Raw genomic sequence first — 54235 nt, forward strand, 5'->3', positions numbered from 1 at the left:
AAGTTCCGCCGGGCTGGACAGGATGGCGCAATGCGGGGCGCCGAACAGGTTGAAGTTTTCCATCATCTGCCGGGCCGATCCGGCGCGGTCACCTTTTTCAACGCCGACTGCCTCGTACAGGGCCCATCCGCAGGCGCGGCGCCGGTCCTGATAGACGCCGGAATAGCCGGTCGGAAAGGGCAGGTCGGGCTGCGCCTGGCCTGTCTCGGCCTCGGCCCACAAGGCGCTGCGGAACGCATCCGTTTCCGCGCCGCTGGTCACGACCACCTGCCAGGGCTGCGCGTTGCACCAGCTGGGCACCCGGGCGGCGCTGGTCAGGATCCGTTCGATGTCACCCAGCGGCACCGGATCGGCTCGGAAGGCGCGGCAGGAATGGCGCGCGGTCAGAAGCGTGTTCAGATCGGCCAGGGTCACGTCGTCCTCTCCTCCGGGGCAGCCGGCGGCAGGATGGGTGAGAAGCCGGGGATGTTCAAGGGGTTCCTCAGCAGAGTTTTCGGCGGCGGAGCCCGGCGGTCATTGCTGTCCGGTCGCCACCAGATACCCGATGCCGGCTGCCGCCAGCAGGCCCAGGACCACCGCAATCGTGATCTTGATCGCCGACCAGTGCCGTTCGCCCTGAACCTGGCCGGTACGGCCGTTGACCACAAAGCGATAGGTCTGGCCGCGATACTTGTACGCGGCCATCCAGACCGGCAGCAGGATGTGCTTGAAGGTCACGTTGCGGATGTCGGTTTCGATCGCGTGGATGCGCTGCCGGTCGCCGCCGATGTCAAAGCGGACGTCACGCTCGATCACGCGGGCCATGTGGCCGCGGGCTTCCTGATAGCCTTGCTGCAGGTCGACCGTATAAGCCTCGGCCCGAAACCCGGCCAGGTATTCGGGCTGATAGGGCTCGAGCGCGGGCAGGTCCCACGGTTGCAGCGCGTCGGTGTAGGACTTGGGCAGCGATTGCGAGGCCAGCACGAGCACGTCGTCGAAGAACCGGGCCACCCGGCCGGATTTCGGTGTCCAGCGCACCTTGGGCACTTGCTGCTGCACCCGCTTGCCGTCACGCATCACCGTCCGGGTTTCGTAATAGACCACGCCCCGTTCGCCGCGATAGGCCGATTTCGTATCGGCGTCGAAGGTCCAGTAGGGCACATAGATACCCTGCATCCTGCGGCCTTTGCGGGCATAGTCCTTGAGCCCGTTCGGCGCGAACCACAGCCGCCCCAGCCAGTCGCTCATGGCCTTGTGCGCGGCGCGTTCGTCCAGCGCAAAGGGCAGAACGCCGCGCGGCTTGATGTGCCGGTTCACGCCGGTATCGGTCACCACCGGGGTGGCGCAGAACGGGCATTCCGCGGCGTGGGTGTTGGGGTCGAACTCGACCTGCGCCGCGCAGTTGGGGCAGGTCAGAACCCGCGTCTCTTCGATTTCGCTGTCGGGCAGGCGGTCGGCGATGGCCGCGTCGAAGTCCAACTCGCGCAGGCTGGCGCCGCCCCAGGGGCCAGCCCCGATCGGTTCGGAATGGCCGCAATGGTCACAGGTCAGCGTGCCGGATTGCGGGTCGAACCGATAGTCCGCGCCGCAATTGTCACATGGAAAACGGTGTTCAGCAGAACCGGGTGGCGGGGCAGGGGGCTGTGTCATAGGTGGTCAGTTGTCGAGTGGGAAGTTCAGATAGGCCGCGCGGTCCTCCTCGGGCAGGACATGCGGCAGCATCGCGGCCTCGCAGGCCCCGATCGTCTTGAAATTGTCGCGCGCCTCGGCCAGCGTCAGGCCGTGATTGGCCGCCGAGGGCTCGCGCGGGTTCGTGTCATAGAAGACGTCCTCGTCCTCCCAGAAACAGATCGGGCAGATCAGGTACCTTCCACGTTCCGAAAGGGTGACATAGTCGCAGCAGGGGCAGACGAAATGCGGTTCGGGGCGGGTTCTGCGCCTGCCCTTTTTCGAGCGCTTTCCCAGGCCGGTCATGCGCTGCCCTCAGGCGCCGGGCGGGGGCGGCGGCAGGATCGTGAACAGCTGCGCCAGCTCCTGCACATCACCCGCCTTCTTCCAGCCGTCCTGACCGGGCGTCCACACGAAAGTGTCCCGTGTAATCTCGCCCTCACTGGCCATGCGGCCCATCTTGGCCTTCGAGAACGGGCCGCTGGTCTGGCCGTCCACCGCGATATGCCACACATGCTCGACCGGCGGCGGGGGCGGCGGGGCCACATGCGCGGCCGCTTGCGGGGCAGCGGGCGCGGGCGCGCCCCACGGGCCTGACGGCCGACCCGCTGCCATGTTCGACATCTGGTTCGCCATTGCCATGCCCATGCCCATGCCAAGGCCAGCACCCATGCCGCCGCCACCGTTCGGGTTGCTGGCGGCCGCCGTCATCGCCTCGGCCGCGGAATACTGGGTGAATTTGCCAAGATCCCCCGCCAGCCCCATCGAGGTGCGCTTGTCCAGCGCCGCCTCGACCGCCGGCGGCAACGAGATGTTCTCGATGTAGAATTCCGGCATCTCCAACCCATAACCGTCCAGCACGGGCGAGACCTCGGCCGCGACCAGCTTGCCCAGATCGGCGGTGTTGGCCGCCATGTCCAGAACCGGAATGCCCGAGCCTGCGATGACCCGGCTGAATTCCTGCACGATGATGTTGCGGATCTGAAAGCTGATCTCGTCCATGGTGAATTCGCCATCGGTGCCCACGATCTCGACCAGGAAACGGGCCGGGTCCTTCACCCGGATCGTGTAGGTGCCATAGGCACGGATCCGGGTCGGGCCGAATTCCGGGTCGCGCAGCATGATCGGGTTTTTGGTGCCCCATTTCAGGTCGTTGAACCGGGTCGTGTTGACGAAATAGATCTCGGACTTGAACGGCGACTGGAACCCGTGATCCCAGTGCTGCAGCGTCGTCATGATCGGCATGTTGTTGGTTTCAAGCATGTAGAGGCCCGGCGTGAACACGTCGGCCAGCTGGCCTTCGTGAACGAATACGGCCGCCTGACCCTCGCGCACGGTCAGCTTGGCGCCATACTTGATCTCGTGGCCTTCGCGCTCGAACCGCCAGACCATCGTGTCGCGGGTGTCGTCCACCCAATGAATGACATCAATGAATTCTCCGGTCAGAAAATCGAAAATTCCCATCTGGGTTCTCCTGTCATCGGGGTCAGAGCGACTGCCCCATCAATTCACGGGCGATGATCCGCACCACCGGCGCGGCCTCCAGCGCGGTCATGCCGGGTTTCAGGCGCGGATCATACAACATCGTCAGCAGCTTTTCGTCATGGCTGGTCAGCAAGGCGAATTCGTCGTCATCATTGAAGATCGACGGCCGCGCCCGGGGGCTGTCATTGGGCAGCCCCAGCCCCTGGGCAAGTTCCTCGTGGATGCAGCTCAGACGCATGAGGTCGGGTTGTTCGGCGCGCACCAGGGCGACGGCGCGCGTATATGTATTCGGCGCTCCGCGCGTGGCCGAAGCGAAGACGAAACAATAGAACGAGCGCGGCAGATCCGCGAACAGATCCAGCTGCTCTTGCGTGATGCCGGGGATCAGCTGACGCAGCCGGGCCTGCACGTATTCGGTGTCATCCTGCCCGGCGAAAAAGACGAAGAAATTGCCATTGCGGCTGACGGAGGACACGGGATGGCTGGTCAGGTCTGCCAGCCGTGCCGAGAAGGCCTGCACCTGTGTACTGTCCGCTGCGCGGCGCTGGGGCGGAACCGAGGGGCCGAACTCGACCGCGACGCGGACGGGGTTGGCCCAGCGGCTCAGGCGCCCACCAACGCGTCGCCCGCCCGCCGAAACCGTCGTGCCGGGATACTCGTTGAAGAACGCAATGGTTTCGAAATTCCGCGCCAGATCGTCGGCGTCATACGGGGTATCCGGCCCGCCCCCGTCGGTGCGCAGCAGGCCGCGTGTCAGCAGGTCGCGCTCGACCCGCTCGTAATAGCGGGCCAGGTCCCGGCTGGCGGCCGAAGGTTCAACGTAGACATCAGCGGATGGAGCAGCCTCGGGGCGGGCCTGCGGCGCCAGCGACGTCTTGAGCGCATCGTCGCAGCCGGCGACGACCAGCAATGCACCCAAGCCGCAGATGCGCCCAAGAAGATGCCTCATCCGCATGCACGCAGCCCTTATTTCGGCACGGCCGTTCCGGCAGTGTCGCCCAACCCGTCCTTGCGGGCCTTGGCCGAGGCCAGCGTGTCGCGCAGTTCCGCCTCCATCTTCTTCAGCTCTTGTTCGGCGGCGGCGCGGCGGGCCTTGCCCTCGTCGGCGATGGCGAGGCTTTCATTGATCGTGCCGATCAGATCCTCGTTGGCCTTTTTCACCGCCTCGATGTCAAACACACCGCGCTCCATTTCCTCGCGGATCATCTTGTTCGACTGGCGCAGGTTCGCGGCGTTCGAGGTCAGCAACTCGTTCGTCAGATCATTGGCGTCGCGTACGGCGGCGGCGGCCTCGGCGCTGCGCTGGATGGTGACCGCCTGCGCCAGCTGGGTTTCCCAAAGCGGCACGGTGTTCACCAGCGTCGAGTTGATCTTGGTCACCAGAGACTTGTCGTTTTCCTGAACCAGCCGGATCGAGGGCAGCGATTGCATCGTCACCTGCCGCGTCAGCTTCAGGTCGTGCACGCGCCGTTCCAGATCGTCGCGGGCCGCCCGCAGGTCGCGCAGTTCCTGCGCCTTCATCACCTGCTGATCTTCCGGTGCGGCCTTCACCTCGGCTTCTTTCTCGGGGATGTCGTGGCTGTCCAGCTCGGTCAGCTTTTCTTCGCCGGCCGCGATGTACAACGCCAGTTCATCATAGAAATCCAGCGTCTTTTCATACAGCAGGTCCAGCGACTTGATGTCCTTCAGCAGCGTGTGTTCATGCGACAGAAGGTTGTCGGTGATCCGGTCGATCTGATCCTGCACCTCTTCGTAGCGCGCAGTGAACTTGGCGAAAGGCGCGGCGCGGCCCAGCAGTTTCTCCCACCAGCTGCGCTCGCGGCGCACGTCCAGTTCGGACACGGAAAAGCCGCGGATCGTGGTGACGATGTCGCGCAGGCTGTCGCCGGCAGGGCCGACATCCTTGTTGCGCACGTCGGCCAGCATGGCCTGGCTGATTTCCTGCAGCTCGGCCTGTGCCGCCGACCCGAAAGACACGATCGAGTTGGTGTCGCCCATGTCGATCTCGGCCATGCGCTTGCGGATCTCGGCGCGCACCGGTTCGTCGGCGTCTTCCAGTGGCACGATCTCGGAGTTCGGTTCGGGCAATGCGACGGCTGCAACTTCCTGAACCAGCGTTTCGGCCTCGGCCGCCTTTTTCTTGATTTCGTCAGACATGAGAAGCTTCCCTGTTTTTGGTTTGGCCGGTCAGTCCAGCCGGACGCCTTCGCGCTGCAGTCGTTCGCGCAGCACGTCGATTTCGACCGTCAGATCACTGCGGTCATCCAACAGCATTTTGCGGGTGCGGGCCGAGAAATTCTGCTCGAGGTCGTCCAGCAGCGCCGAGTAATCGGACAGAGCCTGCGGGTCGCGGGTGCGCGCATAGACATCGGCAAACTTGATCGTCGCATCGCGGGCGCCCTGCAGATAGACGGTCAGGTATTTGCGGGCACCGGCCAGATCGCGCGGGTCCTCCTCGACCGTGCGGAACAGGTCGCGGGCGGTGGTCTGGAACCGTTCGACGCGGGCCTCGATCCTGCGGTCGCCGGCCCGTTTGATGGCATCCGACATCTGGTTCAGATGTGCTTCGGCATCTTCGACCACCCGGGCGACCCGGTCCTGTTGATAGGTGTCCACACCTTCCATGCCTTTGTTTTTCATCGGGTCGAGCCCGAAGGCGACCGAATGCAGGGCCGTGGCCACGCCGCCGAACAGGACAGGCGCCAGCAGGCTGACCTGGCTGGCGGCCTCGGCATCCAGATAGTCGTTGCGATAGGCGGCCAGACCCACCCCCAGCCCGGTCAAAACGGATGAAAAGATCTTGCGGGGAACGGCTGGGCGGCGCGCGGTGCGGCGTGCGTTGTAGGCATCCTCGGCCTTCAACCCTTCGCGCAGCAGAAAGGCCGCAGCGGTCAGAAGGCCGGCGGCGACCAATCCAAGGGTCATCCCGATCGCGCCGTCGTTGAGCGACAGAAAGACCAGCGGGATCGCCGGAACGAACATCACATTGGCGCGGGCGCCGACCGGATTCACCCGGGCGCCATCGTATTGCCCGCGCGGGGCGGGCGCGTCGGTGTCGGACTGGCCTTCGGGGCTGAACTTTCCGCCGTATCGCTTGGCCATGGCGTCAGAGCCCCCCAAGCCAACCGGTGCAGACGCCGAACAATAGCACCAACAGGGCCGCATAGGCCATTTTTTGCACTCCGGTCCCGGACATGGTGTCCTCCATCTGCGGCGGTCCCTTGAAAATCTAGTGGATCAAGGGGCTTGGCGCTAGGGGGAAGGTTCGCTTGCCGGCGTCAACTGCGCGATTTCCGCCCGACGGGCTTGCGATTGCGCTGGGGTCGTGCCGGGCGTTTGGGGGGCGAGGGCTTTTCCTCGGGGTCCAGCCCCAACTGATCGCGCAGAACCCGGCGGCGGATTTCCTCGACCTCGCCGGGTTTGAGATTGCCCAGCTGGAATGGCCCGTAGGACACGCGCAACAGCCGGTTCACGGTAAAGCCGATGTCTTCGATCGCGCGGCGGATTTCCCGGTTCTTGCCCTCGCGCAGTCCGATCGTCAGCCATGCATTCGCGCCTTGCTGGCGGTCCAGCGTCACGGTCATGGGCTGAAACTTTTCGCCTTCGATCACAAGACCTTGGCGCAGGGGGGCGAAATCCTCGTCCTTGGGGCGGCCGTTGATCCGCACCCGGTATTTGCGCAGCCAGCCGGTCGAAGGCAGTTCGAGCTTGCGTTTTATCGCTCCGTCATTGGTCAGCAGCAGCAGGCCCTCGGAATTCAGGTCCAGCCGGCCGACGCTCATGACGCGGGGCATGTCCTCGGGCAGGTTGTCGAAGATCGTGGGGCGACCCTTTTCGTCGCGGTTCGTGGTCACAAGGCCGGTTGGCTTGTGATACAGCCACAGGCGCGCGGGTTCGGGCTCGGCCACGGGCTTGCCGTCGACGGTGATCCTGTCGCCGGTCGTAACGTTCAGCGCCGGGCTTTCGATGGTCTTGCCGTTCACGGTCACGCGGCCCGCTTCGATCATGCGTTCGGCCTCGCGGCGCGAGGCGATGCCGGCGCGGGCCAGCACTTTGGCGATCCGGTCGCCAGGAGGAGGGGTGTTGCTCATGCCCTGCGCATAGCGCATCGGCGCGGCTTGCGAAAGGTGGGTTTCTGGGGCAGTCAGGGGCATGGTCTTCAGAACGCATATGGACAAGGCGCTGGAACAGGCGCGCGCGGCGGGTGATCGGGGCGAGGTTCCGGTGGGCGCGGTGATCGTGTCGCCCGATGGCCGGATCATCGCGGCAGACGGCAACCGTACGCGCGAGTTGCATGACCCGACCGCGCATGCCGAGATCCTGGCCCTGCGCGCCGCCTGCCGGGTTGTCGGGTCCGAGCGGCTGACGGGGCATGACCTGTATGTTACGCTGGAGCCCTGTGCCATGTGCGCCGCGGCGCTGGCGGCGGCGCGGATCCGGCGGATCTACTATGGGGCCGCCGATCCGAAATCGGGCGGCGTGGCGCATGGGGCGCGGGTGTTCTCGCACCCTCAGGCGCATCACAGGCCGGAGGTCTATGACGGCATCGCGGCCGAGGACTGCGCCCGGTTGCTGCGCGACTTCTTTGCCGCGCAGCGCGGTGGCGGCGGGCCCAAAGGCTGAGGCGCGCTCAGGCCGGTTTCACGACCAGTTCGCGGGGTATGTCGGCCAAGGGTTGCCCGCCCGTCGGCGTGACCACGAAGGTCTCGGTGATGGCCAGCCCCCAATCGGGGGTCCACAGGCCCGGCATCAGGTGAAAGGTCATGTTGTCCTGCAGAACGGTGCTGTCGCCGGGGCGCAGGCTCATGGTGCGCTCGCCCCAATCGGGGGGATAGCTCAGGCCCACCGGATAGCCGGTGCGATTGCCTTTGACATAGCCGGCCCGGGCAAAGCTGTCATAGACGCAGGCGGCGATCTCTTCGCAGGTGGCGCCGGGGCGGGCGGCGGCCAGCGTGTCCTCGATCGCGGTGAGGATCGCGGTTTCCGCGCGCCGGATATCGGCAGGCGGGTCACCCAGAAACAGGCTGCGGCTGGCCGGGCAGTGATAGCGGCGGTGGCAGCCCGAGATTTCGAAATAGGTCGCCTCGCCCGGTGTCAGCGGACGGTCGTTCCAGGTGATGTGCGAGGCCGAGGCCTCGGTCCCCGAGGGCGCGATGGGCGCGATCGCGGGATAGTCGCCCGCAAGTCCCGGCAGCCCGGCGATGCCCGCCGCCTGAACCTCGGCCACGAGCACGTTCTTGGGAACCCCGGCGCGGAACCCGTCGCGCAGCACCGCGTGCATATGCGCGGTCAACTGCCCGGCCTTGCGCATCAAGGCGATCTCGGCCTCGCTTTTGACCGCACGCTGCCAGTTCACCAACCCGGTCGCGTCGACCAGCGCATCGCGGCCGAACGCGGTCTCAAGGATCCGGTGGCTGGCGGCCGAGTAGTAATAATTGTCCATCTCGACACCCAGATGGGTCGTCCAGCCGTGGTCGCGCAGCAGCGATGCCAGCGAATCGACCGGGTGATGGTCGGGGTGCTGCACATGTTCTTCGGGCCAGTCGAACAGGTTGTCCGGGTCCAGCCAGGTGGTCTGCGCCGCGCCGGGCTTGTCCTGCGTCCGGCCCCACCACAGAGGCGCGCCGTCGCGCGGGACGATCACCATCTGCGGGACGTAGAAGCTCCAGCCGTCATAGCCCGTCAGCCAGGCCATGTTCGACGGGTCCGCAACCAGCAGGGTTTCGACACCCCGCTGGGCCATCGCGGACCGGGTCTTGGCCAGCCGCGCCGCGTATTCTTCCGCCGAGAAGGCCAGCGCGGGCGTCAAAGCCCGATCTCCTGCAGGACCTCGGGTTCGATTACGGAAACGCCCGGCAGCCCATCCGCCAAGTCCTTGGCCGATTGTTCCAGGATCGGGAAAGTCCGATAGTGGCAGGGGATCACCGTCTTGAAGTCGAAATACCGCCGGGCGGCATAGGCGGCGGCTTTCATGTCCATCGTGAAATAACCGCCCGCCGACAGGATGCCGATATCGGGTTTGTAGTAGTCGCCGATCCACTCCATGTCGGCCATGATCGTGGTGTCGCCCGAGACATAGACCGTGTGACCATCGGCCGACAGGATGAAGCCCACCTCGGACCCGCCGGCGCGCGGGCCATCGGGTGTGGCGAAGGTCGAGCTGTGCGAGGCCGGCACCATGTCGACCTTGACCCCGTTCAGATCGACCCGGCCGCCCTTGTTGAAGCCGATGGTCTCGATCCCTTCGGCCTCGGCCCAATGCGCCATGACGTCGTATTGGCCCACGACGGGAATGTTCAGGCGTTTGGCCAGCGGCAGAACGTCGGCGACGTGGTCGAAATGCGCGTGGGTCAGCAGGATATGCGTGGCGCCTTGAACGGCGGCCTCGTGCTGATCCTCGGGCAGCATCGGGTTCCCGCTCAGCCAGGGGTCGATCAGCAGGACCTGCCCTGCCGTCTGAATGCGGAACCCGCTGTGACCCAACCAGGTGATTTTCATGACAGATCCTCCTGAAACCGGTTCAGGGTCAGCCTAGCATCGGCTATGTAAAAATCCATGGACTGGATGCGCGAAATCGACGGCTATTGCGAGCGCCTGTCGCCGGCCTATTGGGCCGAACCCGTAAACGCCGTGACCAACGCGGCCTTTCTGCTGGCGGCATGGGTGATGTGGCGGCGGGTGCGGGGGCAGGGTCTGCCCTTGGCCAACCTGCTGGTCGCCATTTTGGCGGTGATCGGCATTGGCAGCTATCTGTTCCACACCCATGCGCGGGTCTGGGCCGCGCTGGCGGATACGACGCCGATCTTGCTGTTCATCCTGGTCTATATCTTCGCCGTGAACCGGGACATCTGGCGGCTGTCCACGCCGAAGGCGGCGGTGCTGACGGCCTTGTTCATCCCCTATGCGGCGCTGACCATTCCGCTGTTTCAACTGGTTCCCGGGCTGGGCGGGTCGGCCGCATATGCTCCGGTGCCGTTGCTGATCCTGATCCATGCGTATCTTTTGCGCGCGCGCAGGCCGCAAGAGGCCCGGGGTCTGGCGATCGGGGCCGCGATCCTGATCGCGTCGATCGCCTTTCGCGCGCTCGATGCTCCGCTTTGCGCCCGCGTCCCGATGGGAACGCATTTCATGTGGCACCTCCTGAACGCCACCATGCTGGGCTGGATGATCGAGGTGTACCGCCGGGCCATGATGGATGCGGTCAGTCCGGCAGGCGTCGCGCCACGTAGAACCCATAGCTGACATAGTCGGAATAGGTTTCATACAAAGCGATCTCGGCCTGTTCGGCATCGACAATGGCTTTGGCTTGCTCGGAATGGCCATGTCGGTCGAGAAAGGCAGGGAAGCTGCGTTTCAGGGGGAGGTAGTAGTTCTCCATCCAGCAGTCGGTGCCCAGCGGGAAATAGCCGACAGGTTCATAGCCGGCGGTCTCGATCTGGCGGATCTTCCGGCCGGCGGTCGCAACTTCGGGATAGGCGGCATCCCAATGCCGTGTCAGCGGTTCGGGGCGTCGATCGGTCAGCCAGGTCAGTTCGGACACAGCCAGGACCCCGCCGGGTTTCAGGAACCGACGCCAAGCGGTCAGGCCGTTTTCGAACCCCATGTTGTAGATCGCGCCTTCCGACCAGATTACGTCAAGGCTGGCATCGTCGAAGGGCAGGTCCTCCATCGATGCCTCAAGCGTCTGAACCCGGTCCGCCAGACCCAAGCCCTGCGCGCGTCTGTTCAGCTCGGCCAGAAACTCCGGCAGGAAATCCACTGCCGTCACCGATGCGCCCAGATGGCGCGCAAGGCAGAAGGCCGCGGCTCCGGTTCCGCAGCCGATGTCGGCGATCTTCAGCCCGGGATCGGCTTGCACGCCCGAAAGCTTCAGCGCCAGTTGCGTTGCCGCGTCGCTGCCGGGGCCTTGCCGGTCGTTGGGCAGGTGCAGGTCGATCAACAGCTGCATGTCATCGGTCATTACGCGTCAATCCTTGAAGGCGCGGGCCAGGTCTTCCGGCAGGTCGAATTCGTCCAGAACGCGTCGGCGCGCCTCGGCCGACATCTTGCGGGCGGTCTTTTCGACGATGCGTTGAATTTTTTCGTCCGAGTGTTTCGCGGCGAAGGGCGCAAAATACCATTTCAGAAAGACAAAGCAGATCACGTCCTCCAGCGCCTGAACGTCGTCGTCGCGCTTGATGCCCTGCTTGCGCAACATACGACAGGCGGCGTCGATCTCGGCCTGATCGTACCCGGCCTCGGACATCAGCTCGGCCACGACCTGCGCGTGATGCTCGGCCTGGGCCTTGCGCCAGGCCAGATAGCCCGCGCGCCCCTCGGGGTATTCCGAGCGGGCCAGCTTCCAGCGCTCGACATGCTGACCGCGGGCGGCGATCTGCAGCGGTTCCGAGGCGTCGGGGAACAGTCGATCCAACTCGGCGCTCATCCGTTCGCCATAAAGCAGCGCGGCGGGGCGACCGTCTTCCTGGGTGGGGTCGGCCGAATTTGCTGCGTCGATTGCGCTCAGAACCTTCTGCTTGCGCTCCGTCATGGCACCTCCTGCGTTCGTCAAATGGGGTCGGGAAACCTGGTTGCGCCAGCCCGATACTGCGTGGTGCATGTACGATAAGACATAGCGCCACAACAAAAAAGCGCCGACCCGTTCAGGGCCGGCGGCGCCACGAGGGCAGGTAGGGGACCGGGCCGGAAAAAAGGGGGAAACCGGCCCGATCCAACAGGGAGGCAAGAAGGAAGTCAGTTTCGGGGCGAGGTTTTCTCCTGGCTCACCTGATCCGAAGGGTGCTGATCGGGAAAGGACAGCGTCGGGGTCAGGTCGCCCATCGGGACCCCCAGCGCAAAGGCCGGAGCCGCTGCGGTGGCAAGAACTACGGACAGTGCGATCATGGTCGATTTCATCGGCTTTCTCCGAACTGAACTGTTTGGTTCATACTATAAGGGGGCGCGGCGCGCGGACTTCAAGTCAAAAACTGAACGAACCGGTTCACTTTTTTGCATGGCGGGTATTCCGAATCGGTCTGGCCCGGCCATTCCCGGGCGCAGGCGGTCTTGCGACTGCTGCACCAGAGGGGTAAATGCCCCTGTAACGCACACGAGGGTTTCCCATGTCGATTGACCAAAGCACCGCCGCCAAGGTGGCCAAACTGGCCCGGATCAAGGTCGAGGATGACGCGCTGCCGGCGCTGGCCTCGGAGTTCAACACGATCCTGGGGTTCATCGAACAGCTGAACGAAGTTGACGTCGAGGGAGTCGAGCCGATGGTCTCGGTGACACCGATGCGGCTCAAGCGCCGCGAGGACGTGGTGACCGACGGGAACATGCAGGACAAGATCCTGTCGAACGCCCCCGACGCGCGCGAGGGCTTTTTCGCGGTTCCCAAGGTGGTGGAGTAAGACATGAGCGATCTGAACAAACTGGGCCTGGCCGAGGCCCGCGACGCGCTGCGCAAGGGCGAAACCACCTCGGTCGAACTGACCGAGGCCTGCCTCAAGGCCATCGACGCGGCCGACGCGCTCAATGCCTTCGTCCACAAGACGCCCGAGATCGCGCTGGAACGCGCCAAGGCCGCCGATGAGCGCATCAAGGCCGGCGACGCGCCCGCCATGTGCGGTCTGCCCATCGGCATCAAGGACCTGTTCTGCACCAAGGGCGTGCCCAGCCAGGCGGCCAGCCGCATCCTGGAGGGCTTCAAGCCCGAATACGAATCGACTGTCTCGCAGCAACTGGCCGATGCCGGCGCGGTGATGCTGGGCAAGCTGAACATGGACGAATTCGCGATGGGCTCGTCCAACGAAACCTCGGTCTATGGCAACGCGGTCAGCCCGTGGCGGCGCGGCAATGACGATGCGCAACTGACCCCCGGCGGTTCGTCGGGCGGGTCTGCGGCCGCCGTCGCGGCCGATCTGTGCCTTGCGGCGACCGGCACCGATACCGGCGGCTCGATCCGCCAGCCTGCTGCCTTCACCGGCATCACCGGTATCAAGCCGACCTATGGCCGTTGCTCGCGCTGGGGCATCGTGGCCTTTGCGTCCTCGCTGGATCAGGCCGGGCCGATGACCAAGAACGTGCGCGACGCCGCCATCATGCTCGAGGCGATGTGCGGTCACGACCCCAAGGATTCGACCAGCGCCGACATTCCGGTGCCGAATTTCGAGGCGATGCTGACCGGCGACATCAAGGGCAAGAAGATCGGCATCCCCAAGGAATACCGGATGGACGGCATGCCCGCCGAGATCGAAAAGCTGTGGGCCGATGGCGCCGAGATGCTGCGTGATGCAGGGGCCGAGATCGTGGACATCTCGCTGCCGCACACCAAATACGCGCTGCCGGCCTATTACGTGATCGCGCCCGCTGAGGCGTCGTCGAACCTGGCGCGCTATGACGGCGTGCGCTATGGCCGCCGTGCGCAGCTGGCGCAGGGCGACGGCATCACCGAGATGTATGAAAAGACCCGTGCCGAGGGCTTTGGCCACGAGGTGCAGCGTCGGGTCATGGTCGGCACCTATGTGCTGTCGGCCGGTTTCTACGACGCCTACTACAACCGCGCGCGCAAGGTGCGGACGCTGATCAAGAAAGACTTCGAGGACGTGTTCGCCGCGGGCGTCGATGCGATCCTGACGCCGGCCACGCCCTCGGCCGCCTTCGGCCTGGGCGAGATGACCGAGGCCGACCCGGTTCAGATGTATCTCAACGACGTCTTCACCGTGACGGTCAACCTTGCCGGTCTGCCGGGCATCTCGGTGCCGGCGGGGCTGGACAAGCAGGGGCTGCCGCTGGGGCTGCAACTGATCGGCCGCCCGTGGGAAGAGGGCGACCTGCTGAACACCGCCTACGCGCTCGAAGCTGCCGCGGGGTTCGTGGCCAAGCCGGGGAAATGGTGGTAACGGTCGGTCGACCCGACCGCTGCAAGAACGGAGCAGTCCGATGCGCAAGATGCTTGTGATCCCCGTGTGCGCCGTCGTCGCCGCTTGCGATACGGTGGCGCCGGTTCAGGGCACGGGGTTCAATACGCCGCAATACCAGGCCCAGCGCGAGGCGCAACTGGCGGGGCAGGGCGCTGTAGGCAATCCGCTGCTGCCGCCCCCAGCCATCTCGCAGGAGCCATGGTCGGCCGAGCCCTCCGCCGATGCCTATTCCACCGATGGCAGCGCCGCGGATATCGCGACTCAAACGGCCGCAGCGCTCGCCAGTACGTCCACCCAGGCACCGGCTCCGGCAACGGTGACGTCGAACGGCATTTCGCAAGAGCAGGATTTTGCCGCGGTCTCAAGCACCCGCAGCATTCAGGATGACGCCGCCCTGATCCAGCGAAACCGTCAGACCTATGAGGTGGTCACCCCGACGGCGGTTCCTCAGCGCAGCGGGGACGACCAGCCCAATATCGTGCAATACGCGCTCTCCACGACCAATCCGGTCGGGGCGCAACTCTATAGCCGGGCAGGGTTCAATCTGCAGGCCAAGGCACAGCGGAACTGCGCCAAATACCCATCGGCAGATCAGGCCCAGATCGATTTCCTGGCCAGCGGCGGGCCCCAACGTGACCGCAAGGGCCTGGACCCGGATGGCGACGGCTTTGCCTGCGGCTGGGACCCCAGCCCGTTCCGCAGTGTCGTCGGCAACTGACCTCTCGCCGATCTGGCGCCCGTCCCCCAATTTCGGCCCCCGCCGAGATCGGCTGAAGCCATCTCTGGTGGTGCTGCACTACACCGCGATGAACAGCGCCCAATCCGCGCTCGAGCGTTTGTGCGACCCGGCGTCCGAGGTTTCGGCCCACTACCTGATCGGCTGTGACGGAACCCTCTGGCAGATGGTCCGTGAGGAAGATCGCGCCTGGCACGCCGGGGTCGGCGAGTGGCAGGGACAGAGTGATATCAACTCCCGCTCGATCGGGATCGAACTCGACAACCGAGGCGATCACCCATTCGCGCAGGCGCAGATGGCGGTGCTCGAGCGGCTGTTGCCGCAGATCATGGTCCGTTGGTCCATACCGGCCGCCGGCGTGATCGGTCATTCGGATATGGCGCCGGGGCGCAAACACGATCCCGGGCCACGTTTCGACTGGCTGCGACTCGAACGTCAGGGGTTGGCCGCGCCGCGCGCTCACGCCGCCCCTTCGTCGCGGCCCGACGCCCATCACTTCCGCGCCGCGGCCCAAGCTGCCGGCTATACCGCTGCCGTCGATGACGAAACCCTGCTCGCTGCTGTGCGGTTGCGCTTTCGGCCCTGGGGCAGGGGAAGGCTGGCCCCCGAGGACGTGGCGGCATTGCCGCAGCCGCGCCGCCCCGCCTGACCAACATTCATCTGGCCCCTTGTCGCGTCCATTCCTCTCTTGACGTGCCCGGGTCAGGGACATACCCAATTCAATGCGCGGAGGGCCGGATGGCCGCTGGGGCCCAGGCCCGAGAGGAAAGTCCGGACTCCACAAGGCAACGGTGCCGGGTAACGCCCGGGCGGGGAAACCCGACGGAAAGCGCCACAGAAAACAGACCGCCATGACGGATCGGAGGTTCGCCTCTGGCACATCATGGCAAGGGTGAAACGGTGGAGTAAGAGCCCACCGCGCCGCTGGCAACAGCGGCGGCACGGCAAGCCCCACCGGGAGCAATGCCGAATAGGGTCCCCACGCGGTCCGGTCGGCGTCAGCCGATACCGCCGCTAGGCTCGCCTTGGCCGAGAGGGACCGGGTTGGCAGCTCGAGCCGCGCAGCAATGCTCGGCCTAGAGGAATGGTCATCGAAGGGGGCAACCCCGGAACAGGATCCGGCTTACAGGCCCTCCGCGCGTATTTTCTTCATCCTCCGGGCGGTGTGTAGGCCGCCACCAGTTTCGAGGCCTTCTCGGTGATGGCAACAAATTCGTCGGCCGACCAGGCCCGAACCGTCTCGACCCGCGAAACCGCCCCCGAAGCCGCAACGGCCATACCAACGGCCACGGCATCCGTTCCGTCCGGAGCTTCGCTGATGACCACCACGTCGTTGCTGCCGGTCGTCACGTAGAACGCCAGGAGTTTGCCGCCAACCTTCTCCAGCAGCGCCGCCACCGGCCCGGTGCGGTTTTCCGGTTTCTTCAGCATCCCTTTGACACCGGCGTTGGAATAAGAGGCATAGGTGATGAAGACAGGCATGACGATCTCCTCGTGAACGAAATGTGCAGAGCGCTCCACTTGGCCGGCTCCTTGGCCCGGAAGACAGGCTGGCCGCATCAAGCCAATGCGGTGATCAACACCCAGGCTCCCAATCCGATCAAAACGACACCGACAAACGGCGTCAGCCATCCCGCCCGAGGCAACAGCTTTTCCAGCGCGACGTAGACGGCGATTGCGACGATCCACCAAAGGTTCATGATGCCGCCGACGAACAGCAGCGCCATCAAGGCCCAGCAGCAGCCCAAACAGTAGGCTCCGTGCAGGGTGCCGCATCGAAACGCACCCCAACGCCCGGGCCGGTTGTGGTGGATCAGAAAGGCAGTCGGGCTCTGACAATGGCGGAGGCACGCGGATTTCAACCCGCTGAACTGATACATCCCGGCGGCGCAGAGAACGATGCCCGCCAGGACCCCGGACCGGATGGTCATCATCGGACCATCCATCGCTCCGATCTGTTGCAGGCCCCATTGCAGTCCGGTTGCCCCAAGGCTGAACACGGCCCAGGCAAAAATATACCCCGACAGAAAGGCCAGTCCGAAGCTGGCGCTGTGCTGTCTGTCGGGCCCAACCCGTTTCAACGCCACAAACAACAGCGCTGTCGGGGCCGCGCTGGGCGTCATCATCGCGACCATCATCACCCACCACATTGCAAAGACCAATGCGGCGTACCAAAGTGTCCAGACGGCACCGGCCCCCATCGGCATGGGCTGGCCAATTGGACCAGCCATCCGGGTCATCTCGACGGCCGACATCTGCATCCCGACACCGGCGACCGTGTACCAGACCGCACCAGAAACGATCAGAAGGACACTTCCAGCGACGATCAGACGTTCTTTTCGCAGTACTCGCTCGAGGCTGATCGTTCGGGCAGGGCGGGCCTGTTCCGACGCGTCTGCACTATGGCCCGACAACGCCATGACCCGAGATATTGAGATGCGCCAGATGGGCATGTGAGGACTCGAAGGTCAGGTCTATGGCTGAACCGCTTGTCCTGGCCGTTCCCGAGGCGACCTCGGCGTGGCGGTATTCGAATCCGTGCGGCAGTTGGATCGACGCGCGGTGCGGTTGGCCCGAGACGATATGGGCGATCGGCTTGACGTCCACATCGAACACGTTCTTGACCTTCGCGTAGCCGGTCCGGTCTTCGCGGCTCCAGTTCACGTCGATTTCAGCAAACAGTGTCTCATGCTTGGTCGGCGCCATGGCGCTGTAGACATACCACATGGTGGCCATTTCATCGGTGTCCTCACCGGACATGATGGCCTGCAGGGCGGCCCGCTGATCGGCATCCGCCCGTTCGTCGATGATCAGTTGCATCTGCCCGTTGCCTTCGTGAATCGGGCCCGGCCAGTGGTAGACACCCGCGGCGCGCAGGCCGGAAAGATCCGTGTCACCGTAATGGCCGCTTGTGATGTCAAAGACGACCACGGCCTCGCAATTCCCGTGACTGGGCAGGCTGCTGAACTGGCAGGGGCACCCGAAGTCACAGTTGCAATTGGCCAGGGTCTCGCCCTGAAGTTTCCATTCTGTCATGATTTCCCCCAAGCAGGCGTACAAGAAAACTCTGCCGACAGAGGGTTCTGCCCGGTTTCGCTGCCATACACCGCTCAACGTTTGAAATCGGCGTTCTGGGGTGCATGGATGGGATCATATCACGAAACCGTGATCTCTCCAAACCGGGCGCTGATCTCCGGCATGACGGATTCCGCGATTTGTGCTGAAAGACCGCCGATTCCGGTTGACTCGGACGCGCGAGCGGGTAAAAGCGCACGCTCATAGGAATTCAACCGAAAGGCCCCTGCCTTTTCGGACGCAGGAGATAACCATGGCGAAGCCGACGACAATCAAGATCCGTCTGAACTCGACCGCGGGCACGGGCCACTTCTACGTGACCAAAAAGAACGCGCGCACCATGACCGAGAAAATGACCGTGCGCAAATACGACCCGGTCGCTCGCAAGCATGTCGAGTACAAGGAAGGCAAGATCAAGTAATCTGCCTTGTCAGACGCAAGACGTAAAAGGGTCCTGACGCGGTCAGGGCCCTTTCTTGTTTTCAGACCGGTGGTTCACCGGTTCGCCCATTTCGCGCGTTGCAGTGGTGCATCAGCATACCGGGTATTCTGTTCGCCTGCGGGTTGCTTTTGCAGGCACCATGGCCATACGCTTTGGCAAACCTCCACAAAATGTTGAGCGCCATGAAAAAAATCTTGTTGCCTGCCATCGCCGTTCTGACCCTTTCGGCATGTGAGGATCCTTGGAACCGGCAGGGTGTCGGGTTCACTGGCATTGACGGCGAACCGCGCACCGTGTCCGAGGTCAAGGGCGCCGTGGCCTTTACGCCGCCGGCCACCAACGTCCCGGCCGAGCTTGCCCAGTTGCCGACGGTTCAGGTGCAGACGGACCAGGCCGAGTTCGACAAGATTGCCGGCGTGGCCATCGACAACGGCGGACGCACGGCCGATACCGCAGTGCAGCTCGTCGGCAGCAGCACCGACCTCTTCCTGAGCACGGTCAACGTGAACGGTACTCTGTTTGGTGTTGTCCGAACCGCGAACAACAGCACCAAGGTGGACAATTCGGTGGGGGCGGCATTCGGGCGCGAGACCGAACGTTTCACCGGCTGTCTGGCCGCCGGCGATGTCTACCGCAAGGGCAACTCCTCGCGCAGTTCGGGTTTTGCGGTTCCGTTAAACTGTAGCTGATCAGAACGAATTCGAATTCGGGTTCTGGGACTCTGCCGGTGGGCAGGGTCCTTTTCTTTGGGTGGGCAGGGCAAAAAAAACGGGCCCGGAATGGGCCCGTTTCATGACAGGGTTCTGCCGCTGGTTACTCGCGATTTCCAAGCAGTTGCAGCAGGAACATGAACATGTTGATGAAGTCCAGATACAGGTTCAGCGCACCCATGATCGCGGATTTGCCCAGCCACTCCTGATCGCCGTGCGCGGCGTGCTGAATGTAGGTCGTCTTGATGTTCTGCGTGTCATAGGCGGTCAGGCCCGCAAAGATCAGAACGCCGATGATCGACACGGCGAACATGATGGCGGGCGACTGCAGGAAAATGTTGATCACCATGGCCACGATCAGGCCGATCACGCCCATCATCAGGAACGTTCCCATTCCCGAAAGGTCTTTCTTGGTGACATAGCCATACAGCGACAGGCCGGCGAAGGCGATCGACGTGACCAGGAACACCTGGGCGATCGAGATGCCGGTGAAGGCCACGAAAATCCAGCTCATGCTCAGGCCCATCACGGCGGCGAAAACATAGAAGAACAGCTGCGCGCCGGCGGCGCTGAGACGGTTGATGGCCGCGCCGAAGGCAAAGACCATGATCAGCGGGGCGAACATCACGATCCAGCCCAGGATATTCGGGCTGAGCGTGATCGGGTCGCGGAACACCGACAGCAGCTGCGGGCTGGTGCCAACGGCCCAAGCCACCGCAAACGTGATCAGCATGCCCACGGACATCGTGCCGTAGACCTTGTTCATGTGGGCGCGCAGGCCCTCGTCGATCTGGGCAGAGCGTGTGCCGGCCGCCGTGCGGACGGTGTCGAATTGTGCCATTAAGGGTCTCCCTTGAATCCATTCCGATCCGCGATGCGGACCATTCTCAGGGCAAATATCGGAGAGTCCGGCGCATGTTTCAAGGGTCTTCGCGGCAAAACCCTCGGAATTGCAGGCGAAATCGGCACCGCCGTCACCGGCGGTGTCAGCGTTGCCAAAATGGGGTCAACAGCGGCCCGAGATCCAGATATCCGGCGCATCCCAAATGGGGCGTGCGGCCTCGGCCTCGGCCTGCGCGCGGGTGATGCCGACATCTTTCAGCAGGCGGGCGTCCAGCCGCGCCAGTGCGCGCCTTTGGCGGGGCAAGGAAACAAGGCGCTGCAGCCAGCCGGATTTGTGTGATGCCGACAAAGGGCGGGGAATCGCAACTTGGGTCATGCTTATTGTCCTTTTGTCAAGAAGTGATGGGGGCATGGTGTTCAATCAACTTCCTTGATCTATATGGCGGTTTCTGTCATATTTGAAAAATGAATGTTTATGAATTGAAGCATAAGGAAGTGTGATATGCGAAATCTCGACATCACGACGCTCAGGTCGTTCGTCGCCGTGGCCGATCATGGCGGCGTCACCCGAGCCGCGGGATTTCTGCACCTGACCCAGTCGGCCGTGTCGATGCAGCTGAAGCGGCTCGAGGAATTGCTGGGGCTTGAGCTGCTGGACCGGTCGGGCCGGACGATCGCTCTCACGGCCTCGGGCGAGCAGCTGCTGGCCTATGCGCGGCGCATGGTGGCATTGAATGACGAGGTGATGTCGAAGCTGACCGATCAGGCCTATGAGGGCGAGGTGGTTCTGGGCGTGCCGCATGATATCGTCTATCCGGCAATTCCCCGGGTTCTGCAGCGGTTCAACGCCGACTTCCCCCGTGTGCGCGTACAACTGGTCTCGTCGTATTCGATCCAGTTGAAAGAGATGTTCCGGCGCGGCGAATGCGATGTCATCCTGACGACCGAGGCGTCGAATGGCGATGGCGGCGAAACCATCGCCGAACTGCCTTTGCGTTGGATCGGAGCATCGGGCGGGGCGGCCTGGCGCCGCCGGCCGCTGCCGTTGGCGCTTGGCCGCCGCTGTCTGTTCCGGCCGCAGGTCATCGCGGCGCTGGACGCTGCGGGCATCCCGTGGGAGCTGTCTGTGGAAACGGAAAACGACCGCACGATCGAGGCCACGGTCAGCGCCGATCTGGCCGTGCACGCGATGCTGGAGGGGACCGAGGCCGCGCATCTGGAAAAGATCGATTCGGGCGGCGCGCTGCCCGAATTGCCGGCCCACATGATCAACCTCTATGGCGGCGACATGGGCCGAGGACCGGTGGTCGAGGCTCTGGCCGACCTGGTCCGCCAGAATTTTCGTATGCTGCGGGGCGGGCCGCTGCGCGCGATCGCCAGCTGAACCGATCAGGGCGTGATGACCACCTTTCCGGTGGATTTGCGCGCCCTCAGCAGGTCCATGCCGTCGGCCACCTTTGACAGGGGCAGGACATGGCTGACATGCGGTTTGATGCGGCCCTCGGCGTGCCAGCGGAACAGGGTTTCAAAGCTGTTGCGCACGATCTCGGGCCGGAATTTCAGATAGCCGCCGATATAGACGCCGATCACCGTCAGGTTCTTGACCATCAGGTGGTTGGCCGGGATTTGCGGAACCTCGCCCCCGGCAAAGCCGATCGGCAGCAGGCGGCCTTCGGGGTTGGTGGCGCGAAAGGCCGCCTTGAACACGTCGCCGCCGATCGCGTCATAGACGACATCCGCGCCGCCCAGGTCCAGCACCCGCTGCCGCAGATCCTCGTCCGCATCGATAAGGTGGTCCGCCCCGGCGACCTTGGCCACGGTCAGCTTGTCGGCGCCGCGTGCCTGCGCGATCACGGTTGCCCCCATCAGCCTGCCGATCTCGACCGCAGTCAGCCCCACGCCGCCGGCTGCGCCAGTCACCAAAAGCGTTTCGCCCGGTTGCAGGCGGGCGCGGTGATCCAACGCGATGTGGCTGGTGCCATAGGCGATCTGGATCGCAGCCGCTTCCTCGAAGCTGCAGGACGACGGCAGCATGACGGCCCGGTCGGCGTCGAACACGCCGAACTCCGCCAGCCCGCCTTGCCCTGAATAGACCGCGACACGGTCGCCGGGGCCGAAGTGGACGACACCGGGGCCGACGGCGTCCACGATCCCGGCGATCTCGAGCCCCAGCGTGAACGGGGCAGGGGGTGTGTCCTGATAGGTGCCCTTCTGCATCAGGAGGTCGGCAAAATTCAGGCCGCACGCGCGGATCTCTACGCGGATCTGTCCCGGCCCCGGCTCGGGTTTTGCGATATCGCGCAGTACGGCCCGGGCTGTGGCCGAGGGAATTTGGTAGGCGAGCAATTCGTGTCCTCCGTGGTCGCGGTCTAGGCATGGGCAAGCGGGCGAGATTGTCAATCTTCGATGGCGGGTAACGTTCCGGACCAGCGTCGAAATTCCCTGATTCAGGGTGATTTGACGCCCCTGAACGCATGTACAACCGTAAAGTTCTGTTGACCGGTTCCGACTCAACCTTCTTGAAAAGAATCGAAAATGGCGCAATGATGGGCTGCAGAAGTGCTGTTTCGGGGGGCATTTCCGGTGTTGAAGGATAGTCGTTCAGCGGCCGGCATGACGGTCTCTGTCGCGTTCGCGTTTTCCCGGGCGGTTGTGTGTAGGATAGGAGAGTACCAATGACCCATCATGTGGATGTCCATGTGGGCAAGCGCGTCCGGCATCGTCGCTGGCTGATCGGAATGACACAGCAGCAACTTGCCGAGCAGGTCGGTATTAAGTTTCAGCAGATCCAGAAATACGAGACCGGCGCCAACCGGATCAGCGCGTCGCGTCTGTGGGACATTGCCGAGGCGCTGGACGTTCCGGTCAGCTTTTTCTTCGAGGGGCTCGAAGACACGCAGAAATCCGAAAGTGGCAAGAAGTCGGTTCCGGCCGACCTGATGGGCGACAAAGAGGCGCTCGATCTCGTGCGTTCGTATTATGCGATCCCCGAGAACCAGCGCCGCCGTCTGTTCGAATTGGCCCGGGTTCTCAGCGACGTGGCCTGAGTAGAAGGCGCTTGACTTTGCGCGGTACCCGCCGCACCAGTCGCGTATGTCTGGTACCGTATTGACCGATCTTGAAGTTGCGGAAAAGCTGGCCGACGCTGCGCGTGCGGCCATTTTGCCGTTTTTTCGCCGACCCGACCTGCAAACGGACAACAAGCAGCAGGGGGGATACGACCCCGTGACCGTTGCCGACCGGGCTGCCGAGCAGGCGATGCGCGCCGTTCTGGCCGAATTTCGCCCCGAAGACGGGATTCTGGGTGAGGAGTTCGGAAACGTCACCGGAAGCTCGGGCCGGACTTGGGTGTTGGATCCGATCGACGGGACCCGGGGCTTTGTCAGCGGAACGCCGACATGGGGTGTGCTGATTGCGCTGGCGGATGCGACCGGGCCGGTGCTTGGCGTCATCGACCAACCCTATATCGGCGAGCGATTCGTAGGGCACGACACGGGTGCCGTCATGACGGGCCCGCTGGGGCAGGCCAGCCTCTCCACCAGAAAAACCGCAGCGCTGAAGGACGCGATCCTGTTCACGACCTTCCCCGAGGTCGGGACCGCCGACGAGGGGCAGGCGTTTCGCGCGGTCGCCGAACAGGTGCAGCTGACGCGGTACGGCATGGATTGCTATGCCTATGCGCTGCTGGCGGCCGGTCAGGTCGATCTGGTGATCGAGGCCGGTCTGAAGCCCTATGACATCCAGGCCCCCATCGCCGTGATCAGCGCCGCCGGCGGCGTGGTCACCGACTGGCAGGGCGGCCCGGCCCATCTGGGCGGGCAGGTGCTGGCAGCCGCCAACCCCGACCTCCACGCGGCGGCGCTGGACCTGTTGCGCCGGGCCTGACGCGGCTTGCCGCCCGGCATCTGTCCGGCTAAGGTCCCGCAGCCGGTTCTTCCGCCCGTTTTCCACCGGCGCGACGCACTCTTGTCATGAGACGGGCAGATGTCAGGAGTGCCAGATGACCGAATTCCTGTTAAAAAATGCCGATGTCGTTCTGACGATGGACGACGCCCGGCAAGAACTGTTTGGGGCCGACATACTGGTCCGCGATGGGGTGATCGCCGGGATCGGGCATCGCCTTGAAACCTCGGGCGAGATCCATGATCTGTGCGGCTGCGTGGTCACGCCCGGGTTGGTGAACACCCATCACCACCTGTACCAGACCCTGACGCGCGCGGTTCCGGCCGGGCAGGATGCGTTGCTGTTCGGCTGGCTCAAGACGCTCTATCCGATCTGGGCGCGGTTCGGCCCCGAGCACATGTTCGTTTCGGCGCAGATCGGCCTGGCCGAACTGGCCCTGTCCGGCTGCACGCTCAGTTCGGATCACCTGTACCTGTATCCCAACGGTGTGCGGCTCGAGGATACGATCGCCGCCGCGTCCGAGCTGGGCCTGCGGTTTCACCCCACGCGCGGCGCGATGAGCATCGGCGAAAGCAAGGGCGGCCTGCCACCCGATGCGCTGGTTGAATCCGAGTCCGCGATTCTGAATGACATGATCCGCGTGATCGATGCCTTTCACGACCCGTCCGAAGGGTCGATGTGCCGGGTGGGGCTTGCACCGTGCTCGCCCTTTTCGGTCAGTCGCGACCTGATGCGCGACACGGCGTTGCTGGCGCGTGACAAAGGCGTGATGCTGCACACTCACCTCGCTGAAAATGACGAGGATGTCCGGTATTCGCAGTCCCGATTCGGGTGCCGACCGGGTCAGTACGCGCAGGATCTGGGCTGGACCGGCCCGGACGTGTGGCATGCCCATTGCGTCAAGTTGGATCGGGCCGAGGTCGATCTGTTTGCGCGGACCGACACCGGGGTTGCCCATTGCCCATGTTCCAATTGCCGGCTGGGCTCGGGCATCGCACCGGTGCGCGCCCTGCGCGATGCCCAGGCCCGCGTCGGGCTGGGCGTCGACGGGTCGGCCAGCAACGACAGCGGCAACCTGATGGCCGAGGCACGTCAGGCGATGCTGCTGCAGCGCGTGGCCAACGGTGCAGACGCCATGTCGGCCCGCGAGGCGCTGGAAATCGCCACGCGCGGAGGCGCCGATGTTCTCAACCGCCCGGATTGCGGGCGATTGATGCCGGGCAAGCGGGCCGATATCGCGGTGTGGGATGTCAGCGGTGTCGAAAGTGCCGGCAGTTGGGACCCAGCAGCGCTGCTGCTTGCCGGCCCCAGCCGGGTCAGACATCTGTTCGTCGAAGGGCGGCAGATCGTACGCGACGGTCAGATCACCACCATCGACCTGCTGCGCGTGATCGAACGTCAGAACCAGCTTGCGCGCGTGCTGCAGGCGTGAAGCGGCCTCAGAACCTCGCTTGTCGCCCGTCCGCAGCCCACGCTGCCGGGCCGATCAACCCAGCGCCCGGCGCCCTCCGATCCAGACTTGGGCCACCGCCCGGTCGTCGCCCATCATGATTGTGGGAAAGATGGCTTCCCAGATGTCGTCCGCCTGCGAAACGCGCTGCGCGATGGCCGGGGTCGAGGACAGATCGAGCACGACCAGATCGGCCTCCATCCCCGGCGCGATATTGCCGATACGGTCGTCCATCCGCAGCGACCGGGCCGAGCCGGCGGTGCCCAGCCACAACAATTGCGCGGGGTGCAGCGGGTGCCCCCGCAGCTGGCCGATCTCATAGGCCGCGGCCATGGTCCGCAGCATCGAGAAGCTGGACCCGCCGCCGGTATCCGTGGCCAGACCGATGCGGTGGCCGTCGCGCATCAGCCCATGCATGTCGAACAGGCCCGATCCGATGAACGTGTTCGAGGTCGGGCAGTGAATCAGCGCGGCGTCGACCTCGCGCAGACGATCGCGTTCGCGCGGCTCCAGATGGATGGCGTGGCCGTACAGCCCACGCGGGCCCAGCAGGCCGAATTTCTCGTAGGTGTCCAGATAGTCGCAGGCCTCGGGAAACAGCGACCGGACCCATTCGATCTCGTCGGTCTGTTCGCTCAGATGGGTCTGCATCAGGCAGTCGTGATGCTCGGCCCAAAGCGCGCCCATCGCTTCCAACTGCTCGGGCGTCGACGTCGGGGAGAACCGCGGCGTGATGGCATAGGAAATCCGGTCCACGCCGTGCCATCGGCCGATCAGCGCCCTGCACTGGTCATAGGCCGTCTGGGCGGTGTCCCGCAGGCCGTCGGGTGCGTTGCGGTCCATGCAGGTCTTGCCGGCCACCACACGCTGCCCGCGGGCCTGCGCTTCGGTGAAGAACGCATCGACGCTTTCGGGATGGATTGTGCAGAAGCTGCACATGGTCGTGGTGCCATGCGCCGCGGTCAGGTCCAGATAGCGCCCGGCGATTTCGGCGGCATGATCCGGGTCGCCGAATTTCATCTCTTCGGGGAAGGTATAGGTGTTCAGCCAGTCGATCAGCCGCTTGCCCCAGCTGGCGATGATCGCGGTCTGGGGGTAGTGCACATGCGGATCGACGAACCCGGCCAGAATCAGGCGCGCGCCATGGTCGTGGATTTCGGCATCGGGATGCGCGGCCGTCAGAGCCTGGGCCGTGCCCATCGCACCGATCCGGCCGTCTTCGATCAGAACGGCCTCGTGCAGCCGGGCCGCTTGGTCGGGGTCAGCCTGAAATGGCGACTGCTCGAAACTCAGAACACGCCCTTTCAAAAGCGTTTTTTGCGCCATCGGCTTTGATCTCCGGGTGAGTGGAACCGCATTGCAGCATAAGCCTGCAAAAGATGTGGGTAAATTGCGCCATTGTCATTGTTTTCCTGTAGCTGCTTCTTTTATTAGGGGCCAATCCAACGGACGGGGGCAGCGCATGACCGCAGACAATGATGAAATCGTGATCGACCAGCCCCGCGACGAAGATGCCTATGCGCTGGATCGCAACATCGTCGCGGCAATCCTGCAGGCGGTCGAGGACGGGGACCGCGATCGTCTGGTCGAGCTGATGGAGCCGCTGCATGCGGCCGACATCGCCGACCTTCTGGAGCAGATCAGCCCGCAGGACCGTTCGCAGCTTCTGCACCTGTACGACCGCGAGTTCGACGGCGACATCCTGTCCGAACTGGACGAATCCGTGCGCGAGGAGGTCATCGACGAGCTGCGGCCCGACGTTCTGGCCGAGGCTGTCCGCGAGCTGGAAAGCGACGACGTGGTCGATCTGCTCGAGGATCTCGAGCATTCGCAGCAAGAGGCGGTTCTGGATGCGTTGGAGGATTCCGAGAGGATCGCGGCGCAAAAGGCTTTGTCCTACCCCGAACACTCGGCCGGCCGCCTCATGCAGCGCGAAGTGGTCATGGTGCCCGAACACTGGACAGTGGGGCAGACCATCGACTACATGCGCGCGCATGAGGATCTGCCGGACCAGTTCTATCACGTCGTTCTGGTCGATCCGCGCCTCAAGCCGGTGGGTCAGGTCACGCTGGGCCGGTTGATGGCGGCGCGGCGCGATACGCCGTTGCGCGACATCGCCGACGAAGAATTCCACATCATCCCGCTGACCCAGGACGAAGAAGATGTGGCCTATGCCTTCAAGCAGTACCACCTGATCTCGGCGCCGGTGGTCGATGATGACGGGCGGCTGGTCGGGGTCATCACCATCGACGACGCGATGGAGGTTCTGGACGACGAGCACGAGGAAGACATGCTGCGCATGGCCGGTGTGGACGAGGACTCGAGCCTGTCGGACACCATCCTCGAAACCGCGCGCGGGCGGGCGACCTGGCTGTTCGTCAACCTGCTGACCGCGATCTTTGCGTCGCTGGTAATCAACCTGTTCACGGAAACGATCGACCAGATGGTCGCGCTGGCGGTCCTGATGCCGATCGTCGCGTCGATGGGCGGCAATGCCGGCACCCAGACGATGACGGTGACCGTGCGGGCCATCGCCACACGTGACCTGACAGCCAACAACGCGCTGCGGGTTCTGTTCCGTGAGGTCTCGGTGGGGGCGCTCAACGGTCTGTTTTTCGGGTTGGTGATGGCCGTGGTCGCCGGGTTCTGGTTCGGCGTGCCGATGCTGGCGGTGGTCATCGGGCTGGCGATGGTGCTGACGCTGGTGGCGGCGGCGCTGGGCGGCATTCTGATCCCGCTGGCGCTGGACCGTCTGAACATCGACCCGGCCCTGGCTTCGGGGCCGTTCGTCACCACCGTGACGGATGTGGTCGGGTTTTTCGCGTTCCTGGGTCTTGCCGCGCAGGTGCTGCTGTGACCGGGTTGGCCGAGATCAAGGCCGCGGCGCGCAAGGCCGCCTTTGCCCGACGCAAGGCCGCTTTCGATGCCCGCCCGCCGGGCACGGCCGGCCGCCTGTCCGAGGTGCTGGCGGGTTATCGCGGCGTGCCCCTGTCCGGCTACATGCCGATCCGCACCGAGATCGACCCGTTGCCCGCCATGGCCGAGGCCGCGGCCCATGGGCCGGTCGGCGTTCCAGTCATCCAAGGGGCCGGGCAGCCTTTGCAATTTTCGCGCTGGACACCGGACGGGCCGCTGAAGGACGGTCCGTTCGGCGCCAAGGTGCCCGAGGTCGACGATTATTTCGATCCCGAGATCGTGATCGTGCCCCTGGTGGCCTTCGATGCCCGTGGCGGGCGGCTGGGCTATGGCGGCGGGTTCTATGACCGGACACTCGAGCGGCTGCGCGCCCGACGCGCGACCTTGGCGATTGGTTTCGCCTTCGACGCGCAAGAGGCTGACGAGCTGCCGCTGGAACCTACTGATCAGCCACTGGACATGGTGGTCACCGAAAGCCGGGTTCTGAGTTTTCGGACCTAGTTCTCGAAATGGGCGCGCAGATAGTCCCAGGCATCGACTTCGGTTCCGTCCGCCAGCACGCAGACCCCGTATTCCGAGCCGTCGGCGTTCTTGCGGATTTGATAGTCTCCGCCGTTTTCGATGCAGAAAGTGGCCGCCGGATTGGCCATCGTGGTTTTGGTCTGCGCCTGGGCGCAGGCCCCGGCAAGAAGAGCGGTTGCCGTCACAATCAGTTTTTTCAATGATGCCTCCTGAGGTTGCAAATCAATGTTGGCACCATTGCATGCTCCAAGGGGAATGCAAGCCATCGAGGGCCGGGCTTTTGCACGGTTCCGCCTTGTTATTGCCGTCTGCTGCGCCTAGGACCGCGATATGAGAATTCTGTTTTTGGGCGACGTCATGGGGCGCGCCGGTCGAACCGCCATCAAGACCCATCTTCCCCGCCTGCGCGAGGAATGGAGGCTGGATTTCGTCGTGGTCAATGGCGAGAACGCCTCGAACGGCATGGGCCTGACGGGCGACCATGCCAAGCTGCTGCTGGAGGCCGGCGCCGATTGCGTCACGCTGGGCGATCATGCCTTCGACCAGAAGGACATGCTGCAATTCATCGAAAGCGAACCGCGCGTCGTGCGGCCGGTGAACTTTGCCAAGGGCGCGCCGGGGCGGGGCCACCGCCTGTTCACCGCACCCGGCGGCCGCAAGGTTCTGGTGGTTCAGGTGCTGGGGCAGGTCTTCATGAAGCGGCCTTTCGACGATCCGTTTTCGGCCATCGAACCGATCCTCAAATCGCACCCGCGCGGCGGGCAGGCGCAGGCCGTCATCGTCGACATGCATTGCGAGGCGACCTCGGAAAAGATGGCCATGGGGCATTATTGCGACAAGCGCGCCAGCCTGGTGGTGGGAACCCATACGCATGTGCCCACGGCCGACGCGCAGATCCTGCCGGGCGGTACCGCCTATCTGACCGATGCGGGGATGTGCGGCGACTATGACTCGGTGATCGGAATGGACAAGCAGGAACCGATGCGGCGGTTCATCACCGGCATGCCCAAGGCCCGGTTCACCCCCGCGAATGGCGAGGCCACGCTGAGCGGCGTTTTCGTCGAAACAGATGACCGGGACGGTCAGGCGAAATCGGTCAGCATGGTGCGTGTGGGCGGGCGACTGCAACAGGCCGGGCCGTGATCGAACGGCGGGCTTGCCCTGTCCGGTGCAATGCTGGAAACTGTCGCTCAGGCACGGTGGCCGGTTAAGGGTTCGGACAGAAGACCACGAATGAATCTCCTTACTTTGTCAGAAACAGGCAGCGCGATTCTGGCGCTGCTGGTCGTCGCGGGCATGTTCGTCATGTTCCTGCGCGAGGTCTACCCGGCCGAGGTCGTCGCCATCGGCGGCGTTTCGGTGATGCTGGTCACCGGGATCCTGCCCTATCAGAATGCGCTGGCCGTACTTTCCAACCCTGCGCCGTGGACCATTGCGGCCATGTTCATCATCATGGGCGCGCTGGTGCGCACAGGGGCCTTGGACGCTTTTACCGTGGCTGCGCAGAAACAGGCCCAGGTCAACCCTCGCATCGCCATCGGATTGCTGATGACATTCGTGGTGCTGGCCTCGGCCGTGGTGTCGAACACGCCGGTCGTGGTGGTGATGATCCCGGTCTTCGTCCAGATCGCGCGCACGCTGAACGTGGCCCCGTCGAAACTGCTGATCCCGCTCAGCTATGCGGCGATTCTGGGTGGCACGCTGACCCTGATCGGCACCTCGACCAACCTGCTGGTCGACGGCGCCGCCAGGGCGCAGGGTCTGCAGCCCTTCACGATCTTCGAGGTCACGCCTCTGGGCATCATCCTGGTGATCTACGGCATGGTCTACCTGCGGTTCATCGCGCCCAGGCTGCTGCCGGATCGCGACAGCATGGCCAGCCTTCTCAGCGACCGGTCCAAGATGAAATTCTTTACCGAGGCGGTCATCCCCCCCGACAGCAACCTGATCGGGCGCGAAGTGACCGGGGTGCAGTTGTTCAAACGCCCCGGCGTGCGGCTGATCGACGTGATCCGCGGCGACGAGTCGCTGCGGCGCAACCTGCAGGGTGTCACCCTGCAGGTCGGCGACCGGGTGGTGCTGCGTACCCAGATGACGGAACTTCTGAGCCTGCAGCGCAACAAGGAACTCAAGCGCGTCGATCAGGTCTCGGCGGTCGAAACGCGCACGGTCGAGGTTCTGATCACGCCGGGCTGCCGGATGGTGGGGCGCACGCTGGGCGCGCTCCGGCTGCGCCGCCGCTACGGTGTCTATGTGCTGGCGGTGCATCGACGGAACCAGAATATCAGCGGTCAACTGGACGACCTTGTCGTTCGGGTGGGTGACACGCTGCTGCTGGAAGGCGCGCCGGCCGATATTCAACGTCTGGCCGCCGACATGGACATGGTTGACGTCACCCAGCCTTCAGCGCGTGCATTCCGGCGCGGGCATGCGCCGATTGCCATCGCCGCATTGCTGGGGATCGTACTGCTGGCGGCCTTTGGGGTCGCGCCCATCCTGTTGCTTTCGATTCTCGCTGTTGCAGTGGTTCTGATGACCCGCTGCATCGACGCGGACGAGGCGTTTTCTTTTGTCGAAGGCCGTCTGCTGGCGCTGATCTTTGCCATGCTGGCCATCGGGGCCGCGCTGGACAGTTCGGGCGCGGTGTCGCTGATTGCCAATGCAATCGCCCCGTCCTTTGCCAACCTGCCGCCCTTCCTGATCGTCTGGGCCGTCTACCTGCTGACCTCGGTTCTGACCGAGCTGGTCTCGAACAACGCGGTTGCGGTTGTCGTCACGCCGATCGCCATCGGTCTGGCGCAGGCGGTGGGGGTGGATCCGCGCCCGCTGGTGGTGGCGGTGATGGTCGCGGCGTCGGCCTCTTTCGCCACACCGATCGGGTATCAGACCAACATGATGGTCTTTGGCCCCGGCGGGTACCGGTTCACCGATTTCATGAAGGTCGGGATTCCACTGAACCTGACGGTCGGGCTGCTGGCGTCGCTGATCATCCCGTTCCTCTGGCCACTTTGAGTTTTGGCTTGATTTCGCCGTTTCTGTACGGCCAGGCTTGCAAACCGCTTCGGCGCCACGATCTTTTAGGCAGGAAACCGGCGACGAGGGGATCGGACAATGCAAACGGCAAAAAGCCTGCTGGCAGGAACCGCGTTGTGGGCAGCCGTGTGCGGCGCCGCCCAGGCGGGAACCGTCGAGGGAACCGCCACCTACCGCGAAAGGATCGCGGTGCCGCCGGGTGCGACCCTGTTCGTCGAGCTGCAGGACGTTTCACGTGCCGACGCGCCAGCCGTCACGCTGGCTGCGCAACGCTATGCATTGACGGGCGTGCCTGCCCAGTTCGCGCTGACCTATGACGACGCGTTGATACAGGATCGGCACCGCTATGTGGTGCGAGCCTCGGTGCATCAGGACGGCAAGCTGCTGTTCACCACCGATACCGCTTACCCGGTTCTGACCAATGACGCCGGAAACTCGGTCGATCTGGTCATGGTCAAGGTTCAGGAACGGGGTGCGGCGATGCTTGAGAACACGCAATGGACCGCAACCGAGGTGAACGGCGTTGCACTGGACGCCGAGAAACGCCCGCAAATTACCTTTGCCGAGGGCGGAGCCTTTGGGGGAACAGGCGGTTGCAACCGGTTCAGCGGACAGGCCGAGATATCGGGCAAGTCGATGTCCTTCCCCGACAACATGGCCGCCACCCTGATGGCCTGCCCGCCGCCGCTGGACGAGGTCGAACGGGAATTCCTTGCCGCTCTGCCAAAGGTCGCAAGCTTTGTTCAGCGCGGGGACACACTTGTTCTGGTCGATGCGGCAGGTGAACCGGTTCTGCAGTTCCGCCGCGACCAATAATGCCCAAGGGCCGTCAGGCGACGGCCCTCGACCGCCCGGCATTGCGGCCCGAGAAGATGCATCCGCCCAGGAACGTGCCCTCAAGCGCGTTGTAGCCGTGATAGCCGCCGCCGCCGAACCCCGCGACTTCGCCGGCCGCGAACAGGCCGGGAACCACCTGGCCGTCCGCCCCGATCATCTGACTGTCCAGATTGGTCTGCAAGCCGCCCAGCGTCTTGCGGGTCAGCACATGCAGCTTGACCGCGATCAGCGGGCCGTTTTTCGGATCAAGGAACTTGTGCGGTTTGGCGGTGCGGATCAGCTTGTCACCGCGATAGTTCCGTGCCGCCAGGATCGCCATCATCTGCGCATCTTTCGAGAACGGATTGTCCACCTGTGAATCCCGCGCCTCGATCTGGGCGCGCAGATGCGCCTCGTCGATCAGGCCGCCGCCCAATTGGTTCATCCCGCTCACCAGCTCGGTCAGCGTGCTGGCGACGACGAAATCCTCGCCCTTTTCCTTGAACGCTTCGACCGGCCCGGTGGCCTTCGACCCCGAGAGGACCCGCTGGCGGATGACCTCCTTCCAACTGCCCGAGGTGAAATCGGGGTTCTGTTCCGACCCGGACAGGGCGAATTCCTTTTTGATGACCTTCTGGGTCAGGACGAACCAGCTGTATTCATAGCCGGTTTTCAGGATCTCGCGCAGGGTGCCCAGCGTGTCGAACCCGGGCAGGCAGGGGGGCTGCAGCCGGTTGCCGCGCGCGTCGAACCACATGGAGCTGGGGCCGGGCAGGATGCGGATACCATGCGCGGGCCAGATCGGGTCCCAGTTGCGCACGCCTTCGGTGTAATGCCACATGCGGTCGCCGTTGATCACGTGGCCGCCGGCCTTTTCACTGATCGCGATCATCCGGCCGTCCACATGGAAGGGAACACCCGCCACCATGTCCTTGGGCGGTTCGCCCAGGCGGTCGCGGGGCCAATTCTGGCGCACCATCTCGAAATTGCCGCCGATCCCGCCCGAGGTGACGATGACCGAGGGCGCATAGACCTCGAACTCGCCCACCTCGTCACGGTTGGTCTTGGCGCCGCGCGGGGCTGCGTCATCGGCCAGAACCTCGCCCGAGACGCCCTTGGCCTCGCCGTTCTGCATGATGATGTGGCTCACCTGATGGCGGAACTTCAACTGAATCAGGCCGGCGCTGACATGCTCGCGGACCCGGCGGATGAAATGCTCCAGCACGCCCGGGCCGGTGCCCCAGGTGATGTGGAACCGCGGGACCGAGTTGCCGTGACCGTCGGCATAGGATCCGCCGCGTTCCGCCCAGCCGACCACGGGAAACCAGCGCAGGCCCATCTGGTGCAGCCAGGGGCGCATCTCGCCGGCGGCGAATTCGACATAGGCCTCGGCCCATTTGCGGGGCCAGGCGTCCTCGTCGCGGTCGAACTGGGCGCTGCCCATCCAGTCGCGCAGGGCCAGGTCGCGGCTGTCGCGGATGCCCATGCGGCTTTGCTCGGGCGTGTCGACCATGAACAGGCCGCCCAGGCTCCAGAAAGCCTGACCGCCCAGGAAATGCTCGGGTTCCTGGTCCAGCACGATCACCTTTTTGCCGCGGTCACCCAGTTCGGCCGCCGCGGCCAGTCCGGCCAGCCCGCCACCCACGACGATCGCATCAGCAGTGTTTTCGGTCATGCTCTGTCCTTTCAGCGGTTGCGGTACCAGGCGATGAAGGGGATCGCGACGGCGTACATGGTGATCCCATAGACGGCCGAGGGCAGGGCCAGCGGGCTGAAGCCGCTTTCGGTTCCGGTGATCAGGGCCGCCAGCGTGATGCCCAGGGTCGAGTTCTGGATGCCGGTTTCGATCGAGATGGTCTTGGCCTCGTTCCACGACAGTTTCGCCACTCGCGCCAACCCCAATCCGATCAGCAGCAGCGCGAGGTTCAGCGAGATCAGCCCCCCACCCATGATGCCCAGATTGTCGACGAAAAGCTGCCAGTTTCCAGCCAGCGCAGCGATCACGATCAGGACGAACAGGATGGTGGCCAGTTTCGACAGGGGGCCGTCGATCCGGTTGGCAAGACCGGTTGCAAAGTGGCGCAGGCCAACGCCGATGGCGACGGGCAGGGTGGTGATCAGGAACATCGCCAGCGCAAGACCGCTGATCGACACTTCAGGTGCGTCCTCGCCCATGAAGTGGTCGATCGACCAGGCCGCCAGAAGTGGTACCGTGAAGATCGACAACAGGCTGATCACCGCCGTCAGGCTGACCGACAGCGCCACATCGGCCTTCGCCAGTTTCGACAGAATATTGCTGGTGACACCGCCCGGGCAAAAGCTGAGCAGCATGAACCCGACCGCGATCGCCGGCGGCAGCGCGAACAGCTTGACCGTGGCAAAGGCCGCGACCGGCAGCAGAACGACCTGGCAGACCGCGCCGATCGCAAACGGATAGCGCCGACTGATCACCCGCCGGAAATCTGCCACCTCAAGTCCGATGCCCAGAGACAGCATGATGATGGCCAGCGAAACCGGCAGGCCCACGTTTATCAGAAGATCCAAAACAACCCCTCCCAAAGTCGTTTCGGTCCAACCTAAGCGTGCGGTCCCCGGTCAGGCAACCGCGCCGTTGGGTCACCCGTAGCGCTGGGCGAAACGGCGCAGGATTTCGCCGGGCTGCGTGACCTCGGCGGCATGGCAGCGGTCGATCAGCGGTTGGGCGTCCTCGGGACGGAAATAGCCGTGGTTCTTGTAGATGTGGATGCGCTGTTCAAAGTCCTTGGCGTCGGCTTCGGGGTGGAACTGCGTGGCATAGACATTCTGGCCCCAGCGGATCATCTGGAACGGGCAGGGGTCTGACGCGACCAGATGCACGCAGCCCTCGGGCAGGGCCTGCACCGCCTCTTTGTGGCCGACGAAGGCATCGAAGTGGTTCTCGAGGCCGGCGGTCAGCGGGTCGCGGGCGCCATCCTCGGTCAGGTGGCAGCGCGACGGGCCGACCGGCTCGCCATAGCGATCCTTGCTGACCGGCGCGCCCAGATGCGCGGCCAGAATGCCCAGGCCATAGCAGCAGCCCATGAAGGGATGATCGTGCGCCGTGATCTGTGGCATCAGCCCCATGATCGCGCCCTCGATCCGGGCATCCATCGGCGATTTGCTGGCCGGATCGTCGCTGACGCAGCCCGGCCCGCCGCCCACGATCACGCCGGCATAGTCGGTCACGTCAAGACCTTCGGGCAGGGCTTGGCAATCCAGCCGGATGCGGTGGGTGCGCTCGGGCGACAGACCGGACCGGTTCAGGATCGAGGAATATTCGGCGTCCGAGGCATCGGTCTCGGGGCGCAGTTGCAGGATCAGAAAGCGTTTCATGCGCTGCCCTTAGCGCGCGGTTCGGCGGTCACGCAAGCCCTCACAGCGGCCAGAACACAAGGATCGCCGGCACCGAAACCGCCACGATCAGTATTTCCAGGGGCAGGCCCATACGCCAATAGTCGCCAAAGCGATAGCCGCCGGGCCCCAGCACCAGCGTATTGTTCTTGTGCCCGATCGGGGTGAGGAACGCCGCCGAGGCGGCCACCGCCACCGCCATCAGGAACGGATCGGGTGAAACCTCGAGCGTGCGCGCCATCTGGATGCCCACCGGCGCGGCCACGATGGCGGTTGCGGTGTTGTTCAGCACGTCCGACAGCGTCATGGTCACGACCATAAGAACCGTCAGTATGGCCCAGGCCGGCAGGCCTTCGGTCAGTTGGACCAGCGCATTCGCGATCAGTTCCGTCCCGCCCGAGCTTTCCAGCGCGCTGCCCAGCGGAATCATCGAGCCCAGCAGAACCACGACCGGCCATTCGATCTGATTGTAGATCTCGGTGATCGGGATGATCTTGGTCAGCACATAGGCGATCACCACAAGCCCCAGCGCAATGGGCAGGTAGATCAGCCCGATGCTGGCGGCCAGAACGGCGGCGGCGAGCAAGCCGATGGCCAGCCACGCCTTGTCATTTGCGGTCACGTTCAAGCCGCGTTGGGCCAAAGGCAGGCAGCCCAGCCACTCGGTCACGTCCGCGCCCCGGTCGCGCGGGCACAGCAGCAGCAGGATGTCGCCCGGCTGCACCTCGGTCTTGCGGACCTGCTGGGTGATACGCCGGCCTTGGCGGGAAATGCCCATCAGGATCGTGTTCTGCCGCCAGGCCAGCCCCAGCCCCTGTGCGGTGCGCCCCGCGATGCGCGCGCTTTCGGGTACGACGACTTCGATCACCTCCAACCCGTCGCCGGCAGCCGTCAGCAGCTCTTGCCGGCGGGCATCCGAGAAATCCAGGTTCAGCGCGGCGCGGAACTCGTCCAGCGCCTCGGGGCTGGCTTCCAGCACCAGCGCGTCACCTTCCTGAAGGATTGCGTTTGCCGCCCGGCCATAGCGGCGCTTGCCGTCCCGGATCAGACCGATGATGGCGACGTCGGATTTTTCGGCCACCTCGTCCAGCTCGGCGACGCGTTTGCCGATATGGGGTGACTCAGCCGGGATTGTCAGTTCAGCGATGTATTCCGCCAGCGTTTCCGAACTCTCGGTCTGTTCGCCGCGGTTGGGGATCAACCGCCAGCCGATCAGGGCGACGAAGGCCAGACCTGCGATGGCCGCCAGCCCGCCAACCGGGGCGAAATCGAACATATGGAACGGCTCGCCCAGGGTTTCCTGCCGGATCGACGCGATGATGATGTTCGGCGGTGTGCCGATCAACGTGGCCATGCCGCCCAGAATGGTGGCAAAGCTCAGCGGCATCAGCGACAGGCCGACGGGGCGCCCGGCTTTGCGCGCGGTCTGAATGTCGACGGGCATCAACAGCGCAAGCGCCGCCACGTTGTTCATGAAGGCGGACAGAACGGCTCCGATCCCGCCCATCAGCGCGATATGCGCGCCCAGGCCCCGCGAGGCATCGACCAGCGTGCGGGTGATCAGGAACACCGCCCCCGACCGCACCAGCCCGGCCGAGACCACAAGCACCAGCGCCACGATGATCGTGGCCGGATGGCCGAACCCTGCAAAGGCTTTGTCAACTGGAACAACGCCCAGGATCACGCCGACCATCAAGGCAGCAAACGCCACCAGGTCATATCGAAACCGGCCCCACAGAAGCAGGCCGAATACGGCAATGAACAGGGCAAAGAGAATGATCTGGTCCGTCGTCATTGGCCCACCATAGCGGTACCGACCTGCCGGGAAAGCGGGTGTCTTGATCCTTTGCCCCGCAAACGTCTATATGTGCGCCGGATACCCACACACGAATACGAGGACGCAACATGGCAGGCCATTCCAAATGGGCCAACATCCAGCACCGCAAGGGGCGTCAGGACGCCGCGCGGTCCAAGCTGTTTTCCAAGCTGTCGAAAGAGATCACCGTGGCCGCCAAGATGGGCGATCCCGACCCGGAAAAGAACCCGCGTCTGCGTCTGGCCGTGAAAGAAGCGAAGTCGCAATCGATGCCCAAGGACAACATCGAACGCGCGATCAAGAAGGCCACCGGTGGCGACGCCGAGGCCTATGAGGAAATCCGCTATGAGGGCTACGGTCCCAACGGTGTCGCGGTCATCGTCGAGACCATGACCGACAACAAGAACCGCACCGCGTCGAACGTGCGTTCGACCTTCGCCAAGAACGGCGGCAACCTGGGCGAGACCGGCTCGGTCGGGTTCATGTTCGAGCGCAAGGGCGAGGTGGTCTATCCGGCGTCCGCAGGCGATGCCGACACCATTTTCGAGGCCGCCATCGAGGCCGGCGCCGAAGATGTCGAGAGCTCGGAGGACGGCCACATCATCTGGTGCGCCGATACCGACCTGAACGACGTCGCCAATGCGCTCGAGGCCGCTTTGGGTGAATCGGAATCGACCAAGCTGGTCTGGAAGCCGACCACCACGACCGAATTGGGGCTGGAGGACATGCAGCGCCTGATGAAGCTGGTCGAGGCGCTGGAAGACGATGACGACGTGCAGCGCGTCACAACCAATTTCGAAGCCTCCGACGAGGTGATGGCGCAGCTCTGACGCCACCGCATCACGTTGCCAGAAAACCCGGCCCTTGGGCCGGGTTTTTCAGTTCAGAACCTGCTTTGCGGCCTGTTGCACGGCGCGGGTCAGCGGGGTCAGCGCCGGCGCCAGAATGCGCCCGACCTGCCAAGTCAGCGGCACGTCCAGCGGGGCGTCGGGCTCGATCTCGCGCAGGCGGCCGTCGGCGATGGCGGACCGCACCAGAGGTTCCGGGTTCATTCCCCAGCCCAGACCGGCGGCAGCCGCCGTGACGAAGCCGCTTGACGAAGGCAGAAAATGGGTCGGCGGCGACAGGCGCTTGCCGGTCCGGGTCTCGATCCAGGTTTTTTGCAGCATGTCCTTGTGGTTGAAGGTCAGGCAAGGCGCGCGAGACAGGCTGTGCGGTGTCACGCCGCTTGCGAACCAGCGCGCGATGAAGGCCGGGCTGGCCGTGGGCAGGTATCTGAGCGATCCCAGCGGCGTTGCCGCGCAGCCGGGCACCGTTTGGCCGCCCACCGTGACCGCCGCGCTGACCTCTCCGCGCCGCAGCCAGTCGGCCGAGTGGTCCTGGTCGTCGATCACAAGATCGAACAGCATTCCGTCGACCGAAGCCATGGCCGCGATGAAAAAGGTCGACAGGCTGTCGGCGGGCACGGCGATGCGGACCCGGGCCGGGCCGTGCCCTGCATCCAGTGCCAGTTCACGCCGAAGCTGCGCCTCGAGCAGGCCAATGTCTTCGGCATGCCGGGCCAGCCTTTGTCCGGCCTCGGTGCCCGTGCAGGGGGTTCCGCGCCGCACCAGAGACAGCCCGATCCGGTCTTCCAGCGCCTTGATCCGTTGCGAGATCGCCGAAGGGGTGACCCCCAGTTCCTCGGCCGCGGCCTCGAAGCTGCCCCGCCGCAGGATCGCTACAAGCGCCGCCAGGTGATTCCGGTCGATTTCCATTAGAAACTCTAATTTCAGATTAGCATCTTTAATTTGATAAAAGACCTTTCCCGCTGTAGTCAACGTCTGCGACACAGGAGGTTCCATGACTGCATCCATGTTTCCGGGCTTTGCGCTGGGCTTCAGCCTGATCTTGGCCATCGGCGCGCAGAACGCGTTCGTACTGCGCCAGGGGCTGCGGCGCGAACACGTTTTTGCCTTGTGCCTGACCTGCGCCGTCTCGGATGCGATCCTGATCGCCGCGGGGGTCGCCGGCTTTGGCAGCCTGGCCCAGGCCGCGCCCTGGCTCGAGCCCATGATGCGTTATGGCGGCGCGTTGTTTCTGACATGGTACGGGCTGCGCAGCCTGGCCTCGGCCTGGCGGGGCGGAGCGGCGCTGGAACTGGCCGAGGGACAGCGCACCAGCCTGCGGGCGGCGCTGCTGACGGTGTTGGCCTTCACCTGGCTGAACCCGCATGTCTATCTGGATACGGTGGTGCTGATCGGGTCGATCTCGGCACAATATCCCGACCGGCTGGGGTTCGCGATAGGGGCGATGTCGGCCAGCTTCGTGTTTTTCTTTTCGTTGGGATACGGGGCGCGGGTGCTGTCGCCCATTTTCGCCCGGACGCGGGCGTGGCAGGTGCTGGACCTGCTGATCGGGCTGGTGATGCTGGCCATCGCGTGGAAACTGGTGGCGATGTAAGGGCTTGTTCCCCGGCGGCTTTCGGTGTTCAACCGGATCCATGACAGCTTTCGCCGCCCAATCCCGGCCCTTGGCCGGCATGTTCTGGATGTTCACGGCTGGCCTGTCCTTTGTCGGGATGACCGCCCTGGTCAAATCGCTGGGCACCACGATGGATCCGATCCAGGCGGCTTTCCTGCGCTATGCGCTGGGGCTCGTGTTCCTGCTGCCGGCCGCGCGGGCGATCCTGACGACCCGGCTGACCCGCCGAAACCTGACGCTGTTTTCGGTCCGGGGGGCCATCCATGCGGTCGGCGTGATGCTGTGGTTCTTTGCCATGACCCGCATCCCACTGGCCGAGGTGACGGCCATGAACTATCTCACGCCGGTCTATGTGACGCTGGGGGCCGCGCTTTTTCTGGGCGAGACCATGGCCTTTCGCCGCATCGCCGCCGTGCTGGTGGCCATCGTCGGTGCCGCGATCATCCTGCGGCCGGGATTTCGCGAGGTCTCTGCCGGGCATCTGGCCATGCTGGGCACCTCGCTGATGCTGGGCGGGTCGTACCTGTCGGCCAAGGCGATGGTGCGGGATGTGCGGCCCTCGGTCGTGGTGGCGCATCTGTCGATCTGGACGACGATCTTCCTGATCCCTTTTGCGATCGCCGTCTGGACGCCGCCCAGCCTGCGCGACATCGGCGTGCTGTTCCTGATCGCCAGCTTTGCCACGGCCGGGCATTACTTCATGACCCTGGCCCTGAAGGCCGCACCCGTCGCCGTGACCCAGCCGGTCACATTCCTGCAGCTGATCTGGGCCACCCTGCTGGGCGCGCTGGTCTTTCACGAAGGCGTGGACATCTGGGTGGTCGCGGGCGGTACGCTGATCCTGGGGGCGGTCAGTTTCATCACCTGGCGCGAGGCCGTGCTGAACCGCAGCGGCGTGACGCCGCCCAGTATCGCCCCCAAGCTTTGACGGCGGCCGCCATCTCGTTATTGATTGACGAGTCAATAAAAAGGTCGTAGCGTTTTTCCTACGTGGGTCATGTTGGGGGCGCGTATGCCGAAGCTTGGAATGGAGCCGATCCGGCGCGATGCGATCATCAAGGCGACGATCGCCGAGTTGGGCGCGAAGAAGTCCCTGGACGTGACCGTCAGCCAGATCGCCAAGCGGGCCGGCATGTCCAGTGCGCTGGCGCATCACTATTTCGGCGGAAAGGACCAGATTTTCCTGGCCGCCATGCGCCGCATCCTGGGCGATTTCGGCGCCGAGGCCCGGGCCGAGCTGAAAGCCGCCCCGCCGGACCAGCGCGCCCAGGCCATCATCCGCGCCTGTTTCGCGCCGTCCTGCTTTACCCCCGACGTGATCGCCGCGTGGATGACCTTTTACGTTCTGGCCCAGACCAATGACGACGCGCTGCGCCTGTGGCAGATCTACCAGGCGCGGATCCGGTCGAACCTGATCCACGCTTTGCGACCGCTGATGAAGGACCCGGTCGAGGCGGCCGAGAACATGATCGCTCTGATCGACGGTCTGTACATCCGCGCCGCTTTGTCCGCGCCCGAGGAACCGCAACTGGCGGTTACCCACGCCATGCGCGTCCTGACGACCTTGCTCGAGGCCGAAAAATGACACAACCCAACATTCTGATCCTGATGGTGGATCAGCTCAACGGTACCCTCTTTCCCGACGGTCCCGCCGAGTGGCTGCACGCGCCCAACCTCAGGAAACTGGCGGCGCGGTCGACGCGGTTCGCCAACGCCTACACGGCCTCGCCGCTGTGCGCGCCGGGGCGGGCCAGCTTCATGTCGGGCCAGTTGCCCTCGCGCACGGGGGTCTATGACAACGCCGCCGAGTTCCGCAGCGACATACCGACCTATGCCCACCACCTGCGCCGCGCGGGCTACTACACCTGCCTGTCGGGCAAGATGCATTTCGTCGGTCCCGACCAGTTGCACGGGTTCGAGGACCGCCTGACCACCGACATCTACCCGGCCGATTTCGGCTGGACCCCGGATTACCGCAAACCGGGCGAGCGCATCGACTGGTGGTATCACAACATGGGCTCGGTCACCGGGGCAGGCGTGGCCGAGATCACCAACCAGATGGAGTATGATGACGAGGTCGCCTATCACGCCAAGGCCAAGCTGTATGATCTGGCCCGTGGCAAGGACGACCGGCCGTGGTGCGTGACCGTCAGCTTCACGCATCCGCATGACCCCTATGTTGCGCGGCGCAAATACTGGGACCTGTACGAGGATTGCGAGCATCTGCTGCCGCAGGTCCCCGATCTGGGCTATGACAACCAGGACCCGCACGCCAAGCGCATCTTTGACGCCAATGACTGGCGCAGCTTCGACATCACCGAAGAAGACATCCGCCGCTCGCGCCGGGCCTATTTTGCCAACATCACCTATCTGGACGACAAGATCGGCGAGATCCTCGACGTGCTGGAAACCACCCGGCAGGAGGCGATCATCCTGTTTGTCTCGGACCACGGCGACATGCTGGGCGAACGGGGGCTTTGGTTCAAGATGAACTTCTACGAAGGCTCGGCTCGAGTGCCGCTGATGATCTCGGCGCCGGATCTGCCGACGGGCCGCATCGACACCCCGGTTTCGACCATCGACGTGACCCCGACGCTGGGCGCGCTGGCGGGTATCGACATGTCGGAAATTGCCCCCTGGACGGACGGGCAGGACCTTGTTCCGCTGGCCAACGGCACCGAGCGTACGGCGCCGGTGTTGATGGAGTACGCGGCCGAGGCGTCTTATGCGCCGCTGGTGTCGATGCGCTATGGCAAGTGGAAATACAACCGCTGCGCGCTGGACCCCGATCAGCTGTTCGACCTCGAGGCCGACCCGCACGAGCTGGAAAACCTGGCTGACAAGCCCGAACACGCCGGCACGCTGCAAACCCTGCGGGCCAAGTCCGAGGCGCGCTGGGATCTGGACCGGTTCGACGCCGAGGTACGCGCCAGCCAGGCGCGGCGCTGGGTGGTGTACGAAGCGCTGCGGCAGGGCGGCTATTACCCATGGGACTATCAGCCGCTGCAGAAGGCGTCGGAACGTTACATGCGCAATCACATGAATCTGGACAATCTCGAGGAAAGCCAGCGCTTCCCGCGCGGCGAATGACCTCTTTCGCATTTTGAAGATACGCCTACCGGTGGCAACGCACGGGGCATCCCGCGCCACCGGTCGGGACCAATGGAGACACGACCATGGAAGCAGATTTCGTCATCGTTGGCGCCGGATCCGCCGGATGCGCGATGGCCTATCGTCTGAGCGAGGCAGGGGCCTCGGTTTTGGTGATCGAGCATGGCGGCACCGATGCCGGGCCATTCATCCAGATGCCGGCGGCGCTGAGCTATCCGATGAATATGTCGATCTATGACTGGGGTTATCAGTCCGAGCCTGAACCCCACCTGAACAACCGGCGGCTGGCCTGCCCGCGCGGCAAGGTGATCGGAGGGTCGTCCTCGATCAACGGGATGGTCTATGTGCGCGGCCATGCGCGCGATTTTGACACCTGGGCCGATATGGGCGCGGATGGCTGGTCCTGTGCGGATGTCCTGCCCTATTTCAAGCGGATGGAAAACTGGCACGACGGTGGCCAAGGCGGTGACCCGAAATGGCGCGGCACCGACGGCCCGCTGCATGTGTCGCGGGGGCCGCGCAAGAACCCTCTGTTCAAGGCCTTCGTCGAGGCCGGGCGGCAGGCGGGCTACGAGCTGACTGACGACTACAACGGCGAGAAACAGGAAGGCTTCGGCCCGATGGAGCAGACCGTCTGGAAGGGGCGGCGCTGGTCGGCGGCCAATGCCTATCTGAAGCCCGCGCTGAAACGGCCGAACTGTGACATCGTCCGAGGCCTCGCCACGCGCGTGGTGATCGAGGATGGCCGCGCAACCGGGGTCGAACTGATCCGTGGTGGCAAGAAACAAGTAATCCGCGCCCGGCGCGAGGTGGTGCTGGCGGCCTCGTCGATCAACTCGCCCAAGCTGCTGATGCTGTCGGGGATCGGACCCGCCGCGCACCTGGCCGAGCACGGCATCAATGTTGTCGCCGACAGGCCCGGCGTTGGCGCGAACCTGCAGGATCATCTGGAACTGTATATCCAGCAGGCCTCGCTGCAGCCGATCACGCTGTACAAATACTGGAACCTGTTCGGCAAGGGCCTGATCGGGGCGCAGTGGCTGTTCACCAAGACCGGCCTTGGCGCGTCGAACCAATTTGAAAGCGCGGCGTTCATCCGGTCGAAGCCGGGGGTCGAGTACCCGGATATCCAGTACCACTTCCTGCCCATCGCCGTGCGCTATGACGGCAAGGCCGCAGCCGAGGGGCACGGCTTCCAGGCGCATGTGGGGCCGATGCGCTCACCCTCGCGCGGGGCGGTGACGCTGCGCTCGGCCAAGCCCGAGGACGCGCCGGTGATCCGCTTCAACTACATGAGCACCGAGCAGGACTGGGAAGATTTCCGCACCTGCATCCGCCTGACCCGCGAGATTTTCGGCCAGGACGCGTTCAAGCCTTATGCGGGCAAGGAGATCCAGCCCGGCGCGGAGGTGCAGACCGACGAGGAGCTGAACGCCTTCATCGCCGAACATGCCGAGAGCGCCTATCACCCCTGCGGCACCTGCCGCATGGGGCGGGCCGACGACCCGAACGCGGTCGTCGACCCGCAGGGGCGTGTCATCGGGGTGGATGGGCTGCGCGTGGCGGACAGCTCGGTGTTTCCGCAGATCACCAACGGCAACCTGAACGCGCCGTCGATCATGGTGGGCGAAAAAATGTCGGATCACCTGCTGGGCAAGGACCCGCTGCCCAAGTCCAATGACCGGCCGTGGATCCACCCGAACTGGCAGACCGCGCAGCGTTAACCTGTCTTGGACCTGTGGGTTGAATGTCCGGCTGCGGCCGGGCATATGGAACCCATGTTAAGACTTTGTTTCGTGTTTGTTCTCATTGCTGCCGCCGCCAATGCCGCTGACATGCTGACGGGCCGGATCAAGGTCATTGATGCCGATACGTGGGAGGTGGGCGGCTTGCGTGTCCGCTTGCACGGGATCGACGCCCCCGAACTGGACCAGACCTGCGAGGACGCACACAGAGCGACCTGGTCTTGCGGTGCCTGGGTCACGCATGTCGTCCGTCAGAATTTCGGCGGCAAGCGCGCAGTCTGCATGCGGCGCGATACCGACCGCTATGGCCGGGTCGTCGCGTCGTGCACGGTGCAGGGTGCCGATGCCGGCGAAATGTTGGTGCAGGTTGGTCTGGCCTTCGCCTATCGAAAATACTCGGGCGACTATATCGCCGACGAAGACCGCGCCGCCGCCGCAGGGGTCGGCCTGCATGCGGGCAAGGTGCAGGCGCCCTGGTTGTACCGCGGGCAAAAGCGCAAGGTCGCCAGCAAGGGCTGTGACATCAAGGGCAACATTTCATCCAAGGGCGTGCGAATCTATCACATGCCGGGACAAAGGTATTACGCGCGCACCAAGATCAGCCCGGTAAAGGGCGAACGCTGGTTCTGTTCACCCGCCGAAGCGCGTGCGGCCGGATGGCGCGCCGCGCGGCAGTGAAAAACTCCGCCCGACAATCCGCATCTTGATCCGCGTCAAAGATGAGTCTGTTCAGGCGCTTTAGACGTTGATGGCAACATCAAGACAAGGAGCGAACAGACATGTCTCATACGCCACATGAACTGGCCGAAGAATTCCCCGACAAGGTCGAGTTGATGAGTCAGCTCAAGCAGTCGGACGCGCATTTCGCCCGGCTGGCGGATGAATACCACGAGGTCAACCGGGCGGTACATCGCGCCGAAACCAATATCGAACCGATGGAGGAACTGGCCGAAACCGAGCTGCGCAAGAAGCGCGCCGCGCTGAAGGACGAGATCTGGGCGATCCTGTCCAAGGCCACGGCCTGACGCGCTGCGGGTCGGGTGACCGGACCGCCCCTTGGGGGTCAGGTCACCTCGTAGGGCAGGGTGCCGCGGCTGTTCGCGTCGATTGTCAGGCGCCGTTCCAGCGGCGGTACTGATCGCTGGTGGCACGTCTTGCGTTCGCAGATGCGGCAGGAAATGCCGATCGGCTCGTAGGCGCTGGCATTGTTGATGTCCAGATGGTCGGCATAGACCAGCGCCTCGGCGTGGCGCACCTCGCAGCCCAGCGCGATGGCATAGCGACGCACGGGCGCGCCGAAGGAGCCCCCTGATTTCGACACGTCCCGCGCCAGCGAGATATAGCGCACTCCGTCCGGCGTTTCGGCCAGCTGCCGCAGAAAATGGCCCGGCGTCTCGAAGGCCCGATGCACGTTCCACAGCGGGCAGGCCCCGCCAAATCGCGCAAATTGCAGCCGCGTGGCTGAGTGCCTCTTGGTGATCGTCCCCGCCTGATCGACCCGCACGAAGAAGAACGGAATGCCCTTGGCGCCCGGACGCTGCAGCGTGGACAAACGGTGGGCCACCTGCTCGATCGAGGCGCCGAACCGGTTGCTGAGCAACTCCAGATCATGCCGATAGGCCCGGGCGGCATCCAGAAAGGCGCCATAGGGCATCAGGGATGCGCCGGCAAAGTAGTTCGCCAGCCCGATCTTGGCGATCGCGCGGGCCTCGTCGCTTTGGAACTTGGCAAAATCCAACGTGGCCTCCAGCAGCTTGTCCTGGCTGATCAGGGCGACCTGCAGCAACAATTGAAAGACCTGCGTCTGCGGCGCGGCACGCGATGACAGGCGCAGTGTCTTGGTCTGGCCGTCATAGCTGCGCAGGGCCCGGATGTCCTCGAACGTGACTTGAATGCCGCGCTCTGCCAGGCTTTCCAGCGCGGCCTGCCGAATGCCGCCTGGCCCGTCGGCACGGGCGGCAAAGCGTTCGGCGGCGCGGTCCACCGCATCGATGTAATTGTCGCAATAGTGGAAGAAATCGCGAACCTCCTCCCACGGGCTGGCCTGAATACGCGCATCTTCGCGGCCCAGTGCTTCGTCCAGCGAGGCCAGCCGCTCGTGGGTCTGCCGGTAGGCTCTGTGCAGTTCGATGAAGGCCCGCGCCAGGGCCGGGGCGTTCGAGGCCGTCAGACGCAGATCGGCCAGCGGGGGCGTGGCATCGGCAAAGACCGGATCGGCCAGCGCCTCGCGCATGTCCGAGACCAGACGTTCGCTGTCGCCGGTGCTCAATTCGGTCACGTCCATGCCGAATTCCTGCGCCAACGCCAGAACGACCGTGGTCGAGATCGGCCGGTTGTTGTTCTCCATCTGGTTCAGATAGGGCAGGGACACGCCCAGCTTGGCGGCGAATTCCTTCTGCGTCAGGGTCAGGCGCGTGCGCATTTCGCGCAGCTTGGCGCCAGCATAGAGTTTCTGAGTGGCCATTGGCTGCCTTTGCAATTATTCTGCTTGACCAGCCTAACTTTGCAAAGTGATCCTCGCAAGCCTGTCACAAGCCGATTTGTTTCTCGCGCCAGATGACCGAACTGATGGCGATGATGGCAAGGACCGAGGTGGCGAGCATCAGCCACAGCAGAGGCATCGCGCCGGTTTCATGCGTCAGAAGGGCGCCGGCCAGCGCGCTGAGTCCCGCCCCGCCGCCCAGCATGATCGCTCCGCTCAACCCCGATGCGGTGGCCGCCAGGTGTGGGCGCACCGACAGGGCGCCGGCGGTTGCGTTCGGGATCGACATGCCATTGCCAAGGCCCACGAAGGTCATGAGGCCGAAGAAGCTGAGCGCCGAGCCTTTGTCCAAAAGGAACAGGCCCGCCGAGAGGGCGACCCCGATGGCATTCAGCCAGCACCCCCAACGCACCATCCGGTTGACGCCAAAGCGGACCGAGAAGCGCCCGCTGATGAAGTTGCCGAAGAAATAGCCCACCGCCGGTGCGCCGAAATAGATGCCGACCTGGGCTGCCGTCAGGCCGAACAGTTCCGAGCCGATGAAGGGTGCGCCCCCCAGATAGGCAAAGAACGCGCCCGAAGAGAAGGCCGAGGACATCGAATACCCCCAAAAGCGGGGCGACCTCAGCAGTTCGGGATACTCTCGGAACTGCTGGAGCAAGGTTTTGCCGCTTTTGGCTGCTGTTTCCCCGAAATCTAGGTAGGTCAGTCCAAGCGCGAGCGCTGCCAGCCCGAACGGCAACCAGAAATTGGCTTTCCAGCCAAAGCTCTCTTCAAGAATGCCGCCGATGGCCGGCCCGATCATGGGGACCACGGCCATGCCCATGGTGACATAACCGATCATCGAGGCGGCCTGGTCCTGATCGTACATGTCCCGTACCGCAGCCCGGCTGAGCACGATGCCGACCACGATGACCGCCTGTGCCATGCGAAAGGCCAGGAAGGTCTCGACATTCGGGGCATGGATGCAGCCCAGCGTCGCCAGCAGAAACAGCGCCAGCCCCCACAGCAGCACCGGCCGCCGACCGGCCTTGTCCGCGATCGGTCCGATCACGATCTGCAGCACCGCATTGACCAGCAGGTACAACGCGATCGACAGCTGCATGATCTTGTAATCCGCCCGGAAATACTCTGCCATGAACGGCAGGCTGGGCAGGAAAAGGTTCATGCTGAGCGCGCTGAGGCCGGACAAAAGGACCAGTGTCGCAAGTGTCGGAGGGGAGCGGTCAGCGGAGGTGGATCTGAACTGCATGGTTCACTCTTAGATCGAAGGTTGCGCAAAGGCCATGCCGCGCCGCAAGGGTTAGCTAATTTGCAATTTGGTTTCCATGAATTGCCAATAATTTGCAAATTTGCCGAAAAGGGCTTTGGGTGACGCAGAGCTGTCTATATTGTCCCTGCAAAATTCACAGGGGACGATCGAGATGAAGGATATCCTGGCCGAGCTGGAAAACCGCCGCGAGAACGCGCGCCTGGGAGGGGGGCAGAAGCGGATCGACGCGCAACATGCCCGCGGCAAGCTGACGGCGCGCGAACGGATCGAGCTGCTGCTGGACGAGGGCAGCTTTGAGGAATTCGACATGTTCGTGACCCATCGCTGCACCGATTTCGGAATGGAAAAACAGAAACCTGCCGGGGATGGCGTGGTGACCGGTTGGGGTACGATCAACGGCCGCATGGTCTATGTCTTCAGCCAGGACTTTACCGTTTTCGGCGGGTCTCTGTCGGAAACGCATGCGCAAAAGATCTGCAAGATCATGGATATGGCGATGCAGAACGGCGCGCCGGTGATCGGCATCAACGACTCGGGCGGGGCGCGGATCCAGGAAGGTGTCGCCTCGCTGGCGGGCTATGCCGAGGTGTTCCAGCGCAACATCATGGCCTCGGGCGTGGTGCCGCAGATCTCGGTGATCATGGGGCCCTGTGCAGGCGGTGCGGTCTACAGCCCGGCGATGACCGACTTCATCTTCATGGTCAAGGACACTTCGTACATGTTCGTGACCGGCCCCGACGTGGTGAAGACGGTCACCAACGAGGTCGTCACCGCCGAGGAACTGGGCGGTGCATCGACCCATACCAAGAAGTCCAGCGTGGCCGATGGCGCTTTCGAAAACGATGTCGAGGCGCTGGCCGAAGTTCGGCGACTGGTGGATTTCCTGCCGCTCAACAACCGCGAAAAGCCGCCCGTGCGCCCGTTCTTCGACGAGCCGGGCCGGATCGAGATGTCGCTGGACACATTGGTGCCGGAAAACCCCAACACGCCCTATGACATGAAGGAACTGATCGTCAAAGTGGCGGACGAGGGCGATTTCTATGAAATCCAGGAGGATTTCGCCAAGAACATCATCACCGGGTTCATCCGGCTTGAGGGTCGGACCGTGGGCGTGGTGGCCAACCAGCCGATGGTGCTGGCCGGCTGTCTGGACATCGACAGCAGCCGCAAGGCCGCGCGGTTCGTGCGCTTCTGCGACTGTTTCGAGATCCCGATCCTGACCTTCGTTGACGTTCCGGGCTTTCTGCCCGGCACCAGCCAGGAATATGGCGGGGTCATCAAGCACGGGGCCAAGCTGCTGTTCGCCTATGGCGAGGCGACCGTGCCCAAGGTGACCGTGATCACCCGCAAGGCCTATGGCGGTGCCTATGACGTGATGGCGTCGAAACACCTGCGTGGCGACTTCAACTATGCCTGGCCCACGGCCGAGATCGCGGTGATGGGCGCCAAGGGCGCGACCGAGATCATTCACCGTGCCGATCTGGGTGACCCGGAAAAGATCGCGCAGCACACCAAGGACTACGAGGACCGCTTTGCCAATCCCTTCGTGGCCGCCGAACGTGGCTTCATCGACGAGGTCATCATGCCGCATTCGACCCGCCGCCGGGTGTCACGGGCCTTCGCCAGCCTGCGCAACAAGCAGCTGAAGAACCCGTGGAAAAAACACGACAACATTCCGCTGTAGGCAGCGGGGGCGCAGACCCCGTGTCCGCCAGACATTCAGGATTGACCGACACCGCAAAACCATATCATGATCCGCCCGACCCGAAACAGAACAGCGCAGGCAGGCTGCCTTGCGCACGCGACCTCGGAAGGAGGAGCCCGCCCGCGGCGGGTCCGAGGTCGCGCTCTTTTCGTTCTGCTTTGGGGGGTGGCTGGCCCCGTTCAGGCCCAGCCGGGCAACCTGCTGCCCGTACCTTCGGGACAACCGGTCGAGTTGAACGAGGTTCTGCTGGACAACAACCCCGGCGAGCTGTGGCTTCGGTTCCGGTTCATCGCGCCCAAGATCGGGGACGAGGTGGGGCGCATCGGTTATGACGTGGCCGCCAGGGACATGCTGCACCTGTGCCAGACGCTGGTCATTCCCTATGTCGCGCATCACGATTTGCACCCTGCGCGGGTGGTGATTTCGTTGTCCGACAGGACGGTTCGTTTCGGGGACGTCGCCCCGGACGCAACCCAGTTTTTCGAAGCCTACCGGTTGGAACAATCCACCTGTATCTGGGAGGAGCTCTGACCATGACTCGCCCGATTCATCTGCGTCGAGCCCACTATGCACTCTTGCGGCTTTGGAGATGCCCATGACCCATTCTTCCCGATACGGACGCCTGCACCGGATTTGCATGACTGCGGCCCAGGTGCCGCCATGCTGAAACACCGCGGTTTTCCCGGCCGGTTGCCCGGCACCGATTTCCAGTTCACGATTCGGCGCGCAAACCCCAAGGGGGTTACGCCCCTGACGCGGCGCGAGCGGTTCCGTGATCGCAAACCGGCCGATCGTCGCGCCGACGCGGCTTTCATGGAGGCCCTGTGGGAGCATTTCGGGGATCAGCCGTTCGAACGCGGCAATCTGGATGCCGGCCGTCTGAGCTGGCTGTTCGGCCGCGAGGTCGTTCCGGCCGAAGACCCGTTTGATCCTGCCAGCTATGACGCGTTGTTGAAAATAGATGTCGATGTTGCGCGGCAGTCATTTCCCGAAATTTTCGACGGAGCGGCCTAGCTGGTGGATCGGCGTTCCACATATCTGACCCACGACCATGCGCGCGGGATGGCCTTGGACGGTCTGCCCGGGGCCGATGCGCGCGCCGTGAACCTGCAGCATGGATGCCGTCGCTTCGGCGCAAAATCGCGCGCCTGCGCAGCGGATAGGCGGGTTTCAGCCGGAAACCAATTTGGAAACAATGATCCCTTGGTGAGTAAAATTGTCCAATGCAAGGTGGAGGGGCCGTGCGGCTCGACTTTGCCTGCGTCGCACAAGCACCTACTATTCCGTACCCCTTCCTTCCGCGGGCAGGTCGATCCTTCCCAGTTCGACCTGTCCGCGTTTTTCTTTTCGTCACCGGCGTGTCTTTCGCGGCGAAAACCTGCGCAGGTTCTGTGCGGGGCAAGTCTGTTATTGAATATCAGGGCCGGTTTCGGGCAACTGAACGGCAGTTCGTCAAGAAACCAGAAGGGGCAGATCGAATGCGAGCTTCACGAGTCATTCTTGCGTTGGCGGCATGCGCCGGCATCACCGCCTGCGGTGAAACGATCGGAGAACAGGCGATCCTGGGTGGTGGCGTCGGAGCCATCGGCGCGGCCGTCGTCAGTGCGGACCCGATCGTCGGGGCTGCGGTCGGTGCGGCAGGCAACGTGCTGTACTGCAAAACCCAGAACAACTGTTACTGACACCGATACCGCGGGGCGCGTGCCGTCTCGCCCATCAATTGACGGAACGCCGTTGCGGGGCACCAGCCCGGCAGCGGCGTTTTCGTCTGCCCAGAACACCAAGACAGAGGACGTTCCATGTTCAACAAGATCCTGATCGCCAACCGGGGCGAGATCGCCTGCCGGGTCATCAAGACCGCGCGCAAGATGGGCATCGGCACCGTCGCCATCTATTCGGATGCGGACAAGAACGCGCTGCATGTCGAAATGGCCGACGAGGCGGTTCACATCGGCCCCCCGCCGGCGAACCAGTCCTATATCGTGATCGACAAGGTGATGGACGCGATCCGCCAGACCGGCGCGCAGGCGGTTCACCCCGGCTATGGCTTCCTGTCGGAAAACGCGAAATTCGCCGAAGCGCTCGAGGCGGAAGGCGTCGTCTTCGTCGGCCCCCCGAAAGGGGCGATCGAGGCGATGGGCGACAAGATCACCTCGAAAAAGATCGCGCAGGAGGCCGGCGTCAGCACCGTTCCCGGCTACATGGGCCTGATCGAGGATGCGGACGAGGCGGTGAAGATCAGCCAGCAGATCGGCTATCCGGTGATGATCAAGGCCAGCGCCGGCGGCGGCGGCAAGGGCATGCGCATCGCCTGGAACGACGAGGAGGCGCGCGAGGGCTTTCAGAGCTCGAAGAACGAGGCGGCGAATTCCTTCGGCGATGACCGGATCTTCATCGAGAAATTCGTGACGCAGCCCCGCCACATCGAGATCCAGGTACTGTGCGACAAACACGGCAACGGCATCTATCTGGGCGAGCGTGAATGCTCGATCCAGCGCCGCAACCAGAAAGTGGTGGAAGAGGCTCCGTCGCCCTTCCTCGACGAGGCGACCCGCCGCGCGATGGGCGAGCAGGCCGTGGCGCTGGCCAAGGCGGTGGGCTATTCCAGCGCCGGCACGGTGGAATTCATCGTGGACGGGGAAAAGAACTTCTACTTCCTCGAGATGAACACCCGCCTGCAGGTGGAACATCCGGTGACCGAGTTGATCACCGGTGTCGATCTGGTCGAACAGATGATCCGCGTCGCCGCGGGCGAGCCGCTTTCGATCACCCAGGACGACGTGAAGCTGAACGGCTGGGCGATCGAGAACCGGCTGTATGCCGAGGATCCCTATCGCAACTTCCTGCCCTCGATCGGACGGCTGACCCGCTATCGTCCGCCGCAGGAGGTGGCCGCGGGGCCGCTGCTGGAAAACGGCAAATGGCAGGGCGATGCGCCCGGTGGCGTGACGGCCGTTCGCAACGATACCGGCGTCTACGAGGGTGGCGAGATCTCGATGTACTACGACCCGATGATCGCCAAGCTGTGCACCTGGGCGCCGACCCGCGAGCAGGCGATCGAGGCGATGCGCGTGGCGCTGGACAGTTTCGAGGTCGAAGGCATCGGCCACAACCTGCCGTTCCTGTCGGCGGTGATGGATCACCCGAAATTCGTCAGCGGCGACATGACCACCGCCTTCATCGCCGAGGAATACCCCGATGGGTTCAACGGGGTCGAACTGCCCGAAACCGACCTGCGCCGAATCGCGGCCTCATGCGCGGCGATGCACCGGGTGGCCGAAATCCGCCGCACCCGCGTGTCGGGCCGGATGGACAACCACGAACGCAAGGTGGGAACGGACTGGACCGTCACCTTGCAGGGCCACGAATACAACGTGACCATCGCCGCCGATCCCGAAGGGTCGACCGTCAGCTTTGAAGGCGGCGGTGCATACCGGGTTTCGTCCGACTGGACGCCCGGCGACCAGCTGGCGGTTCTGGACGTCGACGGCAGCCCGCTGGTGCTGAAGGTCGGCAAGATCTCGGGCGGGTTCCGCATCCGCAACCGGGGGGCGGACCTGAAGGTGCATGTGCGCCGGCCGCGCGCTGCCGAACTGGCCAAGCTGATGCCCGAGAAACTGCCACCCGATACCTCGAAGATGCTGCTGTGCCCGATGCCGGGCCTGATCGTGAAGATCGATGTCGAGGTCGGGCAAGAGGTGCAGGAAGGTCAGGCGCTGTGCACGGTCGAGGCGATGAAGATGGAAAACATCCTGCGCGCCGAGCGCAAGGGGGTGGTGTCCAAGATCAACG

General features: G+C 64.1%; 58 protein-coding genes and 1 other RNA gene (2 of these 59 only partly in view). 31 read left to right on the plus strand and 28 right to left on the minus strand.

All coding sequences use genetic code 11. The annotated features are described in order from the left end of the window. The 8 genes from F3H26_RS03155 to F3H26_RS03190 form a co-directional block, all read right to left on the minus strand. A protein-coding gene (locus F3H26_RS03155) for a nitroreductase (RefSeq protein WP_149774627.1) crosses the window boundary here: on the minus strand, positions 1-414 show its 5' portion. It extends 267 nt beyond the left edge of the window; 414 of the gene's 681 nt are visible here — the first part of the coding sequence; the start codon lies at positions 412-414; its stop codon lies beyond the left edge, outside the window. A 99-nt stretch (positions 415-513) separates the two neighbouring features. Beyond that, the gene (locus tag F3H26_RS03160) at positions 514-1629 is read right to left on the minus strand and encodes a TFIIB-type zinc finger domain-containing protein (protein WP_149774628.1); all 1116 of its coding nucleotides are present in this window, start codon (positions 1627-1629) and stop codon (positions 514-516) included. Positions 1630-1635: 6 nt separating this feature from the next. Continuing rightward, complete coding sequence (locus F3H26_RS03165) at positions 1636-1953, minus strand: CPCC family cysteine-rich protein (protein WP_149774629.1); 318 nt, start codon at positions 1951-1953, stop codon at positions 1636-1638. Positions 1954-1962: 9 nt separating this feature from the next. Continuing rightward, positions 1963-3111, minus strand: coding sequence for an SPFH domain-containing protein (locus F3H26_RS03170; RefSeq protein ID WP_149774630.1), 1149 nt, complete (start codon positions 3109-3111; stop codon positions 1963-1965). 22 nt (positions 3112-3133) lie between these two features. Beyond that, the gene (locus F3H26_RS03175; protein ID WP_149774631.1) at positions 3134-4087 is read right to left on the minus strand and encodes a DUF2927 domain-containing protein; all 954 of its coding nucleotides are present in this window, start codon (positions 4085-4087) and stop codon (positions 3134-3136) included. An 11-nt stretch (positions 4088-4098) separates the two neighbouring features. Beyond that, positions 4099-5289: a toxic anion resistance protein gene (locus tag F3H26_RS03180; protein ID WP_149774632.1), complete on the minus strand. Its 1191-nt coding sequence runs from the start codon at positions 5287-5289 to the stop codon at positions 4099-4101. A 30-nt stretch (positions 5290-5319) separates the two neighbouring features. Then, entirely contained in the window at positions 5320-6234 is a 915-nt protein-coding gene (locus tag F3H26_RS03185; RefSeq protein WP_149774633.1) for a 5-bromo-4-chloroindolyl phosphate hydrolysis family protein, read from the minus strand. Between the two features lie 176 nt (positions 6235-6410). Next, positions 6411-7286 (minus strand): pseudouridine synthase, encoded by an 876-nt coding sequence (locus F3H26_RS03190; protein WP_149774634.1) that lies wholly within the window; start codon positions 7284-7286, stop codon positions 6411-6413. Between F3H26_RS03190 and F3H26_RS03195 the strand changes: the two genes are divergently transcribed. After that, positions 7285-7755, plus strand: a complete 471-nt coding sequence (locus F3H26_RS03195) for a nucleoside deaminase (RefSeq protein WP_149774635.1) — start codon at positions 7285-7287, stop codon at positions 7753-7755. The two genes, F3H26_RS03190 and F3H26_RS03195, sit on opposite strands and share 2 nt — an antisense overlap. Before the next feature lie 7 nt (positions 7756-7762). Here the strand turns inward: F3H26_RS03195 and F3H26_RS03200 are convergent, their stop codons facing one another. Both F3H26_RS03200 and F3H26_RS03205 read right to left on the minus strand, forming a co-directional pair. Further along, positions 7763-8941, minus strand: a complete 1179-nt coding sequence (locus F3H26_RS03200) for a M24 family metallopeptidase (RefSeq protein ID WP_149774636.1) — start codon at positions 8939-8941, stop codon at positions 7763-7765. Beyond that, positions 8938-9630 carry a metal-dependent hydrolase gene (locus F3H26_RS03205; protein ID WP_149774637.1) on the minus strand — a complete coding sequence of 231 codons (693 nt, stop codon included), beginning with the start codon at positions 9628-9630 and terminating at the stop codon, positions 8938-8940. Before F3H26_RS03205 ends, F3H26_RS03200 begins: the two co-directional genes overlap by 4 nt. 57 nt (positions 9631-9687) lie before the next feature. Between F3H26_RS03205 and F3H26_RS03210 the strand changes: the two genes are divergently transcribed. Beyond that, a complete protein-coding gene (locus tag F3H26_RS03210) occupies positions 9688-10374 on the plus strand; it encodes a ceramidase domain-containing protein (protein WP_149774638.1) in 687 nt (228 codons plus the stop codon). On the opposite strand, the gene F3H26_RS03215 is transcribed toward F3H26_RS03210, so the two are convergent. The 3 genes from F3H26_RS03215 to F3H26_RS19350 all read right to left on the minus strand — a co-directional run bounded on the left by F3H26_RS03215 (position 10334) and on the right by F3H26_RS19350 (position 12027). Then, complete coding sequence (locus F3H26_RS03215) at positions 10334-11092, minus strand: class I SAM-dependent methyltransferase (RefSeq protein WP_149774639.1); 759 nt, start codon at positions 11090-11092, stop codon at positions 10334-10336. The genes F3H26_RS03210 and F3H26_RS03215 overlap by 41 nt on opposite strands. Positions 11093-11098: 6 nt before the next feature. Beyond that, on the minus strand, positions 11099-11662 hold the full coding sequence (locus F3H26_RS03220; protein ID WP_149774640.1) for a DUF4202 domain-containing protein: 564 nt from the start codon (positions 11660-11662) through the stop codon (positions 11099-11101). 203 nt (positions 11663-11865) lie between these two features. Then, on the minus strand, positions 11866-12027 hold the full coding sequence (locus F3H26_RS19350) for a hypothetical protein (RefSeq protein ID WP_188127677.1): 162 nt from the start codon (positions 12025-12027) through the stop codon (positions 11866-11868). Positions 12028-12233: 206 nt separating this feature from the next. Here F3H26_RS19350 and gatC point away from each other — a divergent pair, with 206 nt between their 5' ends. From gatC to rnpB, 5 genes are all read left to right on the plus strand, one after another. Continuing rightward, on the plus strand, positions 12234-12521 hold the full coding sequence (gene gatC, locus F3H26_RS03225; protein ID WP_005981734.1) for an Asp-tRNA(Asn)/Glu-tRNA(Gln) amidotransferase subunit GatC: 288 nt from the start codon (positions 12234-12236) through the stop codon (positions 12519-12521). A 3-nt stretch (positions 12522-12524) separates the two neighbouring features. Next, positions 12525-14012 carry an Asp-tRNA(Asn)/Glu-tRNA(Gln) amidotransferase subunit GatA gene (gene gatA / locus F3H26_RS03230; RefSeq protein WP_149774641.1) on the plus strand — a complete coding sequence of 496 codons (1488 nt, stop codon included), beginning with the start codon at positions 12525-12527 and terminating at the stop codon, positions 14010-14012. Positions 14013-14052: 40 nt separating this feature from the next. Then, on the plus strand, positions 14053-14751 hold the full coding sequence (locus F3H26_RS03235; protein WP_149774642.1) for a hypothetical protein: 699 nt from the start codon (positions 14053-14055) through the stop codon (positions 14749-14751). After that, positions 14690-15418 carry an N-acetylmuramoyl-L-alanine amidase gene (locus F3H26_RS03240; RefSeq protein ID WP_149774643.1) on the plus strand — a complete coding sequence of 243 codons (729 nt, stop codon included), beginning with the start codon at positions 14690-14692 and terminating at the stop codon, positions 15416-15418. Before F3H26_RS03235 ends, F3H26_RS03240 begins: the two co-directional genes overlap by 62 nt. Positions 15419-15495: 77 nt before the next feature. Continuing rightward, an RNA gene (gene rnpB / locus F3H26_RS03245) (RNase P RNA component class A) lies at positions 15496-15911 on the plus strand. A 7-nt stretch (positions 15912-15918) separates the two neighbouring features. On the opposite strand, the gene F3H26_RS03250 is transcribed toward rnpB, so the two are convergent. The 3 genes from F3H26_RS03250 to F3H26_RS03260 all read right to left on the minus strand — a co-directional run bounded on the left by F3H26_RS03250 (position 15919) and on the right by F3H26_RS03260 (position 17805). Next, positions 15919-16251: a GYD domain-containing protein gene (locus F3H26_RS03250; RefSeq protein WP_149774644.1), complete on the minus strand. Its 333-nt coding sequence runs from the start codon at positions 16249-16251 to the stop codon at positions 15919-15921. A 77-nt stretch (positions 16252-16328) separates the two neighbouring features. Continuing rightward, entirely contained in the window at positions 16329-17189 is an 861-nt protein-coding gene (locus tag F3H26_RS03255; RefSeq protein WP_149774772.1) for a DUF2182 domain-containing protein, read from the minus strand. Beyond that, positions 17170-17805, minus strand: coding sequence for a DUF1326 domain-containing protein (locus tag F3H26_RS03260; RefSeq protein WP_149774645.1), 636 nt, complete (start codon positions 17803-17805; stop codon positions 17170-17172). The genes F3H26_RS03255 and F3H26_RS03260 overlap by 20 nt, the downstream gene beginning before the upstream one ends. A 292-nt stretch (positions 17806-18097) precedes the next feature. Between F3H26_RS03260 and rpmG the strand changes: the two genes are divergently transcribed. Together rpmG and F3H26_RS03270 are read left to right on the plus strand one after the other, a co-directional pair. Continuing rightward, complete coding sequence (gene rpmG, locus F3H26_RS03265) at positions 18098-18265, plus strand: 50S ribosomal protein L33 (protein WP_005630270.1); 168 nt, start codon at positions 18098-18100, stop codon at positions 18263-18265. A 191-nt stretch (positions 18266-18456) separates the two neighbouring features. Further along, positions 18457-18975, plus strand: a complete 519-nt coding sequence (locus F3H26_RS03270; RefSeq protein ID WP_149774773.1) for a lipoprotein — start codon at positions 18457-18459, stop codon at positions 18973-18975. A 124-nt stretch (positions 18976-19099) separates the two neighbouring features. Here the strand turns inward: F3H26_RS03270 and F3H26_RS03275 are convergent, their stop codons facing one another. Together F3H26_RS03275 and F3H26_RS03280 are read right to left on the minus strand one after the other, a co-directional pair. Further along, the gene (locus tag F3H26_RS03275; protein WP_149774646.1) at positions 19100-19837 is read right to left on the minus strand and encodes a Bax inhibitor-1/YccA family protein; all 738 of its coding nucleotides are present in this window, start codon (positions 19835-19837) and stop codon (positions 19100-19102) included. 165 nt (positions 19838-20002) lie between these two features. Further along, positions 20003-20215: a DUF1127 domain-containing protein gene (locus F3H26_RS03280; RefSeq protein WP_149774647.1), complete on the minus strand. Its 213-nt coding sequence runs from the start codon at positions 20213-20215 to the stop codon at positions 20003-20005. Between the two features lie 126 nt (positions 20216-20341). Here F3H26_RS03280 and F3H26_RS03285 point away from each other — a divergent pair, with 126 nt between their 5' ends. Next, positions 20342-21223 (plus strand): LysR family transcriptional regulator, encoded by an 882-nt coding sequence (locus F3H26_RS03285; RefSeq protein WP_149774648.1) that lies wholly within the window; start codon positions 20342-20344, stop codon positions 21221-21223. Positions 21224-21228: 5 nt separating this feature from the next. Here F3H26_RS03285 and F3H26_RS03290 read toward each other — a convergent pair whose 3' ends face one another. Further along, positions 21229-22185, minus strand: coding sequence for an NADPH:quinone oxidoreductase family protein (locus F3H26_RS03290; RefSeq protein WP_149774649.1), 957 nt, complete (start codon positions 22183-22185; stop codon positions 21229-21231). Positions 22186-22514: 329 nt separating this feature from the next. On the opposite strand from F3H26_RS03290, the gene F3H26_RS03295 reads away from it, so the two are divergent. The 3 genes from F3H26_RS03295 (at position 22515) to F3H26_RS03305 (ending at position 25174) form a co-directional block, all read left to right on the plus strand. Further along, the gene (locus F3H26_RS03295; RefSeq protein WP_149774650.1) at positions 22515-22886 is read left to right on the plus strand and encodes a helix-turn-helix domain-containing protein; all 372 of its coding nucleotides are present in this window, start codon (positions 22515-22517) and stop codon (positions 22884-22886) included. 46 nt (positions 22887-22932) lie between these two features. Then, the gene (gene hisN, locus F3H26_RS03300; RefSeq protein WP_149774651.1) at positions 22933-23724 is read left to right on the plus strand and encodes a histidinol-phosphatase; all 792 of its coding nucleotides are present in this window, start codon (positions 22933-22935) and stop codon (positions 23722-23724) included. Positions 23725-23839: 115 nt separating this feature from the next. Beyond that, positions 23840-25174 carry an 8-oxoguanine deaminase gene (locus F3H26_RS03305; protein ID WP_149774652.1) on the plus strand — a complete coding sequence of 445 codons (1335 nt, stop codon included), beginning with the start codon at positions 23840-23842 and terminating at the stop codon, positions 25172-25174. A 54-nt stretch (positions 25175-25228) separates the two neighbouring features. On the opposite strand, the gene guaD is transcribed toward F3H26_RS03305, so the two are convergent. After that, positions 25229-26518 (minus strand): guanine deaminase, encoded by a 1290-nt coding sequence (gene guaD, locus F3H26_RS03310; protein WP_149774653.1) that lies wholly within the window; start codon positions 26516-26518, stop codon positions 25229-25231. 136 nt (positions 26519-26654) lie between these two features. Between guaD and mgtE the strand changes: the two genes are divergently transcribed. Both mgtE and F3H26_RS03320 read left to right on the plus strand, forming a co-directional pair. Beyond that, positions 26655-28049, plus strand: coding sequence for a magnesium transporter (gene mgtE / locus F3H26_RS03315; protein ID WP_149774654.1), 1395 nt, complete (start codon positions 26655-26657; stop codon positions 28047-28049). Beyond that, positions 28046-28609, plus strand: coding sequence for a 5-formyltetrahydrofolate cyclo-ligase (locus F3H26_RS03320; RefSeq protein WP_149774655.1), 564 nt, complete (start codon positions 28046-28048; stop codon positions 28607-28609). Before mgtE ends, F3H26_RS03320 begins: the two co-directional genes overlap by 4 nt. On the opposite strand, the gene F3H26_RS03325 is transcribed toward F3H26_RS03320, so the two are convergent. Further along, positions 28606-28830 (minus strand): putative hemolysin, encoded by a 225-nt coding sequence (locus F3H26_RS03325; protein ID WP_223162417.1) that lies wholly within the window; start codon positions 28828-28830, stop codon positions 28606-28608. The two genes, F3H26_RS03320 and F3H26_RS03325, sit on opposite strands and share 4 nt — an antisense overlap. A 130-nt stretch (positions 28831-28960) precedes the next feature. Here F3H26_RS03325 and F3H26_RS03330 point away from each other — a divergent pair, with 130 nt between their 5' ends. The 3 genes from F3H26_RS03330 to F3H26_RS03340 all read left to right on the plus strand — a co-directional run bounded on the left by F3H26_RS03330 (position 28961) and on the right by F3H26_RS03340 (position 32479). Next, entirely contained in the window at positions 28961-29773 is an 813-nt protein-coding gene (locus F3H26_RS03330; protein WP_149774657.1) for a TIGR00282 family metallophosphoesterase, read from the plus strand. 90 nt (positions 29774-29863) lie between these two features. Beyond that, positions 29864-31642: an SLC13 family permease gene (locus tag F3H26_RS03335; protein ID WP_149774658.1), complete on the plus strand. Its 1779-nt coding sequence runs from the start codon at positions 29864-29866 to the stop codon at positions 31640-31642. 99 nt (positions 31643-31741) lie between these two features. Then, the gene (locus F3H26_RS03340) at positions 31742-32479 is read left to right on the plus strand and encodes a YbaY family lipoprotein (RefSeq protein WP_149774659.1); all 738 of its coding nucleotides are present in this window, start codon (positions 31742-31744) and stop codon (positions 32477-32479) included. A 13-nt stretch (positions 32480-32492) separates the two neighbouring features. On the opposite strand, the gene F3H26_RS03345 is transcribed toward F3H26_RS03340, so the two are convergent. The 4 genes from F3H26_RS03345 to F3H26_RS03360 form a co-directional block, all read right to left on the minus strand. Further along, positions 32493-34154 carry an FAD-binding dehydrogenase gene (locus F3H26_RS03345; RefSeq protein WP_149774660.1) on the minus strand — a complete coding sequence of 554 codons (1662 nt, stop codon included), beginning with the start codon at positions 34152-34154 and terminating at the stop codon, positions 32493-32495. A gap of 11 nt (positions 34155-34165) precedes the next feature. Continuing rightward, positions 34166-35023, minus strand: coding sequence for a bile acid:sodium symporter family protein (locus tag F3H26_RS03350; protein ID WP_149774661.1), 858 nt, complete (start codon positions 35021-35023; stop codon positions 34166-34168). 72 nt (positions 35024-35095) lie between these two features. Further along, entirely contained in the window at positions 35096-35830 is a 735-nt protein-coding gene (locus F3H26_RS03355) for a glutamine amidotransferase (protein WP_149774662.1), read from the minus strand. Positions 35831-35870: 40 nt separating this feature from the next. Continuing rightward, positions 35871-37643: an SLC13 family permease gene (locus F3H26_RS03360; protein WP_149774663.1), complete on the minus strand. Its 1773-nt coding sequence runs from the start codon at positions 37641-37643 to the stop codon at positions 35871-35873. Between the two features lie 110 nt (positions 37644-37753). Here F3H26_RS03360 and F3H26_RS03365 point away from each other — a divergent pair, with 110 nt between their 5' ends. Continuing rightward, positions 37754-38494 carry a YebC/PmpR family DNA-binding transcriptional regulator gene (locus F3H26_RS03365; RefSeq protein ID WP_149774664.1) on the plus strand — a complete coding sequence of 247 codons (741 nt, stop codon included), beginning with the start codon at positions 37754-37756 and terminating at the stop codon, positions 38492-38494. A gap of 48 nt (positions 38495-38542) precedes the next feature. On the opposite strand, the gene F3H26_RS03370 is transcribed toward F3H26_RS03365, so the two are convergent. Beyond that, the gene (locus tag F3H26_RS03370; protein WP_149774665.1) at positions 38543-39421 is read right to left on the minus strand and encodes a LysR family transcriptional regulator ArgP; all 879 of its coding nucleotides are present in this window, start codon (positions 39419-39421) and stop codon (positions 38543-38545) included. 85 nt (positions 39422-39506) lie between these two features. Between F3H26_RS03370 and F3H26_RS03375 the strand changes: the two genes are divergently transcribed. The 7 genes from F3H26_RS03375 (at position 39507) to F3H26_RS03405 (ending at position 46008) form a co-directional block, all read left to right on the plus strand. Next, positions 39507-40106, plus strand: a complete 600-nt coding sequence (locus F3H26_RS03375; RefSeq protein WP_149774666.1) for a LysE/ArgO family amino acid transporter — start codon at positions 39507-39509, stop codon at positions 40104-40106. Positions 40107-40146: 40 nt separating this feature from the next. After that, a complete protein-coding gene (locus tag F3H26_RS03380) occupies positions 40147-41055 on the plus strand; it encodes a DMT family transporter (RefSeq protein WP_149774667.1) in 909 nt (302 codons plus the stop codon). Positions 41056-41139: 84 nt separating this feature from the next. Beyond that, complete coding sequence (betI, locus tag F3H26_RS03385) at positions 41140-41712, plus strand: choline-binding transcriptional repressor BetI (protein WP_149774668.1); 573 nt, start codon at positions 41140-41142, stop codon at positions 41710-41712. Then, on the plus strand, positions 41709-43217 hold the full coding sequence (gene betC / locus F3H26_RS03390) for a choline-sulfatase (protein WP_149774669.1): 1509 nt from the start codon (positions 41709-41711) through the stop codon (positions 43215-43217). The genes betI and betC overlap by 4 nt, the downstream gene beginning before the upstream one ends. An 86-nt stretch (positions 43218-43303) precedes the next feature. Continuing rightward, the gene (gene betA / locus F3H26_RS03395; protein ID WP_149774670.1) at positions 43304-44962 is read left to right on the plus strand and encodes a choline dehydrogenase; all 1659 of its coding nucleotides are present in this window, start codon (positions 43304-43306) and stop codon (positions 44960-44962) included. 54 nt (positions 44963-45016) lie between these two features. Then, entirely contained in the window at positions 45017-45661 is a 645-nt protein-coding gene (locus F3H26_RS03400) for a thermonuclease family protein (protein ID WP_149774671.1), read from the plus strand. Between the two features lie 101 nt (positions 45662-45762). Further along, positions 45763-46008, plus strand: a complete 246-nt coding sequence (locus F3H26_RS03405; RefSeq protein ID WP_149774672.1) for a YdcH family protein — start codon at positions 45763-45765, stop codon at positions 46006-46008. Positions 46009-46046: 38 nt separating this feature from the next. Here the strand turns inward: F3H26_RS03405 and F3H26_RS03410 are convergent, their stop codons facing one another. Together F3H26_RS03410 and F3H26_RS03415 are read right to left on the minus strand one after the other, a co-directional pair. Then, complete coding sequence (locus tag F3H26_RS03410; protein ID WP_149774673.1) at positions 46047-47447, minus strand: helix-turn-helix domain-containing protein; 1401 nt, start codon at positions 47445-47447, stop codon at positions 46047-46049. Between the two features lie 64 nt (positions 47448-47511). Further along, positions 47512-48717, minus strand: coding sequence for a multidrug effflux MFS transporter (locus tag F3H26_RS03415; protein ID WP_149774674.1), 1206 nt, complete (start codon positions 48715-48717; stop codon positions 47512-47514). Positions 48718-48889: 172 nt separating this feature from the next. On the opposite strand from F3H26_RS03415, the gene F3H26_RS03420 reads away from it, so the two are divergent. From F3H26_RS03420 to F3H26_RS03440, 5 genes are all read left to right on the plus strand, one after another. Beyond that, on the plus strand, positions 48890-50422 hold the full coding sequence (locus F3H26_RS03420; protein ID WP_149774675.1) for an acyl-CoA carboxylase subunit beta: 1533 nt from the start codon (positions 48890-48892) through the stop codon (positions 50420-50422). Between the two features lie 186 nt (positions 50423-50608). Next, positions 50609-50974: a DUF6497 family protein gene (locus tag F3H26_RS03425; RefSeq protein WP_223162418.1), complete on the plus strand. Its 366-nt coding sequence runs from the start codon at positions 50609-50611 to the stop codon at positions 50972-50974. Between the two features lie 129 nt (positions 50975-51103). After that, entirely contained in the window at positions 51104-51457 is a 354-nt protein-coding gene (locus F3H26_RS03430; protein ID WP_149774677.1) for a hypothetical protein, read from the plus strand. A 227-nt stretch (positions 51458-51684) separates the two neighbouring features. Continuing rightward, positions 51685-52125, plus strand: a complete 441-nt coding sequence (locus tag F3H26_RS19890; protein WP_316634648.1) for a hypothetical protein — start codon at positions 51685-51687, stop codon at positions 52123-52125. Between the two features lie 117 nt (positions 52126-52242). After that, positions 52243-54235, plus strand: the 5' portion of a protein-coding gene (locus F3H26_RS03440; RefSeq protein ID WP_149774678.1) for an acetyl-CoA carboxylase biotin carboxylase subunit. 53 nt of this gene lie beyond the right edge of the window; only the first 1993 of its 2046 coding nucleotides appear in the window; the start codon lies at positions 52243-52245; its stop codon lies beyond the right edge, outside the window.

The sequence above is a fragment of the Ruegeria intermedia genome (assembly GCF_900129345.1).
Lineage (GTDB): Bacteria > Pseudomonadota > Alphaproteobacteria > Rhodobacterales > Rhodobacteraceae > Ruegeria > Ruegeria intermedia.

Excerpts from the sequence above, each read along its gene's own strand:
- F3H26_RS03210 (WP_149774638.1), top strand. The coding sequence starts at position 9,688 with ATGGACTGGATGCGCGAAATCGACGGCTATTGCGAGCGCCTGTCGCCG.
- F3H26_RS03175 (WP_149774631.1), bottom strand. The coding sequence starts at position 4,087 with ATGCGGATGAGGCATCTTCTTGGGCGCATCTGCGGCTTGGGTGCATTG.
- F3H26_RS03430 (WP_149774677.1), top strand. The coding sequence starts at position 51,104 with ATGCTGAAACACCGCGGTTTTCCCGGCCGGTTGCCCGGCACCGATTTC.
- F3H26_RS03375 (WP_149774666.1), top strand. The coding sequence starts at position 39,507 with ATGACTGCATCCATGTTTCCGGGCTTTGCGCTGGGCTTCAGCCTGATC.
- F3H26_RS19350 (WP_188127677.1), bottom strand. The coding sequence starts at position 12,027 with ATGAAATCGACCATGATCGCACTGTCCGTAGTTCTTGCCACCGCAGCG.
- F3H26_RS03335 (WP_149774658.1), top strand. The coding sequence starts at position 29,864 with ATGAATCTCCTTACTTTGTCAGAAACAGGCAGCGCGATTCTGGCGCTG.
- F3H26_RS03330 (WP_149774657.1), top strand. The coding sequence starts at position 28,961 with ATGAGAATTCTGTTTTTGGGCGACGTCATGGGGCGCGCCGGTCGAACC.
- F3H26_RS03240 (WP_149774643.1), top strand. The coding sequence starts at position 14,690 with ATGGCGACGGCTTTGCCTGCGGCTGGGACCCCAGCCCGTTCCGCAGTG.
- mgtE (WP_149774654.1), top strand. The coding sequence starts at position 26,655 with ATGACCGCAGACAATGATGAAATCGTGATCGACCAGCCCCGCGACGAA.
- betA (WP_149774670.1), top strand. The coding sequence starts at position 43,304 with ATGGAAGCAGATTTCGTCATCGTTGGCGCCGGATCCGCCGGATGCGCG.
- F3H26_RS03160 (WP_149774628.1), bottom strand. The coding sequence starts at position 1,629 with ATGACACAGCCCCCTGCCCCGCCACCCGGTTCTGCTGAACACCGTTTT.
- F3H26_RS03235 (WP_149774642.1), top strand. The coding sequence starts at position 14,053 with ATGCGCAAGATGCTTGTGATCCCCGTGTGCGCCGTCGTCGCCGCTTGC.
- F3H26_RS03305 (WP_149774652.1), top strand. The coding sequence starts at position 23,840 with ATGACCGAATTCCTGTTAAAAAATGCCGATGTCGTTCTGACGATGGAC.
- F3H26_RS03205 (WP_149774637.1), bottom strand. The coding sequence starts at position 9,630 with ATGAAAATCACCTGGTTGGGTCACAGCGGGTTCCGCATTCAGACGGCA.
- betI (WP_149774668.1), top strand. The coding sequence starts at position 41,140 with ATGCCGAAGCTTGGAATGGAGCCGATCCGGCGCGATGCGATCATCAAG.
- F3H26_RS03420 (WP_149774675.1), top strand. The coding sequence starts at position 48,890 with ATGAAGGATATCCTGGCCGAGCTGGAAAACCGCCGCGAGAACGCGCGC.
- F3H26_RS03220 (WP_149774640.1), bottom strand. The coding sequence starts at position 11,662 with ATGACGGAGCGCAAGCAGAAGGTTCTGAGCGCAATCGACGCAGCAAAT.
- F3H26_RS03355 (WP_149774662.1), bottom strand. The coding sequence starts at position 35,830 with ATGAAACGCTTTCTGATCCTGCAACTGCGCCCCGAGACCGATGCCTCG.
- F3H26_RS03255 (WP_149774772.1), bottom strand. The coding sequence starts at position 17,189 with ATGGCGTTGTCGGGCCATAGTGCAGACGCGTCGGAACAGGCCCGCCCT.
- F3H26_RS03285 (WP_149774648.1), top strand. The coding sequence starts at position 20,342 with ATGCGAAATCTCGACATCACGACGCTCAGGTCGTTCGTCGCCGTGGCC.
- F3H26_RS03400 (WP_149774671.1), top strand. The coding sequence starts at position 45,017 with ATGTTAAGACTTTGTTTCGTGTTTGTTCTCATTGCTGCCGCCGCCAAT.
- F3H26_RS03280 (WP_149774647.1), bottom strand. The coding sequence starts at position 20,215 with ATGACCCAAGTTGCGATTCCCCGCCCTTTGTCGGCATCACACAAATCC.
- F3H26_RS03405 (WP_149774672.1), top strand. The coding sequence starts at position 45,763 with ATGTCTCATACGCCACATGAACTGGCCGAAGAATTCCCCGACAAGGTC.
- F3H26_RS03410 (WP_149774673.1), bottom strand. The coding sequence starts at position 47,447 with ATGGCCACTCAGAAACTCTATGCTGGCGCCAAGCTGCGCGAAATGCGC.
- F3H26_RS03215 (WP_149774639.1), bottom strand. The coding sequence starts at position 11,092 with ATGACCGATGACATGCAGCTGTTGATCGACCTGCACCTGCCCAACGAC.
- F3H26_RS03270 (WP_149774773.1), top strand. The coding sequence starts at position 18,457 with ATGTTGAGCGCCATGAAAAAAATCTTGTTGCCTGCCATCGCCGTTCTG.
- guaD (WP_149774653.1), bottom strand. The coding sequence starts at position 26,518 with ATGGCGCAAAAAACGCTTTTGAAAGGGCGTGTTCTGAGTTTCGAGCAG.
- F3H26_RS03180 (WP_149774632.1), bottom strand. The coding sequence starts at position 5,289 with ATGTCTGACGAAATCAAGAAAAAGGCGGCCGAGGCCGAAACGCTGGTT.
- F3H26_RS03260 (WP_149774645.1), bottom strand. The coding sequence starts at position 17,805 with ATGACAGAATGGAAACTTCAGGGCGAGACCCTGGCCAATTGCAACTGT.
- F3H26_RS03365 (WP_149774664.1), top strand. The coding sequence starts at position 37,754 with ATGGCAGGCCATTCCAAATGGGCCAACATCCAGCACCGCAAGGGGCGT.
- betC (WP_149774669.1), top strand. The coding sequence starts at position 41,709 with ATGACACAACCCAACATTCTGATCCTGATGGTGGATCAGCTCAACGGT.
- F3H26_RS03360 (WP_149774663.1), bottom strand. The coding sequence starts at position 37,643 with ATGACGACGGACCAGATCATTCTCTTTGCCCTGTTCATTGCCGTATTC.
- F3H26_RS03345 (WP_149774660.1), bottom strand. The coding sequence starts at position 34,154 with ATGACCGAAAACACTGCTGATGCGATCGTCGTGGGTGGCGGGCTGGCC.
- F3H26_RS03370 (WP_149774665.1), bottom strand. The coding sequence starts at position 39,421 with ATGGAAATCGACCGGAATCACCTGGCGGCGCTTGTAGCGATCCTGCGG.
- F3H26_RS03165 (WP_149774629.1), bottom strand. The coding sequence starts at position 1,953 with ATGACCGGCCTGGGAAAGCGCTCGAAAAAGGGCAGGCGCAGAACCCGC.
- gatA (WP_149774641.1), top strand. The coding sequence starts at position 12,525 with ATGAGCGATCTGAACAAACTGGGCCTGGCCGAGGCCCGCGACGCGCTG.
- F3H26_RS03380 (WP_149774667.1), top strand. The coding sequence starts at position 40,147 with ATGACAGCTTTCGCCGCCCAATCCCGGCCCTTGGCCGGCATGTTCTGG.
- F3H26_RS03295 (WP_149774650.1), top strand. The coding sequence starts at position 22,515 with ATGACCCATCATGTGGATGTCCATGTGGGCAAGCGCGTCCGGCATCGT.
- F3H26_RS03340 (WP_149774659.1), top strand. The coding sequence starts at position 31,742 with ATGCAAACGGCAAAAAGCCTGCTGGCAGGAACCGCGTTGTGGGCAGCC.
- rpmG (WP_005630270.1), top strand. The coding sequence starts at position 18,098 with ATGGCGAAGCCGACGACAATCAAGATCCGTCTGAACTCGACCGCGGGC.
- F3H26_RS03190 (WP_149774634.1), bottom strand. The coding sequence starts at position 7,286 with ATGCCCCTGACTGCCCCAGAAACCCACCTTTCGCAAGCCGCGCCGATG.
- F3H26_RS03250 (WP_149774644.1), bottom strand. The coding sequence starts at position 16,251 with ATGCCTGTCTTCATCACCTATGCCTCTTATTCCAACGCCGGTGTCAAA.
- F3H26_RS03185 (WP_149774633.1), bottom strand. The coding sequence starts at position 6,234 with ATGGCCAAGCGATACGGCGGAAAGTTCAGCCCCGAAGGCCAGTCCGAC.
- F3H26_RS03415 (WP_149774674.1), bottom strand. The coding sequence starts at position 48,717 with ATGCAGTTCAGATCCACCTCCGCTGACCGCTCCCCTCCGACACTTGCG.
- F3H26_RS03275 (WP_149774646.1), bottom strand. The coding sequence starts at position 19,837 with ATGGCACAATTCGACACCGTCCGCACGGCGGCCGGCACACGCTCTGCC.
- F3H26_RS03170 (WP_149774630.1), bottom strand. The coding sequence starts at position 3,111 with ATGGGAATTTTCGATTTTCTGACCGGAGAATTCATTGATGTCATTCAT.
- hisN (WP_149774651.1), top strand. The coding sequence starts at position 22,933 with ATGTCTGGTACCGTATTGACCGATCTTGAAGTTGCGGAAAAGCTGGCC.
- F3H26_RS03195 (WP_149774635.1), top strand. The coding sequence starts at position 7,285 with ATGGTCTTCAGAACGCATATGGACAAGGCGCTGGAACAGGCGCGCGCG.
- gatC (WP_005981734.1), top strand. The coding sequence starts at position 12,234 with ATGTCGATTGACCAAAGCACCGCCGCCAAGGTGGCCAAACTGGCCCGG.